Annotated in this window: 48 protein-coding genes; 20 read left to right on the top strand and 28 right to left on the bottom strand. The window is 64.6% G+C overall.

Annotated features, from left to right (window positions below):
* The 9 genes from FAZ21_RS16030 to FAZ21_RS16070 form a co-directional block, all read right to left on the bottom strand.
* Positions 1-374 (bottom strand): biotin/lipoyl-containing protein (locus FAZ21_RS16030; RefSeq protein WP_308418439.1); only part of this gene is annotated, 374 nt, incomplete at its 3' end.
* A gap of 66 nt (positions 375-440) precedes the next feature.
* Entirely contained in the window at positions 441-3,260 is a 2,820-nt protein-coding gene (locus FAZ21_RS16035; protein WP_136774456.1) for a 2-oxoglutarate dehydrogenase E1 component, read from the bottom strand.
* Between the two features lie 144 nt (positions 3,261-3,404).
* A complete protein-coding gene (gene gltA, locus FAZ21_RS16040) occupies positions 3,405-4,685 on the bottom strand; it encodes a citrate synthase (RefSeq protein WP_136774457.1) in 1,281 nt (426 codons plus the stop codon).
* A 47-nt stretch (positions 4,686-4,732) separates the two neighbouring features.
* A complete protein-coding gene (locus FAZ21_RS16045; RefSeq protein WP_136774458.1) occupies positions 4,733-4,987 on the bottom strand; it encodes an FAD assembly factor SdhE in 255 nt (84 codons plus the stop codon).
* 77 nt (positions 4,988-5,064) lie between these two features.
* Positions 5,065-5,775, bottom strand: a complete 711-nt coding sequence (locus tag FAZ21_RS16050; protein ID WP_136774459.1) for a succinate dehydrogenase iron-sulfur subunit — start codon at positions 5,773-5,775, stop codon at positions 5,065-5,067.
* Between the two features lie 13 nt (positions 5,776-5,788).
* Positions 5,789-7,561, bottom strand: a complete 1,773-nt coding sequence (sdhA, locus tag FAZ21_RS16055) for a succinate dehydrogenase flavoprotein subunit (protein WP_136774460.1) — start codon at positions 7,559-7,561, stop codon at positions 5,789-5,791.
* Positions 7,561-7,908 (bottom strand): succinate dehydrogenase, hydrophobic membrane anchor protein, encoded by a 348-nt coding sequence (gene sdhD, locus FAZ21_RS16060; protein WP_136774461.1) that lies wholly within the window; start codon positions 7,906-7,908, stop codon positions 7,561-7,563. The genes sdhA and sdhD overlap by 1 nt, the downstream gene beginning before the upstream one ends.
* Entirely contained in the window at positions 7,902-8,276 is a 375-nt protein-coding gene (sdhC, locus tag FAZ21_RS16065; protein ID WP_136774462.1) for a succinate dehydrogenase, cytochrome b556 subunit, read from the bottom strand. Before sdhC ends, sdhD begins: the two co-directional genes overlap by 7 nt.
* Before the next feature lie 140 nt (positions 8,277-8,416).
* Positions 8,417-9,142, bottom strand: a complete 726-nt coding sequence (locus FAZ21_RS16070) for a GntR family transcriptional regulator (protein WP_136774463.1) — start codon at positions 9,140-9,142, stop codon at positions 8,417-8,419.
* 235 nt (positions 9,143-9,377) lie between these two features.
* On the opposite strand from FAZ21_RS16070, the gene FAZ21_RS16075 reads away from it, so the two are divergent.
* The 6 genes from FAZ21_RS16075 (at position 9,378) to FAZ21_RS16100 (ending at position 17,932) form a co-directional block, all read left to right on the top strand.
* Positions 9,378-10,355: a malate dehydrogenase gene (locus FAZ21_RS16075; protein WP_136774464.1), complete on the top strand. Its 978-nt coding sequence runs from the start codon at positions 9,378-9,380 to the stop codon at positions 10,353-10,355.
* Positions 10,356-10,823: 468 nt separating this feature from the next.
* Positions 10,824-13,091, top strand: a complete 2,268-nt coding sequence (gene pflB, locus FAZ21_RS16080; RefSeq protein WP_246038710.1) for a formate C-acetyltransferase — start codon at positions 10,824-10,826, stop codon at positions 13,089-13,091.
* Positions 13,092-13,212: 121 nt separating this feature from the next.
* On the top strand, positions 13,213-14,016 hold the full coding sequence (gene pflA, locus FAZ21_RS16085) for a pyruvate formate-lyase-activating protein (protein WP_136774465.1): 804 nt from the start codon (positions 13,213-13,215) through the stop codon (positions 14,014-14,016).
* A 105-nt stretch (positions 14,017-14,121) separates the two neighbouring features.
* Positions 14,122-15,357 carry a lipoprotein-releasing ABC transporter permease subunit gene (locus FAZ21_RS16090; protein ID WP_136774466.1) on the top strand — a complete coding sequence of 412 codons (1,236 nt, stop codon included), beginning with the start codon at positions 14,122-14,124 and terminating at the stop codon, positions 15,355-15,357.
* Entirely contained in the window at positions 15,350-16,045 is a 696-nt protein-coding gene (gene lolD / locus FAZ21_RS16095; RefSeq protein ID WP_136774467.1) for a lipoprotein-releasing ABC transporter ATP-binding protein LolD, read from the top strand. Before FAZ21_RS16090 ends, lolD begins: the two co-directional genes overlap by 8 nt.
* A 261-nt stretch (positions 16,046-16,306) precedes the next feature.
* Positions 16,307-17,932 carry a DEAD/DEAH box helicase gene (locus FAZ21_RS16100; protein ID WP_136774468.1) on the top strand — a complete coding sequence of 542 codons (1,626 nt, stop codon included), beginning with the start codon at positions 16,307-16,309 and terminating at the stop codon, positions 17,930-17,932.
* A gap of 106 nt (positions 17,933-18,038) precedes the next feature.
* Here FAZ21_RS16100 and FAZ21_RS16105 read toward each other — a convergent pair whose 3' ends face one another.
* Entirely contained in the window at positions 18,039-18,377 is a 339-nt protein-coding gene (locus FAZ21_RS16105; protein ID WP_136774469.1) for a YkgJ family cysteine cluster protein, read from the bottom strand.
* A gap of 115 nt (positions 18,378-18,492) precedes the next feature.
* On the opposite strand from FAZ21_RS16105, the gene FAZ21_RS16110 reads away from it, so the two are divergent.
* The 3 genes from FAZ21_RS16110 (at position 18,493) to FAZ21_RS16120 (ending at position 20,716) form a co-directional block, all read left to right on the top strand.
* Positions 18,493-18,987 (top strand): GNAT family N-acetyltransferase, encoded by a 495-nt coding sequence (locus FAZ21_RS16110; protein ID WP_136774470.1) that lies wholly within the window; start codon positions 18,493-18,495, stop codon positions 18,985-18,987.
* A 76-nt stretch (positions 18,988-19,063) separates the two neighbouring features.
* Positions 19,064-19,441 (top strand): nucleoside diphosphate kinase regulator, encoded by a 378-nt coding sequence (rnk, locus tag FAZ21_RS16115; RefSeq protein ID WP_136774471.1) that lies wholly within the window; start codon positions 19,064-19,066, stop codon positions 19,439-19,441.
* 96 nt (positions 19,442-19,537) lie between these two features.
* Positions 19,538-20,716, top strand: coding sequence for a DUF2863 family protein (locus tag FAZ21_RS16120; protein WP_136774472.1), 1,179 nt, complete (start codon positions 19,538-19,540; stop codon positions 20,714-20,716).
* Between the two features lie 134 nt (positions 20,717-20,850).
* Here FAZ21_RS16120 and FAZ21_RS16125 read toward each other — a convergent pair whose 3' ends face one another.
* The gene (locus tag FAZ21_RS16125; RefSeq protein ID WP_136774473.1) at positions 20,851-22,011 is read right to left on the bottom strand and encodes an aminotransferase-like domain-containing protein; all 1,161 of its coding nucleotides are present in this window, start codon (positions 22,009-22,011) and stop codon (positions 20,851-20,853) included.
* 467 nt (positions 22,012-22,478) lie between these two features.
* Between FAZ21_RS16125 and FAZ21_RS16130 the strand changes: the two genes are divergently transcribed.
* Complete coding sequence (locus FAZ21_RS16130; protein WP_136774474.1) at positions 22,479-22,955, top strand: MarR family winged helix-turn-helix transcriptional regulator; 477 nt, start codon at positions 22,479-22,481, stop codon at positions 22,953-22,955.
* 89 nt (positions 22,956-23,044) lie between these two features.
* Positions 23,045-23,992, top strand: a complete 948-nt coding sequence (locus FAZ21_RS16135) for a dihydroorotate oxidase (protein WP_136774475.1) — start codon at positions 23,045-23,047, stop codon at positions 23,990-23,992.
* A 65-nt stretch (positions 23,993-24,057) separates the two neighbouring features.
* Here FAZ21_RS16135 and FAZ21_RS16140 read toward each other — a convergent pair whose 3' ends face one another.
* On the bottom strand, positions 24,058-24,681 hold the full coding sequence (locus tag FAZ21_RS16140) for a DNA-3-methyladenine glycosylase family protein (protein WP_136774476.1): 624 nt from the start codon (positions 24,679-24,681) through the stop codon (positions 24,058-24,060).
* Positions 24,681-26,012 carry a metalloprotease PmbA gene (gene pmbA / locus FAZ21_RS16145; protein WP_136774477.1) on the bottom strand — a complete coding sequence of 444 codons (1,332 nt, stop codon included), beginning with the start codon at positions 26,010-26,012 and terminating at the stop codon, positions 24,681-24,683. The genes FAZ21_RS16140 and pmbA overlap by 1 nt, the downstream gene beginning before the upstream one ends.
* A gap of 78 nt (positions 26,013-26,090) precedes the next feature.
* Between pmbA and yjgA the strand changes: the two genes are divergently transcribed.
* Genes yjgA through FAZ21_RS16165 form a run of 4 tightly spaced genes read left to right on the top strand, consistent with a single transcriptional unit; the run spans position 26,091 to position 28,560 of the window.
* Positions 26,091-26,630 (top strand): ribosome biogenesis factor YjgA, encoded by a 540-nt coding sequence (gene yjgA / locus FAZ21_RS16150; RefSeq protein ID WP_136774478.1) that lies wholly within the window; start codon positions 26,091-26,093, stop codon positions 26,628-26,630.
* A 7-nt stretch (positions 26,631-26,637) separates the two neighbouring features.
* Complete coding sequence (locus FAZ21_RS16155; RefSeq protein WP_136774479.1) at positions 26,638-27,297, top strand: HAD family hydrolase; 660 nt, start codon at positions 26,638-26,640, stop codon at positions 27,295-27,297.
* Positions 27,294-27,881: a molybdopterin adenylyltransferase gene (gene mog / locus FAZ21_RS16160; RefSeq protein WP_136774480.1), complete on the top strand. Its 588-nt coding sequence runs from the start codon at positions 27,294-27,296 to the stop codon at positions 27,879-27,881. Before FAZ21_RS16155 ends, mog begins: the two co-directional genes overlap by 4 nt.
* A 1-nt stretch (position 27,882) precedes the next feature.
* Positions 27,883-28,560: an alpha/beta hydrolase gene (locus tag FAZ21_RS16165; protein WP_136774481.1), complete on the top strand. Its 678-nt coding sequence runs from the start codon at positions 27,883-27,885 to the stop codon at positions 28,558-28,560.
* 157 nt (positions 28,561-28,717) lie between these two features.
* On the opposite strand, the gene FAZ21_RS16170 is transcribed toward FAZ21_RS16165, so the two are convergent.
* The 14 genes from FAZ21_RS16170 to rpoE form a co-directional block, all read right to left on the bottom strand.
* Complete coding sequence (locus FAZ21_RS16170; protein WP_136774482.1) at positions 28,718-30,433, bottom strand: cyclic-di-GMP receptor FimW-related protein; 1,716 nt, start codon at positions 30,431-30,433, stop codon at positions 28,718-28,720.
* A gap of 13 nt (positions 30,434-30,446) precedes the next feature.
* Positions 30,447-30,824, bottom strand: a complete 378-nt coding sequence (locus tag FAZ21_RS16175; RefSeq protein WP_136774483.1) for a SpoIIAA family protein — start codon at positions 30,822-30,824, stop codon at positions 30,447-30,449.
* Positions 30,825-30,919: 95 nt separating this feature from the next.
* On the bottom strand, positions 30,920-31,675 hold the full coding sequence (gene recO / locus FAZ21_RS16180; RefSeq protein WP_136774484.1) for a DNA repair protein RecO: 756 nt from the start codon (positions 31,673-31,675) through the stop codon (positions 30,920-30,922).
* 10 nt (positions 31,676-31,685) lie between these two features.
* Positions 31,686-32,612 carry a GTPase Era gene (gene era / locus FAZ21_RS16185; RefSeq protein ID WP_136774485.1) on the bottom strand — a complete coding sequence of 309 codons (927 nt, stop codon included), beginning with the start codon at positions 32,610-32,612 and terminating at the stop codon, positions 31,686-31,688.
* Between the two features lie 26 nt (positions 32,613-32,638).
* Positions 32,639-33,346, bottom strand: a complete 708-nt coding sequence (rnc, locus tag FAZ21_RS16190; RefSeq protein WP_136774486.1) for a ribonuclease III — start codon at positions 33,344-33,346, stop codon at positions 32,639-32,641.
* The gene (locus FAZ21_RS16195) at positions 33,346-33,708 is read right to left on the bottom strand and encodes a DUF4845 domain-containing protein (protein WP_169307458.1); all 363 of its coding nucleotides are present in this window, start codon (positions 33,706-33,708) and stop codon (positions 33,346-33,348) included. Before FAZ21_RS16195 ends, rnc begins: the two co-directional genes overlap by 1 nt.
* Positions 33,709-33,731: 23 nt before the next feature.
* The gene (gene lepB / locus FAZ21_RS16200; protein ID WP_136774488.1) at positions 33,732-34,688 is read right to left on the bottom strand and encodes a signal peptidase I; all 957 of its coding nucleotides are present in this window, start codon (positions 34,686-34,688) and stop codon (positions 33,732-33,734) included.
* Positions 34,689-34,702: 14 nt separating this feature from the next.
* A complete protein-coding gene (lepA, locus tag FAZ21_RS16205) occupies positions 34,703-36,496 on the bottom strand; it encodes a translation elongation factor 4 (protein ID WP_136774489.1) in 1,794 nt (597 codons plus the stop codon).
* Positions 36,497-36,568: 72 nt separating this feature from the next.
* Entirely contained in the window at positions 36,569-36,814 is a 246-nt protein-coding gene (locus FAZ21_RS16210; RefSeq protein ID WP_373279543.1) for a glutaredoxin family protein, read from the bottom strand.
* On the bottom strand, positions 36,811-38,232 hold the full coding sequence (locus tag FAZ21_RS16215) for a DegQ family serine endoprotease (RefSeq protein WP_246038712.1): 1,422 nt from the start codon (positions 38,230-38,232) through the stop codon (positions 36,811-36,813). Before FAZ21_RS16215 ends, FAZ21_RS16210 begins: the two co-directional genes overlap by 4 nt.
* On the bottom strand, positions 38,229-38,738 hold the full coding sequence (locus FAZ21_RS16220) for a SoxR reducing system RseC family protein (protein WP_136774490.1): 510 nt from the start codon (positions 38,736-38,738) through the stop codon (positions 38,229-38,231). Before FAZ21_RS16220 ends, FAZ21_RS16215 begins: the two co-directional genes overlap by 4 nt.
* Positions 38,739-38,741: 3 nt before the next feature.
* Entirely contained in the window at positions 38,742-39,740 is a 999-nt protein-coding gene (locus FAZ21_RS16225; protein ID WP_136774491.1) for a MucB/RseB C-terminal domain-containing protein, read from the bottom strand.
* Positions 39,740-40,228 carry a sigma-E factor negative regulatory protein gene (locus FAZ21_RS16230; protein ID WP_136774492.1) on the bottom strand — a complete coding sequence of 163 codons (489 nt, stop codon included), beginning with the start codon at positions 40,226-40,228 and terminating at the stop codon, positions 39,740-39,742. Before FAZ21_RS16230 ends, FAZ21_RS16225 begins: the two co-directional genes overlap by 1 nt.
* Before the next feature lie 29 nt (positions 40,229-40,257).
* Positions 40,258-40,875 carry an RNA polymerase sigma factor RpoE gene (rpoE, locus tag FAZ21_RS16235; RefSeq protein ID WP_136774501.1) on the bottom strand — a complete coding sequence of 206 codons (618 nt, stop codon included), beginning with the start codon at positions 40,873-40,875 and terminating at the stop codon, positions 40,258-40,260.
* Between the two features lie 180 nt (positions 40,876-41,055).
* Here rpoE and nadB point away from each other — a divergent pair, with 180 nt between their 5' ends.
* From nadB to FAZ21_RS16250, 3 genes are all read left to right on the top strand, one after another.
* Entirely contained in the window at positions 41,056-42,636 is a 1,581-nt protein-coding gene (gene nadB, locus FAZ21_RS16240) for an L-aspartate oxidase (RefSeq protein ID WP_136774493.1), read from the top strand.
* A gap of 46 nt (positions 42,637-42,682) precedes the next feature.
* Positions 42,683-43,852, top strand: a complete 1,170-nt coding sequence (locus tag FAZ21_RS16245) for an AAA family ATPase (RefSeq protein WP_136774494.1) — start codon at positions 42,683-42,685, stop codon at positions 43,850-43,852.
* 227 nt (positions 43,853-44,079) lie between these two features.
* A complete protein-coding gene (locus FAZ21_RS16250) occupies positions 44,080-44,469 on the top strand; it encodes a hypothetical protein (protein WP_136774495.1) in 390 nt (129 codons plus the stop codon).
* Positions 44,470-44,506: 37 nt separating this feature from the next.
* Here the strand turns inward: FAZ21_RS16250 and FAZ21_RS20400 are convergent, their stop codons facing one another.
* The gene (locus FAZ21_RS20400; RefSeq protein ID WP_169307459.1) at positions 44,507-44,680 is read right to left on the bottom strand and encodes a hypothetical protein; all 174 of its coding nucleotides are present in this window, start codon (positions 44,678-44,680) and stop codon (positions 44,507-44,509) included.
* A 513-nt stretch (positions 44,681-45,193) separates the two neighbouring features.
* On the opposite strand from FAZ21_RS20400, the gene FAZ21_RS16255 reads away from it, so the two are divergent.
* Positions 45,194-45,658, top strand: a complete 465-nt coding sequence (locus tag FAZ21_RS16255) for an organic hydroperoxide resistance protein (RefSeq protein ID WP_136774496.1) — start codon at positions 45,194-45,196, stop codon at positions 45,656-45,658.
* Between the two features lie 123 nt (positions 45,659-45,781).
* A partial coding sequence (locus FAZ21_RS16260) for a heavy metal translocating P-type ATPase (protein ID WP_136774497.1) occupies positions 45,782-47,321 on the top strand: 1,540 nt, incomplete at its 3' end.

Below are 47,321 nucleotides of genomic sequence, written 5' to 3' on the forward strand. Positions count from 1 at the left end.
ACGGCGGTGCCGTAGCCGACGGCGGACGCTTCGACGCCAGCGGCCTTGGCCGCGGCTTCCACACGCTGCACTTCCTGCGACGGCGTGGCGGCGGCGGGCGCCGGCGCCGCGGCAGGCGCACCGGCACCGACCTTGGCATCGGTATCGATGGTGGCGATCACTTCGTCGCTGACGACGGAATCGCCTTCCTGCTTGACGATGGACACCACCACGCCGGCTTGCGGCGCGGGAATCTCCAGCACGACCTTGTCGGTCTCGATATCGATCAGGTTTTCGTCGCGGGCAATGGCTTCGCCCACTTTTTTCTTCCAGCCCAGCAGCGTGGCTTCGGATACCGATTCGGGCAGTTGCGGGACTTTGATTTCAATGATCATCGGGAAAATCTCCAAGCGGTTCTTGCTTGCGACAAGACGCGGCAGACACCTGTCTGCCGCGTTGGATTAAAGCGTCATCGCCTCGTCGAGGAAGGCCTTGAGCTGCGCGGTATGCTTGCTCATGTAGCCCACCGCCGGCGACGCGGACGATTGCCGGCCTGCGTACTTCAGGGTCTGCTTCGGACTCGTCACCCCTTCCAGGCGGTGGCGGATCTGGTGCCACGCACCCTGGTTGCGCGGTTCCTCCTGCACCCACATCACTTCGCGGGCGTTGGGATACTTGGCGATCTCCGCCTGCAATTCCTCCGTCGGGAACGGATAGAGCTGCTCGATGCGGACGATGGCGATGTCCTTGATGTCGCGTTCGCGGCGGGCGTTGTCGAGGTCGTAATAGACCTGGCCGGCGCAGACCAGCACGCGCTTCACCTTCTTGGCGTCCAGGCCGGCCGCGTCGCCGATCACGTTGCAGAATTCGCCGCTGACGAACTGCTCGATCGGGCTGGCGGATACCTTGGCCTTCAACAGGCGCTTGCTCATGATGATGATCAGCGGCTTGCGCACCGGGCGGACCATCTGCCGACGCAGCACATGGAAAATCTGGCTGGCTTCGGTCGGCTGCACCACCTGGACGTTGTGCTCGGCACACAGTTGCAGGTAACGCTCGACGCGGGCGGACGAGTGCTCCGGGCCCATGCCGTCATAGCCGTGCGGCAGCATCATGGTCAGGCCGCACAGACGGCCCCACTTGGTTTCGCCGGAGGTGATGAACTGGTCGATCACCACCTGCGCGCCGTTGGCGAAGTCGCCGAACTGCGCCTCCCAGATCACCAGTTCGTCGGGCGCCGACGAGGCGTAGCCGTATTCGAACGCCAGCACTGCTTCTTCGTTGAGGATGGAGTCGATCACCAGGAAGTGCGACTGGTTCTCGGAGATATGCTGCAACGGGATGTAGACACCCTGGTCCCAGCGCTCGCGGTTCTGGTCGTGCAGCACCGCATGGCGATGGTTGAAGGTGCCGCGACCGGAATCCTCGCCGGAGATGCGCACCGCGTAGCCTTCGGTGAGCAAGGTGGCGTAGGCCAGGTGCTCTGCCATGCCCCAGTCGACCCCGACATTGCCGGCGACCATTTCGCGGCGTTCGTTGATCACCTTCTCCACCGTGGTGCGCAGCTTGAAGCCTTCCGGCACGCTGGTGAACGTCTCGGCCAGGCGGCTCAGATCGGCATGCGCGACGCTGGTGGTCACCGGGTGGCGCCAGTGATTGCCCATGTAGCGGGAGAAATCGATGGCGAAGTTACGCTTGTAGTCGGTGAGCGAGGTCTGCTCGACATGTTCGCCGCGATCCAGCGCGGCGCGATAGGCCTGGATCATGCCGTCGGCCTCTTCGGCCGACACCACGCCTTCGGCGATCAGTCGATCGGCGTACTTCTTGCGCACGCCCGGATGCGCCGCGATCTTGCGGTACATCATCGGCTGGGTCACATACGGATCGTCTGCCTCGTTGTGGCCGTGCTTGCGGAAACAGACGATATCGACCACCACGTCCTTGCGGAAGCGCTTGCGGAATGCCAGTGCGGCTTCGATGGCGAAGCACACGGCCTCGGGATCGTCGCCGTTCACGTGGAAGATCGGCGCCTCGACCATCTTGGCGATGTCGGTACAGTACAGCGTCGAACGGTTGTCGCGCGGGTCGGAGGTGGTGAAGCCGACCTGGTTGTTGATGACGATGTGCGTGGTACCGCCGGTGCCGTAACCGCGCGTTTGCGACAGGTTGAACGTGCCCTGGTTGGTGCCCAGGCCAATGAAGGCGGAGTCGCCGTGCACCAGCACCGGCAGCACCTGCTCGCCCGCCTTGTCGCCACGGCGCTGCTGACGCGCGCGCACCGAGCCTTCGACCACCGGGTTCACGATCTCCAGGTGGGACGGGTTGAATGCCAGCGACAGGTGGATCGGGCCGCCCGGGGTGGGAATGTCGGCCGAAAAACCGTTGTGGTACTTCACGTCGCCCGACGGCAGATCGGTGGTCGGACGGCCTTCGAATTCGCTGAAGAGATCACGCGGCAGCTTGCCCAGCGTGTTGACCAGCACGTTCAGGCGGCCACGGTGCGCCATGCCGATGACCATTTCCTGCACGCCGTCGCGCCCGGCGCCCTGCACCAGGGTATCCATGGCGGCAATGAAGCTCTCGCCGCCTTCCAGCGAGAAGCGCTTCTGGCCGACGTACTTGCGGTGCAGGTACTGCTCCATCGTTTCGGCGGCGGTCACCTGCTTGAGCATGCGCTTCTTCTGCTCAGCGCTGAACGACGGCGTGGATTGCACCGACTCGAAGTAGTCCTGAATCCACAGGCGCTGCTCCGTGTTGGTGATATGCATGAACTCGATGCCGAAGTTGCCGCAATAGATGCGACGCAGCCGGCCGACGATGTCGGACAGCGGTGCGTTTTCCGGGCCGACGAGGTTGCCGCAATTGAACTGCACGGCCATGTCGGCATCGGACAGATCGTACTGGGCGAGGTCCAGCTCGGGCACCGGCGCCATGTCCATGCGCTTGAGCGGATCGAGATCGGCGGCGCGGCTACCCATTAGCCGGTAGGCATTGACCAGGCGCAGCACGCCAACCTGCTTGCGGCTGCTTTCGCGCTCGGCCGCCACATCGCGCACGGCGGCCAGGCGCGGCTGGCGCGCCAGCCGGATGAACGATTCCTCGATCGGCGCGCGCGGCACGTCGCGTGCCGGGCCCCCGCTGGCCTGTTGCAGCTTGTCGAAGTAATCGCGCCATTGCGCGGTCACCGACGCGGGGTCGGCCAGGTACTGTTCGTACAGTTCCTCGACGAACGGGGCATTCCCACCAAAGAGGTAGGAGTTCATTTCCAGTTCTTTCATCATGATGCGGGGCTTATCCTTCAGCCGGCCCGCCGGTCCGGCTGCAACCTGTCTTTGAGCAATCCCTGGGTAATGCCGGGGCGGCATCCGCCGCCCCCTTGTCGCGCCACCGTGCTTGGCGATGGCGTCGTCGTGGTCGATGCCGGATCAGCGGTCGCCGGACGGGACGTAGTCGCGACGCGGCGAGCCAGTGTAAAGCTGGCGCGGACGGCCGATCTTCATGCCCGGATCGGAGATCATCTCGTTCCAGTGGCTGATCCAGCCCACGGTGCGGGCCAGCGCGAAGATCACGGTGAACATCGACACCGGGATGCCCAGCGCGGTCAGCACGATGCCGGAGTAGAAGTCCACGTTCGGGTAAAGCTTGCGCTCGATGAAGTACGAATCCTCCAGCGCGATCTTTTCCAGCGCCATGGCGAGCTTGAGCTTGGGGTCGTTCTCCAGGCCCAGTTCCTTCAGCACCTCGTAGCAGGTCTCGCGCATGATGGCGGCGCGGGGGTCCATGTTCTTGTAGACGCGGTGACCGAAGCCCATCAGCTTGTGGGTCTTGGCCTTCACGCCTTCCATGAACGCCGGCACGTTATCCACCGAGCCGATTTCGTCCAGCATCTTCAGCACGGCTTCGTTGGCGCCGCCATGCGACGGCCCCCACAGGCAGGCGATGCCGGCGGCGATGCAGGCGAACGGGTTGGCGCCCGACGAGCCGGCCAGGCGCACCGTCGAGGTGGAAGCGTTCTGCTCGTGGTCGGCGTGCAGGGTGAAGATGCGATCCAGCGCGCGCACCAGCACCGGGTTCGGCTCGTACGGCTCGCACGGGGTGGCGAACATCATGTGCAGGAAGTTGGCGGTATAGCCCAGGTCGTTCTTCGGGTAGTTGAACGGCAGACCCTGGGTGTAGCGGTAGCACATCGCGGCAATGGTCGGGATCTTGGAGATCAGGCGATAGATCGCCACCTTGCGGTGCTCGGCGTTGTTGATGTCCAGGCTGTCCTGGTAGAACGCCGACAGCGCGCCGGTGACGCCGACCATCATGGCCATCGGATGGGCATCGCGACGGAAACCGTTGAAGAAGCGGGTGAGCTGGTCGTGCACCATGGTGTGCTTCATCACGGTGTGCTCGAACTCCTCGCGCTGCGCGCGCGTGGGCAGTTCGCCGTAGATCAGCAGGTAGCAGGTTTCCAGGTAGTCGGATTCCTTGGCGAGCTGCTCGATCGGATAGCCACGGTAATAGAGCTGGCCCTCATCGCCGTCGATGAAGGTGATCTTCGATTCGCAGGCCGAAGTGGCCAGGAAACCCGGGTCGAAGGTGAACATGCCGGTCTTGGAGAAAGCGCGGATATCGACCACGCTGGGACCGAGCGTACCCGGCAAAACCGGCAGCTCGATGCTCTGGCCGCCGTTGTAAGTCAGGGTGACTTTGTTTTCCATCCTTTTGGGCTCCTGGGTAAAAACTCCGGCCTCGGCCGAATATCGATTCATCGTTGTGCCGCCCGTATCCGCTCGATGATCGGCAGCAATCGAGGGGTCGGGCATGGCGACCGGCCGTTGAGATAATCGAGCAGGTCGTTGTCGGGCAATTGCAGCAGCTCGCGATACAGCAGCAGATCCGCTTCGTTCAGTTGAGGCAGCGCTTCGCTGACGAAACGCTCCAGTTGCAGATCGAGTTCCAGCAATCCACGGCGCGAGCGCCAGATGATGCGTTTGAGTTCGACCTCGTCCAATTCACTCACCTCGCGCCTGGGCGCTGTGTTCCCGCGCCGCCCCATGGCGGCGGCGGGTTTGCAAGGGCGGCAGCGCCGCCCTGCGATCAGGCCATCCGCTTGACCATCAGGTCCTTGATCTTGCCAATGGCCTTGGTCGGGTTCAGCTCCTTGGGGCACACGTCCACGCAGTTCATGATGGTGTGGCAGCGGAACAGGCGGTACGGGTCTTCCAGGTTGTCCAGGCGCTCGTTGGTGGCCGTATCGCGCGTATCGGCAATGAAGCGGTACGCCGCCAGCAGGCCGGCCGGGCCGACGAACTTGTCGGGGTTCCACCAGAAAGAAGGACAGGACGTCGAGCAGCACGCACAGAGGATGCACTCGTACAGGCCGTCCAGCTCCTTGCGGTCTTCCTGGCTTTGCAGGCGCTCGCGATCGGGCGCCGGGGTGTCGTTCACCACGTAGGGCTTGATCGAGTGGTACTGCTTGAAGAACTGGGTCATGTCCACGATCAGGTCGCGGATCACCGGCAGGCCGGGCAATGGGCGAATCTGGATCGGCTGCTTCAGATCATCGATGTTGGTCACGCAGGCCAGGCCATTGCGACCATTGATGTTCATCGCGTCCGAGCCGCAGACGCCCTCGCGGCAGGAGCGGCGGAACGAGACGGAATCGTCCACCACCTTCAGCTTGACCAGCGCGTCCAGCAGCTTGTGGTCGGAGGGGCCGAGGTCGACGGTGTAATCCTTCATGTACGGCTTCGCGTCCTTTTCCGGATCGAAGCGGTAGATGCTGAACTTGACGGTACGGGTAGTCATTGATGCATTCCCCTCAGTAGGAGCGGGTCTTCAGCGCGATGGTCTCGACCGACAGGGGCTTGAGATTCACCGGCTTGTAATCGAGGCGGTTGGCGTCGCGGTACCACAGGGTGTGCTTGAGCCAGTTTTCGTCGTCGCGGCCATTCGGGTGCTCGGGCGTATCCGCCGCGTCGTCCCGCACGTGCGCGCCGCGCGATTCGGTGCGCGCCTCGGCGGAGATCATCGTCGCCTTGGCCACTTCGATCAGGTTTTCCAGTTCCAGCGCTTCCAGGCGCGCGGTATTGAAGGTCCTGGATTTGTCGGCGATCTCGATGGTCCTGACCATCGCTTCGACTTCCAGGATTTTCTCCACGCCTTCCTTGAGCATGTCCTTGAAACGGAACACGCCGCAGTGGTTCTGCATGGTGCGTTGCATCGCGGCGCGGGCGGATTCCACCGGCGTGCCGTTCTGCTGGCCGTCCAGGCGGGCGACGCGCGCCAGCGAGCGATCGACGTCGGCGGTGGCCAGCGGCGGCAGGTCCTTGGGCGCGGTCTTGATGTATTCGATCATCGAATTGCCCGAACTCTTGCCGAACACCAGCAGGTCGAGCAACGAATTGGTACCCAGGCGGTTGGCGCCGTGCACCGAGGCACAGGCCACTTCGCCGGCGGCATAGAAGCCCGGCACCACCTGGTCGTGGACCACGACCTCGCCGCGATAATTGGTCGGGATGCCACCCATCTGGTAGTGGCAGGTCGGCACGACGGGGATCGGCGCCTTGATCGGATCGACCCCGGCGAACTTGATCGAGATTTCGCGAATGCCCGGCAGCTTGGACTTGATGACTTCCGGGTCCAGGTGGGTGATGTCGAGCAGCACGTGATCCTTGTGGGGACCGCAGCCGCGACCTTCGTTGATCTCGGTGACCATGGCGCGCGACACCACGTCGCGACTGGCCAGATCCTTGGCGTTGGGCGCATAGCGCTCCATGAAGCGTTCGCCCGCGCTGTTGCGCAGGATACCGCCTTCACCGCGCACGCCTTCGGTGATCAGCACGCCGGCACCGGCCACGCCGGTGGGGTGGAACTGCCAGAACTCCATGTCTTCCAGCGGAATACCCGCGCGCGCCGCCATGCCCAGGCCGTCGCCGGTGTTGATGAAGGCGTTGGTGGACGAAGCGAAGATGCGCCCGGCGCCGCCGGTGGCGAACAGGGTGGCCTTGGCCTGGAACACGTAGACCTCGGAGGTCTCCATTTCCATCGCCACCACGCCCTGGACATTGCCTTGTTCGTCGCGCACCAGATCCAGCGCCATCCATTCGACGAAGAACTGGGTGTTGGCGCGTACGTTGCGCTGGTACAGCGCGTGCAGCATGGCGTGGCCGGTCCGGTCGGCGGCGGCGCACGCGCGGCGCACCGGCTTTTCGCCGAAGTTGGACATGTGCCCGCCGAAGGGGCGCTGGTAGATGGTGCCGTCGGCATTGCGGTCGAACGGCATGCCGAAGTGTTCCAGCTCGACCACGACATTCGGCGCCTCGCGGCACATGAACTCGATGGCGTCCTGGTCGCCCAGCCAGTCCGACCCCTTCACGGTGTCGTACATATGCCAGTGCCAGTGATCCGGCTCGGAGTTGCCCAGCGAGGCGGAGACGCCGCCCTGCGCCGCCACGGTATGCGAGCGGGTCGGAAACACCTTGGACAGCACGGCCGTCTTCAGGCCGGCTTCGGACAATTGCAGGGCTGCACGCAGGCCAGCACCGCCCGCACCGACGATCACCGCATCGAATTTACGAACAGGAACCGCCATCACGCACCCCACACAACATGAATCGAATAGATAAAGCTGGCGACCAGCCACAGGATGGTCAGCACGTGCAGCGTCAGGCGCAGCCCGACCGGCTGGACGTAATCCATCCAGATATCGCGCAACCCCACCCAGGCGTGCCACAGCAACGCGGCGACGGTGACCGTGGTCAGAACCTTCACCCAGGTACAGGAAAACAGTTGCTGCCAGGCTGCATAGCCGGCATCGGAAGCCAGCAGCAGGAAGGCGACGATGCCGACCGCGTAGACCAGCATGATGACGGCGGTGACGCGCTGCACCAACCAGTCGCGCAGACCATAGTGCGCGCCGACGACTTGACGATTTACCATGCCACCACCCCGATCACAGCAGTCAGAACCAGGCTCACGGCCAGGACGATCCTGGCGGTCAGACGCGCCGTCGGCAGGTCCACGCCCTTATGGATATCCATGAGCAGGAAGCGGATGCCGGCACAGGCGTGATGCAGGAAGGCCCACAACACCACCAGCAAGGCCAGCTTGATCACCGGATGGGCGATACAGGCACGGAAGGCCTCGAAACGCTCCGCCGACGACAGCGTACCGGCCAGGGCATACAGCACGAAGGGAATGGCCAGGGACAAAAGGGCGCCACTGATCCGGTGCAGCCCGGAGACGATGGCAGGCAACGGGAAACTGATGTTCCACAGTGCCAGATGCTTGGGGCGTGTTTTGCTCATACGCGCTTCCTTTTCACTAAGTCTTCGCCAAACCGAACCGGCTGGCCCTTCTTCGCCCAACCCGTCACACGAGCCGGATAAATTTCGAATCTTAACAAACCTTGGTGCACCGCCGCATACTGCGCCGATCCCCATTGACGTCATCCCGTACCACCCGGCGGCGGCTCGAAAGCCACCTGCTCGGTACGAATCCACGCCACGCTCCACATCTGCGGGCGACCATCGAAATCGCGTGCCAGCCGCACCAGTTGCAGCAGCGGCTCGTTCAGCTCCACCTGCAACAACTTCGCTTCCACCGCGCTGGCGCCCACCGCGCGCAAACGCAGATCGCCATCCTTGAGCCGAACCCCGAAATCGAGCCAGCACAGCGCGCGCAGGTTGCATTTCAGTTCGCGGATACGGCGAACCTCCAGCACCGGAAACTGCGCCTCGGGCAGCAGCATCTCCTCCAGCCCGATCAGCCTGCCCTGCAAACGGATCAACCGGCGCACCTGCCACAGCGTGGCGCCGCGCCGCAGACCCAGCATTTCCGCCAGCGCCTCGCCGGCATGGATCTTCACACAGCCCAGCAACTCGAAACTGGGGGCCATCGCGCCATCGCCGGTCAGCGAGGAAAACCCCGCTTCCGCGAGATAATCGCGCACGCCCGTGACAAACGTGCCCACCCCCTGCCGGCGCTGCAACACCCCTTCGACCACCAGCTCGTCCAGCGCCTTGCGTACGGTGCCCTGGCTCACACCGAAACGTGCGCCAAGATCGATCTCGCTGGGCAATGCTTCTTCTTCCCGCCAGGCCCCTGCCTGAATCTCGGCAAGAACCTCGCGCATCACCTGACGATAGAGCGGCAACTGAGAGAGTTTGGCCATGTGGGCGCCATTAAATCATGTTGCCGGAGGGGAGTCCACTACAGTCTTATATAAGACAAAAGACCATGGCCGGAACATCGCCGCAAAGCGGCTCGCCCTCTTACATCCAGCGCCTTGCGTGATAGACTTCGCCCGCACTGCACCACATCGAATCTCGCGCAGGGCCACTCAGGTGCGTCCTGCCGTAGTCGTCCCGGGCGTGACAACCGCCACACGTACAACTCGGAGTTACACAATGAAGAAACCTGTTCGCGTCGCCGTCACGGGTGCCGCCGGCCAGATTGGCTACAGCCTGCTGTTCCGCATCGCCTCCGGCGCCATGCTCGGCCCGGATCAGCCGGTGATCCTCCAGCTCCTGGACATCACCCCCAGCCTGCCCGCGCTCAATGGCGTGGTGATGGAACTGGACGATTGCGCGTTCCCGCTGCTGGCCGGCATCGTCCAGAGCGACGATCCGAAAGTGGCCTTCAAGGATGCGGATATCGCCCTGCTGGTCGGCGCCCGCCCCCGCGGCCCGGGCATGGAGCGCAAGGATCTGCTGGAAGCCAACGGCGCCATCTTCACCATCCAGGGCAAGGCACTGAACGAAGTGGCCAGCCGTGACGTGAAGGTGCTGGTGGTCGGCAACCCGGCCAACACCAATGCCTATATCGCCATGAAGAATGCGCCGGACCTGAATCCCGCCAACTTCACCGCGATGATGCGCCTCGACCACAACCGTGCCCTGACGCAAGTGGCGCAGAAGACCGGCGTTGCCGTGACCGAAGTGAAAAAGCTCACCATCTGGGGCAATCACTCCTCCACCCAGTACCCGGACATCTTCCACGCCGAGGTCAAGGGCCAGAACGCGGCCCAGCTGATCAACAACCAGCAATGGCTGGAATCGGAATTCATCCCGACCGTGCAACAGCGCGGCGCCGCCATCATCAAGGCACGCGGCCTGTCCTCCGCCGCCTCCGCCGCCAATGCCGCCATCGACCATATCCGCAACTGGGTGCTGGGCACCCCGGAAGGCGACTGGGTCACCATGGGCGTTCCCGCCAATGGCGAATACGGCTACAGCGACCTGATCTACGGTTACCCGGTCACCTGCAAGGATGGCAAGTACAGCATCATTCAGGGCCTGGAAATCAGCGAGTTCAGCCGCGCCCGCATGGATGCCAGCGCCAAGGAACTGTCGGAAGAGCGCGACGCCATCAAGCATCTGCTCTAAGACGCTTCGTCACCTGTTTCACGACAGCGTTCGGTGCAGTTCGGGATGCCGTGCCAGGAGTTGGACGCGCGGCGGTATGGATACCGCAAGCGGCCGGGGACGCCGCGCGGCGCCCGAAATGCACCGAACCCGCCGGGCTTGCGCCCGCCGCGCGGACAACAAAAAAGCCACGACAGCGATCGTGGCTTTTTTGTTGCAATCCATTGCCTGAACCGACCAGATGGCCCTACCGATACCACCCGGAGCCCTTTGCCAGCGGGCAAAGAGTATACCTGCGCCACCGGGCGGATAAATTGATACGGGTCAATGCCTCGTGCAATTGCTAGGCCTATGATTTGCGTAGAAATTTGGGCGGATAGAGAAGGAATCGAGTGCTAAGCTCTTCTCCATCCCAAGCAGTTCAGCAGGCTGCCCCGACCAGGGCGGCCTTGCGATCATCCCACGCATAATCCCACGAGGAGCATCACCATGAACGCACCGGAAACCCGTATGGGCGAACAACAGTTGGAAGCCTGGCGTGGCTTCAAGACTGGAGAATGGCAGGATAAGGTAGCCGTCCGCGATTTCATCCAGCTCAACTACACCCCTTATACCGGTGACGACCAGTTTCTCGCTCAAGCCACCGAGCGCACCAAGACCTTGTGGGACAAGCTGTCCAATCTGCTTAAACAGGAACGTCAATCGCCCGGTCAGGTGCTCGACGTTGCCGCCGACCGTGGCACGCGCATCAACGCCTTCGGCCCTGGCTATATCGACCAGAGCCTGGAAAAGATCGTCGGCGTCCAGACCGATGCGCCGCTCAAGCGCGCCATCTTCCCGAATACCGGCCTGCGCATGGTCGAATCCTCGCTCGAGGAAATCGGCCGCACGCTCGATCCCAAGATCGAGGAAACCTACCGGCTCTATCGCAAGGATCACAACTCCGGGGTGTTCGACATCTACAACCCGCTGATCCGCGCCTGCCGTTCTTCCGGCGTCATCACCGGCCTGCCCGATGCCTATGGCCGTGGCCGCATCATCGGCGACTATCGCCGCGTTGCCCTGTACGGCATCGATGCGCTGGTCAAATTCAAGAATGCCGAAAAGGCTGAGACCGACGACTTCGACTTCACCGAAGACGTGATCCGCCTGCGCGAAGAGTTGTCCGAACAGATCCGCGCGCTGGGCGAGCTGAAGGAAATGGCCGCCAGCTACGGCTTCGACATCGGTCGCCCCGCCGCCACCGCGCAGGAAGCCATCCAGTGGACCTACTTCGGCTACCTCGCCGCCGTGAAGGAACAGAACGGCGCCGCCATGTCGATCGGCCGGATTTCCACCTTCCTGGATGTCTACGTCGAGCGTGACCTGCAAGAAGGCCGGATCACCGAATCCGAAGCCCAGGAAATGGTCGACGACCTCGTCATCAAGCTGCGGATCGTCCGCTTCCTGCGCACCGAGGAATACAACAGCCTGTATTCGGGCGACCCCACCTGGGTGACCGAATCCATCGCCGGCATGGGCAAGGATGGCCGCACGCTGGTCACCAAGAACAGCTTCCGTTTCCTGAACACCCTGTTCAACCTGGGCCCGGCGCCCGAACCCAACCTCACCGTGCTGTGGTCCACCGGCCTGCCCAAGGGCTTCAAGGACTTCGCCGCCAAGGTGTCGATCGAAACCAGTTCCATCCAGTACGAATCCGACGACGCGATGCGCCCGCACTGGGGCGACGACTACGGCATCGCCTGCTGCGTGTCGGCAATGGAAATCGGCAAGCAGATGCAGTTCTTCGGCGCCCGCTGCAACCTGGCCAAGGCCATGCTGTACGCCATCAATGGCGGCGTCGACGAAAAGAGCGGCAAGCTGGTGGTGCCGGGCTTCGAGCCGATCAAGTCCGAGTACCTGGACTACGCGGAAGTCGATGCCAAGTTCGACAAGATGATGGATTGGCTGGCCAAGACCTACATCAAGGCACTGAACGCCATCCACTACATGCACGACAAGTACTCGTACGAACGCATCGAAATGGCGCTGCATGACCGCGACATCCTGCGCACCATGGCCTGCGGCATCGCCGGCCTGTCGGTGGCGGCGGATTCGCTGTCGGCCATCAAGTACGCCAAGGTGAAGACCATCCGCAACGAACAAGGCGTGGCGGTGGACTTCGAGATCGAAGGCGAATACCCGGCATTCGGCAACAACGATGACCGCGTGGATTCGATCGCCGTCGATCTGACCGAACGCTTCATGAACAAGGTGCGCAGCCACAAGACCTACCGCAACGCGCTGCCGACCCAGTCGATCCTGACCATCACCTCCAACGTGGTGTACGGCAAGAAGACCGGCAACACACCGGATGGCCGCCGTGCCGGCGAACCGTTCGCACCGGGTGCCAACCCCATGAACGGCCGCGACAGCTCCGGCTTTGTGGCGGCAGGCGCCTCGGTGGCCAAGCTGCCGTACGAAGCCGCGCTGGACGGCATCAGCTGGACAGCCTCGGCCACGCCGGATGCCCTGGGCCACACCCTGGTGGACCGGGTCAACAACCTGGCCAACTGCCTGGACGGCTTCTGCGGTGCCACGGGCTTCCATATCAACGTCAACGTGCTCAACCGCGAAACGCTGCTGGATGCCATGGATCACCCGGATCGCTATCCGCAACTGACCATCCGCGTGTCGGGCTACGCGGTCAACTTCATCAAGCTGACCCGCGAACAGCAACTGGATGTGATCAACCGGACCTTCCACGTCCACGCCTGATGCAACAGGCTGGTCCCGGCTGGCGTCGGGACCAGCGGTTCATAAGGCAAGCAGCAAGCAACCAGCTAAGCTGAAAAACAAAGGGCGGCATCGACCGCCCTTTTTTCCATCTGGAGCCAACATGAACGACATCGCCAAACCACTGGGCGATATTCCTCCCGCCGTGGTGGACGAAAACGGCCGGCTGTGCGGATTTGTCCATTCCGTGGAAACCGGCGCCGCCGTCGATGGCCCCGGCGTCCGCTTCGTGCTGTTCGTATCCGGCTGCCAGTTCCGCTGCCTGTACTGCCACAACCCGGACACCTGGAAGCTGCATAACGGCGCCCCGCGCCCGGTGGACGATGTCGTTGCCGAAATCGGCAAGTACGCACGCTTCCTCAAGTTTGCCGGCGGGCTGACCATCAGCGGTGGCGAGCCATTGATGCAGGCGCACTTCGTGCGCGAAGTGTTCTATCGGGTCAAGAAGGAATACGGCCTGCACACCGCCCTCGATACCCAGGGCTTCCTGGCCGCCCACCTGCCGGACGACTGGTTCGACCCGGTGGACCTGGTGCTGCTGGACATCAAGCACATCGACCCCGCCAAACACGAAGCGCTGACCTCCAAGCCACTGCAACCCACGCTGGATTTCGCCGAGCGCCTGGTCGCCATGCGCAAGCACATGTGGATTCGTTATGTGCTGGTCCCTGGCTGGACCGACGACTGGAACGATGTCGAGCGCCACGCCGACTACGTGAAATCATTGTCGGAACGCGCGCCGGGCTGTATCGAGCGCGTCGAGGTGCTGCCCTTCCACAAGATGGGCGAGCCCAAGTGGAAGGAACTGGGGCTGAAATATGAACTCAGCGATACGCCCGCCCCCAGCACCGAGCTGGCGGAACGGGTCCGGGAACAATTTCGCGCCCGCGGACTCTTCACCTGTTGAGTGCCACGCCGGCGTGACAATGGAATCTTTCACTCCGGCCACCCTCCCCTGACGCCGCAGGTCGCGTGCTACACTCGCGGCGCCTTTGCCTACCCTCGGTAATCCATGTACGAACTGTTGATCGGCCTGCGATATACGCGCGCCAAACGTCGCAACGGCTTCATCTCGTTCATTTCGCTGGTCTCCATCCTCGGCATCGCCCTGGGCGTGGCCGCCCTGATCATCGTGCTGTCCGTGATGAACGGCTTCCAGGAGGAAGTGCGCAGTCGCATCCTGGGCATGGCGTCGCACGTCCAGGTCACCGGCCCCGGTGGCACGCTGGCGCACTGGCGCAACGTGGCCGATCCGGCCTTGAAGCTCGAACATGTCAAGGCGGCGGCCCCCTTCGTATCCGGCCAGGGCCTGCTCAACTACAGCGGCCAGGTGCGTGGCACCCTGATCCGCGGCATCGATCCCAAGCTGGAACCCGGGGTTTCCGAGGTCACCCGCAACATCATCGGCGGCAGCCTGGATCACCTGCAACCCGGGCGGTTCAACATCATCCTCGGCTGGCAACTGGCCGCCGAACTGGGCGTGCAGCCGGGCGACAAGGTCACGCTGATCACCCCGCAAGGCCAGGTGACGCCGGCCGGCCTGGTCCCCCGCTTTCGCCAGTTCACCGTGGCCGGCCTGTTCCGCGCCGACTACTACCCCTACGACGCCGGCCTGGGCCTGATCGACCTCAGCGACGCCCAGAAGCTGTTCCGTACCGGCGACTCGGTCTCCGGCATCCGCCTCAAGCTGGACGATCTGTTCAACGCGCGCGCCGTTGCGCGCACGCTGGTGGACGCCATGCCCGGCATCCTGGCCAGCGACTGGACCCAGGAAAACCCCACGTACTTCCGCGCGGTGGAAATCGAAAAACGCATGATGTTCATCATCCTGACGTTGATCGTCGCCGTGGCCGCCTTCAACCTCGTATCCACGCTGGTCATGGTCGTCACCGACAAGCAGGCGGATATCGCCATCCTGCGCACGCTGGGCGCCTCGCCGTTCTCCATCATGAAAATCTTCGTGGTGCAGGGCGCGATTTCCGGCTGCGTCGGCACGCTGGCCGGCGTGGCGGGCGGCGTGCTGGTCGCGCTCAACCTGGATGTGATCGTTCCGCTGATCGAAAAGGTGCTCGGGTTCCACATCCTCTCGCCCGATGTCTACCTCATCACCGAACTGCCATCGCGGGTGGAATGGTCCGACGTCGGCACCATTGCGGGCATTTCGTTGCTGCTGGCGCTGCTCGCCACCCTCTACCCCAGTTGGCGGGCGTCACGCGTGAACCCGGTGGAAGCACTGCGCTATGAGTGAACTCATCCTGAACGCCCAGGGCCTGGGCAAGACCTACCGCAGCGGCAAGCTGGATACACCCGTGCTGTCCGGGATCGACTTCACGCTCGCAGCGGGTGAAACCGTGGCCATCGTCGGCGCCTCCGGCTCGGGCAAATCCACCTTGCTGCATTGCCTCGGCGCACTCGACCAGCCCAGCGCCGGCTCGATCAGCCTGCTGGGCAGCGATCCGTTCCGCCTGGGAGAACAGCAACGCGGCGCGCTGCGCAACCGGCACCTCGGCTTTGTCTATCAGTTTCATCACCTGCTGCCGGAATTCAGCGCGGTGGAAAACGTGGCCATGCCGCTGTTGATCCGACGCATGGACCGGCCGCAGGCCTTTGCCGCCGCGCGGGACATGCTGTCCCAGGTGGGCCTGGGCCATCGCCTGGAGCACAAGCCGGGCGAGCTGTCCGGCGGAGAACGCCAGCGCGCCGCCATCGCCCGCGCCCTGGTCACCCGGCCGGACTGCGTGCTGGCCGACGAACCGACCGGCAACCTGGATCGCGGTACCGCGGACGCGGTGTTCGCGCTGATGATGCAACTCAATGCGCAATTGAACACCGCCTTCGTGCTGGTCACGCACGATCCCGATCTCGCCGGCCGCTGCCAGCGCGTCCTGCATCTCACCGATGGCCGCCTCGGCACGGAGATGGCGGTTCAGCAATAACCGGCGAACATCCGGTTCGCCCTCCGCCACACCACGGCTGCCGCACTTTTTACGAAAAATCATAAACTTGTTGCAACGCAATGCGGATGTATGGATAATCCGCACCTTCGTCGAGCCAACCCATGGCTGGCGATAAATTTGATTCATCGCCTCTAGCCTTTTCCGCGGTTTCGAGCCTGGTTCCATGCAGGCGTGTGTTGCGGTTGTCCCGGTTAGCGTCGATGCCCCGCGCCATTACGCGCCTAACCGAGGAATTACTGCATGACTCACCCGATCCAGGGCGAGTGCGGCTTTGCTGCGCTCGGCCTTTCCACCGAACTCGTCCGCGAACTGAACAAGCAAGGCATCACCGAGCCCACGCCGGTCCAGGCCCAGGCTATCCCCGTGCTGCAGGAAGGCCATGATCTGATGGCCTCCGCCCAGACCGGCACCGGCAAGACCGCCGCGTTCCTGCTCCCCGCGCTCAACCGCCTGTCCCGCCCCGCCACCCATCATGGCAAGGGCCCCCGCGTGCTGGTGCTCACCCCCACTCGCGAGCTGGCCGAACAGGTGTCCAAGGTGGCCATCACCTATGCACGCAGCACCCAGCGCTGCAAGGTCGTCACCATCACCGGCGGCGTTCCGTACCCGGTTCAACATCGCGAACTCGCGCTGCCGCTCGAAGTGCTGGTCGCCACCCCGGGCCGCCTGACCGACCTGATGCGCAGCGGCCGGATCGATTTCCGCCGCCTTGAACTGCTGGTGCTGGACGAAGCCGACCGCATGCTGGACATGGGCTTCATCGACGAAGTGGAAGCCATCGTCGCCCAACTGCCGCAAAATCGTCAGACCGCGTTGTTCTCCGCCACGCTGTCCGAAGCGGTACAACGCTTCGCCGCGCCGATGCTGAAGGACCCGCGCAAGGTCGAACTGGCACCGCAAGGCCTGCCGACCGCCAACGTGCAACAAGCCGTGCACTGGGCCGACGGTTACGAACACAAGCTCAAGCTGACCGCCGCGCTGCTGCAATCGGCCACCGAGACCCAATCCATCGTTTTCGTCGCCACCAAGGCCGACGCCGACAGCATCGCCGACTGGCTGCGCCTGGAAGGCATCAAGGCCGACGCCATGCACGGCGACCTGCAACAGCGCGTGCGCCGCAAGGTGCTCGATCGCCTGCGTCGCAGCGAAATCGATGTCCTGGTCGCCACCGACGTGGCCGCCCGTGGCATCGACGTGGCCGGCATCGGCCAGGTGCTGAATTTCGACCTGCCCAAGTTCGCCGAAGACTATATCCACCGCATCGGCCGCACCGGCCGCGCGGGCCGCAAGGGCTCGGCCATCTCGCTGGTCACCAAGAACGACTTCGGCGCCTACACCCGGATCAGCCGTCGTTATGAAGTGAAGTTCGAACAACTGGAACTGGAAGGTCTGGAAGCGCGCTTCAAGCCCGGCCAGGGCCGCCCGCAAGGCGACCGTGGTGCCCGCAAGCCGGGCGGCTACGCCGGCAACAAGCCGCGTACCGGCCAGGGTGGCGGCGGCTGGAAGGGGCGCGATCACGATCAGCGCGCGCCGCGCACCGACCGCCCGTATGCGCAGAACGAAGGTGGCGAACGCCAGTTCGAACGCGCACCGCGCGAAGGCTTCCAGGCTCGCTCGCAACAGCCGCGCAGCTACGAGGATCGCCAGCAGAAGCCCTACGGACACCAGTCCCACGAAGGCCAGCCGCGCGAATTCAACCGCGCGCCGCGTGAAGACCGTTTCGCAGGCAAGTCCGGCGATTCGCGTAGCGACAAGCCCTATGGCAAGTCGTCGTACAGCCGCGATGGTCACCGTGACGGCCAGCGCCGCGATTCGCACCACCACGACGGTCAGCCGCGTGGCAATGGCAGCCGCTATCAAGGCTGATCGCGCAATCCGGCAGTGACGAAAACGGCGCGTTTACGCGCCGTTTTTCATTGGGGCGTAGCCGGCACGGCATCGCGAGGGCGGCCCCGCAGGCGACCGGTGACGATCAGTCCCCGGCCCCCAGCGGAGGCAGGCCATGACGCGCCCGCGCCCGATTGCACGCCGTGCCAAACACGCCGACCTCTGCCAGTGGCGCAAACTCCCGGCAGGGGCCGGGGCGCTCCGCATAGATACCGCAACGGACAGCGACCCCGATCTCGCCCACCAGCGCGAGGCAGCGTGGCCGGGCATAGTCCGTGCCTTTGAGCCGCGCCAGCGTTGTGGTTTCGCGATCAGCCAGGCCATCGGGCACGCAACCGCCCTCGCCCTCCAGTTCGGATACATCGAAGGTGACGCGAAACGCCGCGCAGCAAGCGCCGCATGAAAGACAGTGGCTATCACTCATGATGGGATACGGATGGGGAAACGCCGGAATGGTATCCGCTACACCACCATTGCCGCGAGCGGCGAATCCGGGCTACCCTTGTTTGCTGAATAGATAGAAAGGTTTTTGAATACCCATGCAGCTTCGCCTGCTCCAGGAATCCGATCTCGATACCGTCTTGGCCATCCAGGCACAGTGCTACCCGCATGCATGGCTGGAAAGCCGCGCGGTGTTCGCCCGCAAGCTGGCCTTGTCGCCGCGTTCGAACTGGGTGGCGGAGGATGCGGACGGCGTGCTGGGTTACCTGTTCACGCATCCCTGGCATGGGGCGCATCTGCCACAACTGGATACCCGGCTGCCGGCATTGCCCAGCAATGCCGATCAGCATTTTCTGCATGACCTCGCGGTACACCCGCGCGCCAGAGGGCGCGGGGTCGCCGCGCGGCTCGTATTGCACGCGCTGGCCTGGGGCATGGCCGAAGGCCTGCGCGAAGCGCGCCTGATCGCCGTATTGGGCGCGGAACGTTTCTGGAGCGGTTTCGGTTTTGCACCGCTTGAACAGCCTCAGGGCCAGCTTGCCGCCTATGGCGAGCAGGCGCGTGCCATGGGGCGGGTGCTCGCCCCGCCCTGACCGGACCCGACCGTCATCATCACGGAGGGCCGGCCTACACAGCCGGCCTTCTTCTTTTTTCAAGGAACCCGCATCTATGAAACCGACCATCGTTCTCGCCGAATCCGACCTGGAACGCCTGGAAACCCTGATCGCGCGCCAGACCACGCGCACCCCCGCCATCGATGCGCTGGAAGCGGAAATTGCCCGTGCCGAGATCGTCGATGCCACCGCCCTGCCGCCCAACGTGGTCAGCATGGGCAGCACCGCGCGGTTTCGCGATCAGGCCACCGGCCAGGAACATGCCTATACCCTCGTCTACCCGCACGAGGCCGACATCGTCGCCGGCCGTATCTCGGTGCTGGCCCCCGCCGGCAGCGCGCTGCTGGGGCTTGCGGTCGGCCAGACCATCGACTGGGCGGCCCCGGACGGCCGGGTGCTGCATCTGGAAGTGCTGGCGGTCAGCCACGGCTGAGCGCATCGCCTCGCGTCGGGGCAAGCCGGAACAAGGTTGACGGTGACGCGGCTACGGTACAATCGCGCATCTTTCGAAAACAGAGCAGGAGCAGCCATGATCAAGCGCAATCGTCCTTCGCGCCGTGGACGCAGCACGGCCGATGAGGCGGATCTGGTACGACTGGCCGAAGGCATGGCCGATTCGTCCAGCCGGCTGGAAGACGGTTTCTGGGCCGCGCGGCTTTCCGCCGCCGTGGCGCGCCTGATCGCGGAGCGCGACGAAGACACGCTCAATGCCGCGCTCGATCAACTGAGCCAGCATGACCCGGACGCTTACAACGCCCTGGCCGACGCCGTGGAAGGCGCCTGTGAATCCGCGCGCATCGAACGCAATGGCGCGGCATGGGATGTCCTGCTGTTCACCGCCCCGGTGCTGGCGTGGTCCCGCTGGCAGATTCCCTCCGAAACGCTGAACGCGGACGCCCTGCAAAACCTGCGCGTCCACCTTGGCGCGCACGTACTGGCCCGCGACGTGAAAGTGGCGCTGGCCGACTATCTGTTCAGCCCGGATCAACTGCCGCGTGGCTTTGTCCCCACCGCCGAACTGACGCAGGCGCTGGCCGAAGCGGCGTTCAGCGGCGGCAGCCTGAAGGTGCCCGTTCGCGAACTGCCGGAAACCAAGCAGTTCCTGTCCGATACCCGATACCTGATCGGCGCCGCGCTGGTGCCGGCCGGTGGCGCGATCTTCCGCTGGCAGGAAGAAGACGGCGATCGCGAAGAAGCCTTCAAGCAATGGGCGCAGCAAGGCGGCGCCGCCTTGCAACCGCTGCTGCCGGGCTGCGCGGTGGAACCCTGCATGCCGGGCGCCTACCACGCGGCATGGCGCGAGGCCGACCGCGAATCGCGCGCCTATTCACTGCATGCCACCGTCACCTTCCTGATGCTGTCGCTCAATATCGACGCGCGCCAGTTGCAGGCCACCATCGCCCCCTTCGTCGGGCGCCGCCTGGAAGAATACCGGGTGGGCTTCGTCAAGCTGGGCTCCGACCAGGTGCTGCATGGCGTGGTCTGGCCCTTGCTGGATGGCGAGGACGAAAACACCGACATCGTGGGCGAGATCGAAGCTGTGCTCAAGGAAATCGGCGTCAGCGAAATCCGGGTGCACGAACACGATTTTCCGCTGGATTACTGCGACGACTGCGGCTCGCCGCTGTATCCCAATCCGGACGGCGACGTGCTGCACGCGGAGCTGCCCGAAGAAGAAACGCCGGAACAACCACGGCATCTGCACTAGGGCGTGTCGTCACCTGTTTCACGGCATCCCGAACTGCACCGAACGCTGTCGTGAAACAGGTGACGACACGCCCTAAGAACGGGATGGAAAAAGGCCGGCTGATCGCCGGCCTTTTCAATGGGCCACGCCGAGGTTCAGGCAGCCTCGGGCAGTTGCTCCCGCAGCAGCTCCGCCAGCCGCGCGATCCCCGCCTCGATGCGTTCCGGCGCGGCATGGCTGAAATTGAGCCGCAGATAGGAGGCGCCGGCCGCCTGCTGGAAAAACGCCTCGCCCGGCATCAATGCCAGATCGCGTTGCAGCGCCTCGCGCATCAGCGCCATCGTGTCCAGCGCGCCGGCCAACCGCACCCAGAAGAACAAGCCGCCCCACGGGCAGGCCCAACTGGCATGCCCGCCCAGATGGCGCCGTAGCGCCGCATCCATGGCATCGCGCCGTGCCCGGTACAGCGGCAGTACGCTGGCGACGTGGCGATCCAGCGCACCATTCGCCAGCACCTGCATCACCAGGTGTTGCGACAGCCGGTTGCTATGCAGATCGGCCGCCTGCTTCAGCCGGATCAGCGGCGGCATCAGATCGGGATGCGCCACCAGATAGCCCAGCCGCAGGCCGGGCGACAGCGTCTTGGAGAACGAACCCTGGTAAACCCAGCGCGCACGGTGCAGCCGCCCCGCGATGGGCGCCGGGGCCGGGCCTTCGTAGGACAGATCGCGATAAGGGTCATCCTCGAACAACACCGCGTCGTGTCGATCCAGCGTCGCGGCAACCCGATCGCGCTCGGCATCCGAATAGCAATAGCCGCTGGGGTTCTGGAAGGTGGGCGTGAGATACGCCAGCCGCGCCCGCGCGGCCTGCGCCTCGAATTGCGCCAGGTCCGCCCCGGCCAGCGGATCGACCGCCACCGGCAGGCATTCCGCGCCAAACAGGCGGAATGCCTGCAATGCGGCCAGATAGGCGGGCGCCTCGACCAGCACCGGCGTTTCGCGCTCGATCATCAGCTTGGCGACCAGATCGATCCCCTGCTGCGAGCCATTGAGGATCAGCACCTGCTCCGGCGTACAGGCCAGCCCCAGCGCCCGCACCCGTTGCGCGACCAGCTCGCGCAATCCCCACTCCCCTTCGCTCTGGCCGTACTGCCAGACATCGGGCAGCGCCTGCAAGGCAGTGGCATCGGGCCGAAACAGGGCTTCGTCGGCCGGCAGGCCGCCGGCAAAGGAAATGACTTCGGGACGTTGGGCGGCGGCGAGGATATCGCGCACCAGGGATGAAGTAAGACGGTCGATACGCTGGGCAAACATCACGGCACTCCGGCAGGGGCGAAATGGAGGAATTCGCAGGGGCCGGCGCGGGTGGGCACCGTGGTTCACCATTAGGGCGAATCGACCTTCAAACATGGGATGCGTTGGTTCGTGGGCCGGGTGGCTGCGCGAAGCGCGGCGCCGCAGAGAGCCTTCCTCTCTGCAAGCCGTGCGACAAAGCAGACATCGGCCCACGGACCAACCCGAAGGGAAGGAGGAAGGCCGGCGCAGCGCTGCGTTGTGCCTCGCTCGTGGGGATCACCCCACTTCGCTCGACACGCCTTGCCCTGCATCCGGCCTTCGTCCTTCGCACCCACGTTTGAAGGTCGATTCGCCCTAGGGCCGGAAACGGATACGTCGGGCCCTGCCGCCGTCGGGCCTGCGGATAGGCATGGCCACGGCGGGTGAATGATGCGATAAAGTCAAGTTACTTGCCCTATCATGCCACGCGAGATATATAAGTCAATATGGTTGATATAAATAGCCAGGACGAACGGCTCAATGCCGCCATGGAGCTGTTCTACTACGCCTACCGCGCCTTCACCGCCCAGCCCGATACGCTGCTCGCCGCGCGCGGCTGGGGCCGGGTCCACCATCGCGTGCTGTATTTCGTGGGCAGGGAACCCGGCCTGTCGGTCAACACGTTGATTGCACGCCTGGGGGTCAGCAAGCAGGCACTGCATGGGCCGCTGCGCGACCTGCAAGAGGCCGATCTCATCGTCGCCACCCCCGCCGAACAGGACAAACGAGTGCGCTGCCTGTCGCTGTCGCCGGCCGGCGCCACACTGGAAAACGAAATATCCAGCAGCCAGCGCGTGCTGCTGGCCACCGTGTTCCAGGACAACGGCAGCGATGCCGCGCAGGGCTGGCAGCGCATCATGACGGCGCTGGCGGCCCACGACCAGAGCGTAAGCATCTGCCCGAACAGGCGGCCACCCGCCTAGGCTAATTATCCGATTCTTGATCACGCGCACGGCGATGAAAGGGGTTGCGACCTAAGCTTCAGAAAATTCGGCAAGCCCAGGAGCCCACCATGCCCCACTATGCCAGTCCCGAGCTCGCAACCACCTTCCTCGAGCAACCGCTCGACAATCCGTTGATGAATGCCGCAGGCGTGTGGTGCACGCTCGCCGCCCAACTCGACGCGCTGGTGGAAAGCAGCGCCGGAGCAGCCGTGACCAAAAGTTGCACGCTGTCCCGCCGTGACGGTAATCCAGAACCACGCTATCGCGCCCTGCCGCTGGGCAGCATCAATTCCATGGGCCTGCCCAACGAGGGGCACGTCTATTACCTGGATTACGCGGCCTGCCACGATTACGAGCGCAAACCGCTGTTCGTCTCCGTCTCGGGCCTGTCGCTGGACGACAACCTGACCATCGTGGCCGCGCTGCGCGAGGCCGTGCTGCCGGCGTTCCTGGAACTGAACCTGTCGTGCCCCAACGTCGAAGGCAAGCCGCAACCCGGCTACGACTTCGAGGCGATGGACCAGTTCCTGGCCGAAGTGGCCACCGCGTATCGCCGGCCCTTCGGCGTGAAACTGCCGCCGTACTTCGACTTTGTGCATTTCGACAACGCGGCGGAAATCCTCAACCGCTACGACAACCTCGCCTTCATCACCTGCATCAACTCCATCGGCAATGGCCTGGTGATCGATACCGAAAGCGAAAGCACCGTGATCCGGCCCAAGGACGGCTTCGGCGGCCTGGGTGGCGACTACGTGCTGCCGACCGCGCTGGCCAACGTCAACGCGTTCCACCGCCGTTGTCCCGGCAAGACCATCATCGGTTGTGGCGGTGTCAGCACTGGCGAACACGTCTTCCAGCATCTGCTTGCCGGCGCCACCCTGGTGCAGGTCGGTACCGCGTTGCACGAGGAAGGGCCGTCGATCTTCGACCGGCTGCAAAAGGAGCTGCGCGAGCTGATGGCAAAAAAGGGGTACACCCGGATCGAGGATTTCCGGGGTCGCCTGAAAACGCTATAGCGCGAGGCGACACCCGCGATCGACGGCAGCTCCGCGCTGCCGTTTTCCTTGCCCGGCGCCGGCGCTCAGTAGGATACGGGCAAGGGGTCCAGGCTACGCCAGAGATACCACGTCGCCACCGAGCAGAACGGCGCCCAGCGCGCGGCCAGTGCCTGGACCTCCTGGCGCGGCAGCCGCTCGCCACCGTGGTAATGCAGGGCAATGCCCTTGAGCAGGCCGATATCGTCGAGCGGCAGCACATTGGGCCGCATCAGGTGGAAGATCAGGAACATCTCGGCTGTCCAGCGGCCAATCCCGCGGATATCGGTCAATGCCGCAATCACCGCCTCATCGTCCAGCGCGGCCAGCCGGCCCGAATCCAGGCTGCCGGCCACGTGATGGCGCGCCAGGTCCAGCAGGTATTCCGCCTTGCGCTGCGACAGACCGCAGCTCCTGAGCGCGGGAATCTCGAGCCGCAGCAACTGCTCGCCTTCCAGCGGGCCGGTCAAGGCCAGCAATCGCTGCCAGATCGTATCGGCCGCCTTGACCGAAATCTGCTGTCCGACGATGGATCGCGCCAGGGTCAGCAGCACATCGCCCCGCCCTTCCAGCGCCATACCCGGATAGCGGGCGATCAGTTCCGCCATCACCGGGTCGCGCGCAGCGAGTTCGCCGCAGGCGGCATCCCAGTAGGCCGGCCTGCCCGACATCACTCGCCCGCGACCGTCATCTTGCCGATCAGGATCGAACCGACGCGCCGGCTGCTGGACATCAGCACATCGTCGCCGATGCCGACAATATCGTGGAACATGTCGCGCAGATTGCCGGCCACGGTGATCTCCTCCACCGGGTACTGGATCACACCGTTCTCCACCCAGAAACCGGCCGCGCCACGCGAATAGTCGCCGGTCACCAGATTGATGCCGTGCCCCAGCAACTCGGTCACCAGCAGGCCGGTGCCGAGCTGGGCCAGCAACGATTCGAAGGTGGCCGTGGGCGTGACCAGCAGGTTGTGCGGCCCGCCCGCGTTGCCGGTGCTGCTCATGCCCAGCTTGCGCGCCGAATAGCTGGAGAGGAAATATCCCGACAGCACCCCGGCGCTAACCAGCTCGCGCCGGTGCGTCGCAACCCCCTCGGCATCGAAGCTGCCGCTGGCCAGGCCCTTCTTCAGGAACGGGTCTTCCACGATCTCGACGCAGGGCGCAAACACCTGCGTGCCCAGGCTGTCGAGCAGGAACGACGACTTGCGGTAGAGGCTGGAACCGCTCACCGCCGACACCCAGTGCGACAACAACGAGCTGGCCACCGGCGCCTCGAACAGCACCGGGTATTCCCCGGTCTTGCAACGCCGGGCGCCCAGGCGGCGCACGGCGCGCTCGCCCGCCTTGCGCCCGATGCTGGCGGCGGAATCCAGATCGGCATGCGCGCGGGTGGCGCTATACCAGTAATCCCGCTGCATCGCGCCGTTTTCCTCGGCGATCACGGCGGCGGACAACGAATAGCGCGTACCAGTGCCCGCGCCGGAAAACCCCAGCGAATCGGCATAGGCCCAGCGCGAGGCATGCGTGGACAGGCTGCCGCCATCGGAATTGCGGATGCGCGGATCGACATCGCGCGCCGCCTGTTCGCAGGCCTGGGCCAGCTCGATCGCGCCTTCCACCGGCAGCGCCCACGGATGGTAGAGATCGAGGTCGGGAAAGGACGTGGCCAGGGAGGCAACATCCGGTAGGCCGGCGAACGGGTCCTCGGCGGTATAGCGGGCAATGGCCAGGGCCGCCTGGACCGTATCGCTCAGTGCCTGCGGGGAAAAGTCGGACGTGCTGGCGTGGCCCTTGCGCTGGCCCATGTAGACCGTGACGCCGACCCCCTTGTCGCGGTTGTATTCGATGGTTTCCACTTCGCCCAGCCGCACACTGACGTTCTGCCCGACCGACTCCGAGACCTCCACGTCGGCGGCGGTGGCGCCCTGCGCACTGGCCTGGTCGAGCACCTGTGCGGCGAGTTGTTGCAATTGCTGTTCGCTGAAGGAGAAGGCGGACACGAGTTATTCCTTGGCTGGTGGGCAATGGAGGGTGGACCGTTTGGTATCATAACGGTTTTGCAAAAGCCGCCCCAAACGATGAGCCAGGATGATCTCGACCGAGACGACGATGTCGAACTCGTGAGCAAGACGCGCATGAAGCGCGAAGCCGAAACCTTGCAGGCCCTGGGCGAGGCGCTGATCCCGCTCGACCGCAAGCATCTGGAAACGCTGGACCTGCCCGACAAGCTGTTCGATGCGATCCTGGAGGCCAAGCGGCTGAAGGCGCACGGCGCCATCGCCCGCCAGAAACAATTCATCGGCAAACTGATGCGTCACGTCGATCCCGCGCCGATCCAGGCGCTGCTCGACACGCTGGCTGGCGTTTCCGATCGCCATACCGCGTGGCTGCATCAGCTGGAACGCCTGCGCGAAGCGCTGATCACCGATCCCAAGCGGCTGGAAGGCTTCGTCGCCGACCATCCGGACGTGGATATCCAGCGCCTGCGCCAGTTGATCCGTGGCGCGCAGAAAGAGCGCGCCGACACCGCGGCCGGCAAGCAGGTGCCGCCCAAGGCGTTCCGCGAGCTGTTCCAGATGCTGAAGGACCACATCACCGAACCACCACTTGCCGAGTAGGATTGCCATGTCGCTTGCATTACCCGCCACTTTCGATGCGGTGCTGTTCGACATGGATGGCACGCTGATCGATTCCACGCCTTGCGTCGAACGTATCTGGCGCCGCTGGGCCGCCGATGTCGGCATCGATGCCGAGGAACTGATCGCCCACATGCACGGCGTGCGCGGCCAGGACACCATCAAGCGCTTCGCGCCGCATGTCGATCTGGATCGCGAATTCAACCGCCTGCTGGAATGGGAACTGGCCGACCTCGAAGGCACCACCGCCATCGTCGGCATCGAGCAGCGGGTTGCCGAACTGCGCGGCGCCCGCTATGGCATCGTCACCTCGGCCATGCGCCAGTTGGCGCAGGTGAAACTGAATTACTGCGGCCTGGTTCCCCCAGCCGCGATGGTATGCAGCGAGGATGTGGAACACGGCAAGCCGTTCCCCGATCCCTTCCTGCTGGGCGCGCGCCAGTTGCTGGCCGACCCGGAGCGCTGCCTGGCGTTCGAAGACGCGCCGAGCGGCATCCGCGCCGCCAAGACCGCCGGAATGACGGTGGTCGCCCTGACCACCTCGCATCACCCCGACGAACTGGCCGAGGCCGACCTGCTGATCAGCGACTGGCGCGCGCTGCGTTTCGCGCTGGCCGATGGTGGCGCGGTGGTGGTGGCCCACGCATGACCGTGCTGAAAATCGGCCTGGTCGCCACCTCCGATCGCGCCAGCCAGGGCGTCTACCGCGATCAGGGCATTCCCGCGCTGGAGGCCTGGCTGGCCCAGGCCCTGTCCACGCCATTCGAAACGGTCTCGCGCCTGATTGCCGACGACCAGGCCGAGATCGAAGCCACGCTGATCGAACTGGTGGATGCGCAAGGCTGTCATCTGGTGCTGACCACGGGCGGCACCGGCCCCGCGCCGCGCGACGTAACGCCGGACGCCACACTGGCGGTTGCCAGCCGGGTGATGCCCGGGTTCGGCGAGCAGATGCGGCAGGTAAGCCTGCATTTCGTGCCCACCGCCCTGCTCTCACGCCAGGTCGGCGCGATCCGGGGTAGCTGCCTGATCCTCAACCTGCCGGGCCAGCCCCGCTCGATCAAGGAAACGCTGGAAGGCGTGAAGGATGCCGCCGGCGCCACCGTGATCCCCGGCGTGTTCGCGGCCGTGCCCTATTGCCTTCAGTTGCTGGGGGCGCCCCATGTCGATACCCATGCGCAAGTGGTCGCGTCTTTCCGCCCCAAATCAGCCAGCGCACCCAAGGACCAATGAAATGAGCCAGAACGAATTGTTGCCCTGCGTGGAAATCGAAACCGGGGCCACTCCCGTCGCCAGCGTGATCTGGCTGCACGGCCTGGGGGCCGACGGCAACGACTTCGCCCCGGTGGTGCCCGAACTGGGCCTGCCGGACAGCCTGCCGATCCGCTTCGTCTTCCCGCACGCACCCTACATGCCGATCACCTGCAACAACGGCTACGTGATGCGCGCCTGGTATGACATCCTCTATTTCGACAGCATCGACCGGCATGCCGACGAGGCCGGGGTGGCCCAGTCGGTGGACTTGGTGCGCGATCTGATCGCGCGGGAAAACGAACGGGGCATCCCGACCGAACGCATCGTCCTGGCCGGCTTTTCGCAGGGCGGCGCCATCGCCTACACGGCCGGCCTGCTGCACCCGGAGCGCTTGGCCGGCATCGTCGCGCTATCGACCTATCTGCCGGTCCCCCGGCTGATCGAAACCGAGCGCAGCGCCGCCAATGGGCAGACGCCCGTTTTCGCCGGCCACGGCACCGCCGACCCGGTGGTACCGCTGGCGCTGGGCCAGGCCGCGCAGCAACGCCTCACCGAGCTGGGGCACCCGCTGGAATGGCATACCTACCCGATGCAGCATTCGGTCTGCCTGCCCGAAATCGCCCAGATCGGCGCCTTCCTGCAACGCGTGCTGGCCTAGGGCATGTCGTTACCTGTTTCACGACAGCGTTCGGTGCAGTTCGGGATGCCGTTCCGCACTGCACGAACGCTGTCGCGAAACAATGGATGACCCGCGCTAGCCGCGCCGAAAACGACAACGCCCTCGAACGAGGGCGTTGTCCGAAGGCCGCCACCGGCTACTGCTTGATGACCTGCAAGGCCACCCAGATCCAGTCCACGCCTTTTTCCAGGATCGACCCCAGGCTGACGGTAAAGCTGCGATCGCGGGCCTGCACCCGGTAGAGCCGGTCGCTCGCGTAGTCCGCGCCATACAGGATCAAGGTGTTCATGTTGCTGCCATCCTGCCCGCGATAAGGCAGGTAGAGCGCCAGCTTCTGGCTGGGCAGTTCGATCCCCCCCAGCTCGGTCAGCTCCGACACGATCATCGGTTCGTTGCTGCTCTTGCCGTTGATCTGCTGGATGCTCACCGCCACCGGCGTGGCCGACAGCACCTGGATGCCGGTATAGATTTCGTCGTTGCCGCGACGCGCCAGCCGGCGCACCACGCCCACCTGCCAGTTCTGCGCATCTCCCAGCCGCACGCCCAGCAGACGCCCCGGTCGCACCCAGTCGTTTTCCGAATAGCGCAACACCGCGCCGAAGCCACCCTTGGATTCGTTTTCGATCAGCCAGGACTGGGTTTCGATGCGTGGCGCGCCAATCGTGCCCCCCGGCATCTGTTGCAGCTTGGAGCGCGTACGTGCGGAAACGAAGCCATACAGCCGCATGTCCATCAATTCGTCGTAATCGACCTGGGTCCGCGTTTCGGTCGGCTGGCGGGTGTGCTTTTCGTTGTCGGCGCGAACCTGCTGGCAGATCACATCCAGGCCATGCACCACCTCGGCGGCCTTGCGCACATCGAAACGCTCGCTGCGCTGGATCTGCGCATTGCGGATCGACATGGTCCAGAACATCTCGATGTGCTTGAGCAGCTCCAGGCAGGATGGCGTCCGGCAATCGCTGCCCAGGCCCAGTTCCGCCGGCGAAGCCCCACCTTCCAGGCGCTTGATCGTCTCCTGCACCTCATGCAGCAGGTCGAACAGCCCCCAGTAGCGAAATGGCTCGCCGGTGGATTCGGGCTGAATCTTCTGCGGCCCCTGCGGCTCTTGCAGGTTCACGCAGAAATGATCGCGGTCGTCCTGGTTGCGGCGATTGAGCTGGACCAGCTTGGACCAGTTGTCCAGCCACTGATCCACCCAGTCGATCTGGCGCACCGACAGATTGTTCGCCGACAGCGTCGCCAGCATCAGCAACTGGATGTATTCGTCGGCGCAGGAGCTGACCCCCTTGTCGCGCGCCGGATAAAGCGCGAAGGGATTGCTGTCGAAGCCTTCGATTTCGGACAGCCGATAGAAGCGGTGCGCCAGCGTCCACAACTTCCCCGGCACCTTCTCGAAGCGAAAGTAATGCCATTTGGCCTCGAGCGCGATGTAATGCAGGCTGCGCGCCAGTACCAGCGGCATATGCTCCGTGAACCCGGCGGTACGGTAGATTTCATCGCCTTCGTGTTCGATGAAGCGCTGGTAGCTGTCGATCATCCGTTGCGAAAAACCAACGATGTCCTGCCACAGCCGCTGCTCCATGTCCTTGGCCATGCGCGGGTTGGACACGTACTGGTAACGAATCGCCTCGAAAGCGGCCTGGGCGACGTTATCCACCATCACCAGTGCCTGGAGCGACTCGAAGTCGGGCTTGCCCGGGTGCTCCAGGTACTTGGCAACCGCCTCGCTCACCTTGCCGAGCTGCGTCTGGGGGTCCAGTACGTCGATGCGCCGACACCAAGCCATTGCGATCTTGGGGTTGGAAAGCGGTGATTTTTCGCGTGAGAGCAGGCTGGTAATGAATTCGCGCATCGTTGGATGTCTTTTATGTTGAAACTGGCGCTCGATCCGTTTCGCTGTCCGCGGTCAGCCAGAGCTTGGCGCTCTCCATATCCGGGAACAGCTCGATTCTCGCGTCGGTGAGTATCTGGGCCAGCCAGGCCGACCACGTCACCCACTGATCGTTCGTCAGGAGGGCCACTTTGCCGAAATCCTGTCGATGTGCCCGACTGAATCGTACTTCCTCGACCGCCATGTCGATCGTGTAGCTTAGCATCTCCGTCAGATCAAACAGCAAATTAGCGCGTCCACGGAAGCGTATTTCATACAGTACGTTTTCCTCGAACTCGCGAAAATCGCTCAATGTGAACTCGCCCAACACGGCGACGTGCACAAAGTCCTGCTCGTGAGTGATGGTGATCATGATCCAGCCCTCCCGGCATAGCCGACAATTTCCAGTTGTCAGCATAGCCTTTTCAGCCACGGAGCGGTGATGCGGCAACCGCCCTTCGTCGGTGGTCAGAAGCGCTGCAAATCGATCAGGAGCTGCCGCGTATGCAAGGGCTCGCCGCCGATCAGCGAAGCGATCATCTGGCGCATCAGTGGCTTGACCTGAACCAGCCAGCGGGGTTCCGGGTTTCCCGCGGCCAGCGCCAGCAATGCCTCGCCGGAACAGGAGCCCGCCGTGGCGGCGGTGCGTGCCAGGCCAGTACCGGCCGCGAACCCGTAGCGCAGCCCGGCTTCGATGGCCTGGCCCTCGGCGGTGATGCCCCAGTCCGGCGCATACCCCAGCGTGGAGAGCAGCGTGAGTTCAAAGCGCCGCAAGATGGGCTCCACCTCGCCGCCGGCATCGCGCGGCAATGCGGCCAAGGCCTGGATGGCTTCGAAATAGGCGGCAAACAGGATGGGACTGGGCGTGTCGCGCGGCAGTAGACGCTGGAGCAGCTCGTTCAGATAAAAGCCACACAGCAAGGGCTGGCCGGAAAGCTGCGCGATGCCGCCCTGCCATTCAGCGGCGTGCAGGGTCTTGAGTTCGCCGGCCCCGAACCAGGACAACAGCAGCGGCTGAAACCCGAGCAGCACCGCCCTCGCCTGCGAACCGGGGCGTTGCGCGCCCCGCGCCACGATGGCCAGGCGGCCGTGATCGCGGGAAAACACGTCCAGCAGCCGGCTGGTCTCGCGATATGGCTGCTGATGCAGCACGAGCGCAGGCTGGGCATCGACGCGCGGCGTGTCAGCAGCGCTCTTGCGTCGCGGTTTTCGAGCTGCCGCCACGATGGTTTTCTTACTCGAAGCCTTGCTGGCGCAGCACGCGGGTGTCGTCGGCCCAGCCGCTCTTCACCTTGACCCACACTTCGAGATACACCTTGGCGTCGAACAGCTTTTCCATGTCCTGCCGCGCCTCGGTGCCGATACGCTTGAGCTTTTCGCCGTTCCGCCCGATCAGGATCGCCTTCTGGCTGTCCCGGTCGACCAATACGGCGGCGTAGATCCGGCGCAGCTCGCGGCCATCCTTGGTCTGCTCTTCGTCGAACTTCTCGATCTCCACCGTCATCGCATAAGGCAACTCATCGCCCATCAGGCGGAAGATTTTCTCGCGCACGATTTCGGCGGCCAGGAAACGCTCGTTGCGGTCGGTGACCTGGTCTTCCTCGTACAGCGGCACCGATTCGGGCAGCAACGGCTTGACCGCCTTCAGCAACCCATCGAGTTGCTGGCCCTTCTGGGCCGACACCGGCACGATGGCGGCGAAATCGCGCTGGGCGGCGATACGCTCGATAAAGGGCAGCAACTGGGCACGATCCGCCATCAGGTCGATCTTGTTGATCACCAGCAGCGCGGGACGATCGGGCGGAATCAGCTTGAGCACGGCTTCATCGTCCGGCCCCCAGCGCCCGGCCTCGACCACCAGCAGGATCACATCCACATCGGCCAGCGTGGTGGTCACGTTGCGGTTCATCGCCTGGTTCAGCGCGTTGCGATGCCGGGTCTGGAAGCCCGGCGTATCGACGAACACGACCTGCGCATCTGCCTCGGTCAGCACGCCGGTGATGCGATGGCGGGTGGTCTGCGCCTTGCGCGAGGTGATGCTCAGCTTCAGGCCGATCAGGTGATTGAGCAGCGTGGACTTGCCGACGTTGGGACGGCCCACGATAGCGACAAAGCCACAGCGGTAGCCATCGGCCCCGCTTTCTTCGAGATGGTCGGACATGGATTTCCTTGTAGGCCGGCCGCGCCTCAGAAGCGCTTGGCCTTGCCCGGGTAACGGTCTTTCAGCGTGCCCAGCGCATCGGCTGCGGCGGCCTGTTCGGCCACGCGGCGGCTGGCACCTTCCGCGCGGGTTTCGACACCGAGTGATTCGATGCGGCAACCCACTTCGAAAATCTGGTTGGGCGAATCGCCCTCCTGGCGCAACAGCAGGTATTGCGGCAATGCCACGCGGCGCGCCTGCAACCATTCCTGCAACGCGGTCTTGGCATCCTTGAGCGCGCGCGACGGATCGATGCCGGCGATACGCGGTGCGAACAGCCGCTCGACCACCGCCTGCGCCGCCTCGAAACCGGCGTCGAACCAGATGGCGCCAAACAGGGCCTCCAGCGCATCGGCCAGGATGGAGGGCCGGCGATGGCCGCCGCTCTTCAATTCGCCTTCGCCCAGATTAAGATAGTCGCCGAGATGCAGCGCGCCAGCCACCTCGGCCAGCGCGTCCTGACAGACGAGGCTGGCGCGCAGCCGGGACAGTTCGCCTTCGGTCAACTGGGGAAAGGCCACGAACAGCGCCCGGGCGACCACCGCGTTGAGCACGCTGTCGCCGACGAACTCCAGCCGTTCGTTATGCGTCGAGGAAAAGCTGCGGTGGGTCAGTGCCTGCCGCAGCAAGCGGGGATCGGAAAAGGAATGGCCGAGCACCTTGGCCAGGTGCTCGGCGGGCAGCACGACGCTCACTACTCGGTCGATCCCGACGCTGCCTCGGCATCGAAGTCGAACAGCAGGCTGACATTGGCCACCAGCGGTACCACTTTCTCATAGCTGGTACTGATGGTGGTCCGGCCGCCGGTCTGCACGATCACCAGATCCTGCGCCTTCACCGCTTCGATGTTGCTGATGTTGGCATGGCGATTGTAGGACTCGCGGATCGCCGACGGCGGCTCCGAGGCGTGATCCCTCACCAGGATTTTCAACGTGCTTTTCACGCTGAAATACTCCACATACGCCGGAACCACCTTGAAGAAGGTGATGGCAGCGAGCGCCACCAGTATCGCGACGATGATGAAGCCAACGAACGACATGCCCGATTGCTTGCGCATTGACTGCTCCCCTGTTCCGGCCATCAGCGGATGACGGTGCCGATACGGCCGAGTTGCTTGTAATTGAACCAGACGAAGAAGGCGCGACCCACCACGTACTCGTCCGTCACGAAACCCCAGTAGCGGCTGTCCGCGCTGTGGTCCCGGTTGTCGCCCATCATGAAGTAGTGGCCTTCCGGCACCTTGCAGACAAAGCCGCTGTCATCATAACGGCAGTTTTCGCGATACGGGAAGCTGTCCACCTGGTCTTCCTTGATCCAGGGCTGATCCGGCACGACAAAGGTATCGTACTGCTTGTTTTCGAACTTCTCGTGCACGCGCAGCACCGGGTTCATGTAGATGCCTTCCGCGTACTCATCCGGCCCGGCCACGTCCGCCGTGACCATCTGGCCATTCACCGTCAGCTTCTTGTCGCGGTATTCGACCGTATCGCCCGGCAGCCCGATCACGCGCTTGATGTAGTTGATCGCCGGATTCTTCGGATAGTTGAACACCATCACATCGCCGTGCTGCGGCGTGCCGACCGGGATCACCACCGTGTTGAGCACCGGCAGGCGAATGCCGTAGGCGTACTTGTTCACCAGGATGAAGTCGCCCACCACCAGCCCCGGGCGCATCGACGACGACGGAATCTGGTACGGCTCGACCAGGAAGGAGCGCAGCAGGAACACCACCAGGATCACCGGGAAGAAACCGCGGCCGTATTCCACCCAGTCGGCCGGGCGCGCACCCTGGCGCTTCTTGGCCAGCACGCACTTGTCGGCCACCCAGATCACGCCGGTGATCACGACGAAGATCAGCATCGCGGCGGCGATCGAGAAGAAGTTCACCAGCAGGATGAACACCCCGACGATCACGGCCAGATAGCCGTACTGCACCAGTTGCGGCGGCTCGTCGCCCTTGCGTTCGTGCTTGGCGCCAATGATCGAGAGAATGATCCCGACCACCGTCACCACGACACCGATGAGTTGCCAGTTCATGCGGATTCCTTATTTTATTTATCGGAGACTTGCAGGATGGCGAGGAATGCCTCCTGCGGGATTTCCACGTTGCCAACCTGCTTCATGCGCTTCTTGCCGGCCTTCTGCTTTTCCAGCAGCTTCTTCTTGCGGGTGATGTCGCCGCCATAGCACTTGGCCAGCACGTCCTTGCGCATCGCCTTCACCGTTTCACGCGCGATGATCTGCCCGCCGATGGCCGCCTGCACCGCCACGTCGTACATCTGGCGCGGAATCAGCTCGCGCATCTTGCTGACCAGCTCGCGGCCGCGATACACACTGTTGGCCCGGTGGACGATCAGGCTGAGCGCATCGACGCGCTCGCCGTTGACCAGCACGTCCAGCTTGACCAGATCGGCCGGCTGGAATTCCTTGAAGTCGTAATCCAGCGACGCATAGCCACGCGACACCGATTTCAGCTTGTCGAAGAAATCCATCACCACTTCGGCCATCGGCAGCTCGTAGGTCAGCATCACCTGCCGCCCCATGTACTGCATGTTGCGCTGCACGCCGCGCTTGACGTTGCACAGCGTCATCACCGGGCCGACATAATCCTGCGGCACCAGAATGGTGGCGGTGATGATGGGCTCGCGGATTTCCTCGTACTTGGACGGATCGGGCAGCTTGGACGGGTTTTCGATCTGCACCACGTCGCCGCCCTTCATCACCAGTTCGTACACCACGGTGGGCGCGGTGGTGATGAGGTCCATGTCGAATTCGCGTTCCAGCCGCTCCTGCACGATCTCCAGATGCAGCAGGCCCAGGAAACCGCAGCGGAAACCGAAGCCCAGCGCCTGCGATACCTCCGGCTCGAAGTGCAGCGAAGCATCGTTCAGCTTCAGCTTGGTCAGTGAATCGCGCAGCGACTCGTAATCGTGGGATTCCACCGGGTACAGCCCGGCGAACACCTGGGACTTCACATCCTTGAAGCCCGGCAACGGCGCCTCGGCGGCCGGACGCACGTGCGTGATGGTGTCGCCCACCTTGGCGGATGCCAGCTCCTTGATGCCGGCGATCACGAACCCCACCTCGCCCGCCTTCAGCGTCTCGCGCGGGATCGATTTCGGCGTGAATACCCCCACCTGCTCGCACAGATGCTGCGCCTTGGTGGACATGAACAGCAGCTTGTCCTTGGGCGCGATCTGGCCATCGACCACGCGGACCAGCATCACCACGCCCACGTAGTTGTCGAACCACGAATCGATGATCAGCGCCTTGAGCGGGCCATCGGCGTTGCCGGTGGGCGGCGGAATGCGGCTGACCACTTCCTCCAGGATGTCCTGGATGCCGATGCCGGACTTGGCCGAGGCGCGCACTGCGTCGGCGGCCTCGATACCGATGATGTCCTCGATTTCCTGGGCCACGCGCTCGGGCTCGGCCGCCGGCAGGTCGATCTTGTTGAGCACCGGGCGCACTTCGACGCCCAGCTCGATCGCCGTATAGCAGTTGGCAACGGTCTGCGCCTCGACGCCCTGCGACGCATCCACCACCAGCAAGGCGCCTTCGCAGGCGGACAACGACCGGCTGACTTCATAGCTGAAGTCCACGTGCCCCGGGGTATCGATCAGGTTCAGGTTGTAGATCTGGCCGTCGAGCGCCTTGTACTGCAAGGCGGCGGTCTGGGCCTTGATGGTGATGCCGCGTTCCTTCTCGATATCCATCGAGTCGAGCACCTGTTCGCTCATTTCGCGCAACTCCAGCCCACCGCAGAACTGGATGAAGCGGTCGGCCAGGGTGGATTTGCCGTGGTCGATGTGGGCGATGATCGAGAAATTGCGGATATGCTTCATGTACGGCTTGGACTTCCATTAAAAAGGGCACGCAACGCGTGCCCTTGCTGCTTTTTCGAATAGCCGTGGATTCTAGCGGAATTTCGCCAGGCGATCATCCAGCGCCGCCAGGTCCAGGTGATAGTGGCAGATTTCGACGTCGTCGCCATCGGCCAGCACCGGCACCCATTCACCGTGGCGTGTCTCCAGCGCCTCATCGTCGTCGATGTCCACCCAGCGCACGCCAAACCCGCGCCCGGGCGCGAGCTGCGCCAGTTGCTCGCGCATCGTGGTGCACAGCCCGCAGTATTCGCGCCCGTACAGCGTCAGTTCGATCACTTGTCCGGCGCCTTCAGCGAAATGAACAGCGACGCTCCGCCGCGCAATACGCGCAACGGCAACGCCTGCCCCGGCTTGAGATCGTCCAGCGCCTTCTTCAGTTGCGCGGTGCTGGTCAGCTCCTGGCCGCCGATGCCGGCAATCACGTCGCCCTGCATCAGCCCGGCCTTGCTCGCCGCGCCGGCGGCCCCCTGCACGACCAGCCCATACTTCAGGCCCAACTCCTTCAACTGGCGCGGATTGGTGATTTCGCGCACCGAGAGGCCGAAGCGGTTGCTGTCTTCCTTCTTGCCGCCCTTGTACTCGCGCCCCGCGCTCGCACGGTCCGGCTGATCCATTTCGCCGATCACCACGTTCACGTCACGGGCGGCCTTGTCGCGCCATATCTGCAACCTGGCGTTGGTCCCCGGCTTGGTATCGGTCACCATGCGCGGCAGATCGGACGTCGTCACCACCGGCTGGCCATTGAAGGCCATGACGATATCGCCCGGCTTGAGGCCGGCCTTGTCGCCCGGGCCATCCTTTTCCACCGACGACACCAGTGCGCCGGACGCCTTGGGCAGGCCAAAGCTCTTGGCCAGCTCTTCATTCACTTCCTGCACGGTCACGCCGATCCGGCCGCGCGACACCTTGCCGCTGACCTTCAGTTGTTCGGCCACCTTCATCGCGACATCGATGGGAATCGCGAACGACAGCCCCATGTAGCCACCGGAACGGCTGTAGATCTGCGAATTGATGCCGACGACCTCGCCCTTCATATTGAACAACGGGCCACCGGAGTTGCCCGGATTGATCGCCACGTCGGTCTGGATGAAAGGCACATAGGTTTCGTCGGGCAGGTTGCGGCCCTTGCCGGAGACGATCCCCGCGGTCACGGTGTTTTCCAGCCCGAACGGCGAACCAATGGCCACCACCCATTCGCCCACCTTCAGTTGCTCGGCATTGCCGAGGTCCACCTTGGGCAGATTGGGGGCTTCGATCTTCAGCAACGCCACATCGGTCCGCGCATCGGAGCCGATCACCGTCGCCTTGAACTCACGCTTATCGACCAGCTTGACCTTGATTTCATCCGCATCGGCGATCACATGCGCATTGGTCAGCACATAGCCCGCGCCATCGATGATGAACCCGGAGCCGAGCGACTGCGTCTGCCGCTCGCGCGGGGGCTGCGGCGCCATCGGCGGCAACGGGAATCCAAAGCGGCGGAACAGATTGAGCGTATCGTCGTCCAGGCCGCCGATACCGGCTTCGTTCTCGCGCACGGTCCCCGTGGTCGAGACATTCACGACGGCACGGCCTTCCTTTTCGACCAGTTGCGTAAAGTCGGGCAACGATGCCGCGTTGGCGGCGAACACACTGGCAGCCCCAAGGGCCACGACACCGGCAAACATCCAGGCTTGAGTCGAGATCGTTTTCATGGCTTTTGATGGAGAGTGGAACGGGAACAGTTCGAAACCCGCGCGTCCGGGCGGGCTCCAGGGGAATCCGAATCAGGGTATACGGCAAGGATGCGTGGCTCCGCATTGTGCGGCGCGCGTCGTTTCAACCAGCCGAAGGCGCCGAGCAAACCCAGCCCGCCCCCCGCCACGGCGCCGAACTCGCGCCACGCGGCGGGCACCAGCATGCCACCCAGCGTGGCGCCGGCCAGCAAGGCCACCAACGGCACGCCGTAGCCGGTCAAGGCCGCCGACAACAGCGCGCGGTCACCGATGCCGACCCGCACCTGGTCGCCCGGTTGCGCCACCAGATCGTTCTTCACGCGAAAGCCGCGCTGCGTCTGGCCGAACAGCCGGCTCAGCGCCACCGCCTTGCAACCGGTCGCCGGATCACAGTGGCCACAGGGCGTGTGCGGCCTGATGCGAACCCAGGCGTGATGGCCGCTGACGCGCTCCACTTCCGCATCGGTTTCGATCCAGCCTGGCATCGATCACTCCGCCGGCGTGGGTTCGCGCAGCACGTAGGCGTTGCTCAACTGCTGCACCGCCTCGGTCGGTACTTCGCCCACCACCGTCAGCACATAGTTGCCGAAGGGACGGCTGAAGAAGCTCAGGCCACCCTGCTGCGAAATGCTGGGCACCGTCGCGCGTTGCATCGGCTCGATAAAGACCGAAACCGTCACCAGCCCGTCGCTGTAGAGATGATGCGTGACAGGGCGGGCCTTGCCCCACAGGCTGCGCTTGGCCTTGACCAGCCGGAAGCCCGGCGGCAGGCCGCGTACCTCCCACTCGGGGTCCTGCATCTTCAACGCATCGCCCTCGCTGTTCTCCAGCGGCAACACGCGCAGCGGATGGCTCGGCTTGAGCAGCTTGCGGTCGATGGTCCCGCCGATCTGTATCTGCGAAAAGGTGAACAGCTCGATGGGCTCGTTCCGCAGGCCGACCATCATCGACTTCAGCATCAAGCCGCTTTCGGGGTGAATCCAGTAGCGGTGCGGATAGCGGAAGCGGTCGCGCGGCTCGAACTCATAGATATCGGCCGCCACGCCGGCCACGCGCGCATGGCCCGCCTTGCGGATCACGTAGCCGGATAGCACCTGCTGCGCCTGATCGGGCCATTGCCGGGGGAAAAGCTTGGACATCATGCGGCGGTCGATCGACGACGGATAGGCATCCTCCGGCAGGAACAGCCCGACGCGATCGCCCTCGCGCATCAGCTCCAGCGGCGGACCATCGAGCGTTTCGCGACGTTCGATATCCTTGTCGCCATCGGCGATGTGCACCACGCGCACCGTCTCGAAACGGTCGCCGTACTGGTGGACATACACGCCATGGTAGGAAACCAGTCGGGGGGCGTTGGCCACCCGCTGCACCAACTGATTGGCTTCGGCCGCCGACAGGGGAGTCGGCGTCGCCGGCCCTGCTGCCAACAGGGAAGTACTGGCCAGCAATACACCACCAGCCAACAACCACGCGCTTGGAATTCTCATTACTTTGCTTGCGAGGGATCGAAAGAAGCCTGCATGAACTCCCGCCCCGTAAAGGGGTTGCCGGAGTCGTGGCGATGGGCGGCAAGGTAGCTCTGCATGCGCAGGCCTTCGTCGTCCACGCCCTGGGTCTGCTGGGCCAGCGCCACGGCGGGGGCCGCATTGTTGCGCACGGCGCTGTAATAGGCCTGCCAGCCGACGACGCTGACAAAAGCCACCGACGCGGCGGCGGAAAGCGGCACCAGCGCCCGTCGCAACAGGGAACGACGCCTGGCGGGCACCATGACGATGGGCTCGGCGGCCAGCCGGTCGGAGAAGCGCTTCATGAAATCGGGGGACAGCAGGGGATGCTCCTGCATCACGTCGCCGACCAGATGCCAATCCTGCCAGTCCTGGCGCAGGTCACCATCGACGCTGAGCTGGCCGAGCAACCGATCGTGTTCCTTGGCTTCAAGCTCGCTGTCGATCAATGCGGACAACTGCTCTTTCATGGTGGGAAACCCTCTTTATTTATGCCGGCCTACCAGCGCCGGTCTTTGCCGACCGTTTCCAGCAACGGCTTCAATTTTGCCGAAATAGCCTCGCGAGCGCGAAAGATTCGTGAGCGCACTGTACCAATCGGGCAATTCATCATGCTGGCGATGTCTTCATAGGAGAGCCCCTCCATCTCGCGCAGCGTGATCGCGGTACGAAGCTCGTCGGGCAACGTCTCGACGACTTCATTGACAGTTCGGACAATCTCGCGATTGGCAAGTTCAGACTCAGGCGTGTGGTAGTCAGGTATTTGTGCCGCCGCGTCGAGTGTCTCGCCGTCTTCGTCTTCGTAATCGGCGGAAAGTTGCGGCCGTCGCCCCAGCGAGGCGAGGTAATTCTTCGCGGTGTTGATCGCGATGCGGTAAAGCCAGGTGTAGAAGGCGGATTCGCCACGGAAGGACGGCAGGGCGCGATAGGCCTTGATAAAGGCTTCCTGGGTGACATCCTCGATTTCGCCGGGATCGCGGATCAGGCGCGACAGCAGGCGCGCGATACGCCGTTGGTATTTGGCCACCAGCAGCTCGAAGGCGCGCTTGTCCCCTGCCTGGGCGCGGGAAACCAGCTCCTGGTCGATCTCCCGTTCAGTGCGTTTCTCCAAAAGCATGCTCCGTTCATCGGCCCGCCTGGCGGGCTCTTTCTCGTAATGCTGTATCAAATGGTGCCGGACGAACGGTTTTACAAGAGTCTTGATCCAGCCCATCTTTTACAGAGCGGGCGCCGCAAGCGCGAGCCCGCTCTGTTATATTCGCTGGCCTCACAATTCACCAGTGAAAATGAACACGCCATGCAGCAATTCGACGTTCTGATCGTGGGTAGCGGGCTGGGCGGGATGACCATCGCGCTGAATCTGGCCGATACGCTCAAGGTAGGCCTCGTCACCAAGCGCACCCTGCGCGACGGCGGCAGCGGCTGGGCCCAGGGCGGCATCGCCGCCGTGCTGGATGGCCAGGACAGCATCGAACTGCATATCAAGGATACGCACGTGGCCGGGGCCGGCCTGTGCGATACGGACGCCACCCGCTTCATCATCGAACACTCGCGCGACGCCATCGACTGGCTGATCGCCATGGGCGTGCCCTTCACGCGCGACCAGGGCGGCGAAACCAGCTACCAGGGCTTCCACCTGACCCGCGAAGGCGGCCACAGCCACCGCCGCATCATCCACGCGGCGGACGCCACCGGCGCGGCGGTGATCGACACCCTGGCCAAGAAGGTGGCGGCGCACCCGAACATCACGGTGCTGGAAAACCACATCGCGCTCGACCTCATCACCTCCGCCAAGCTGGGGCAGCCCGAGCCGCGCGCCTGGGGCGCCTATGTCTACGACATCGAGCGCGACCAGGTGAAGACGGTGCTGGCCGGCCAGACCGTGCTGGCCACGGGCGGCGCCGGCAAGGTCTACCTGTACACCAGCAACCCCGACGTCGCGACCGGCGACGGCATCGCCATCGGCTGGCGCGCCGGTTGCCGCGTGTCCAACATGGAATTCATCCAGTTCCATCCCACCTGCCTCTATCACCCCGACGCCAAGTCGTTCCTGATCACCGAGGCGGTGCGCGGCGAAGGCGGCATCCTGCGCCTGCCGGACGGCACGCGCTTCATGCCCGCGCACGACGAGCGCGCCGAGCTGGCCCCGCGCGACGTGGTGGCCCGCGCCATCGACTTCGAAATGAAGCGCGGCGGCTACGACTGCGTGTACCTGGACATCAGCTACAAGCCGGCCGCCTTCGTGAAGGAGCACTTCCCCACCATCTACCAGCGCTGCCTGGAACTGGGCATCGACATCACCAAGCAGCCGATCCCGGTGGTGCCCGCCGCGCACTACACCTGCGGCGGACTGGTGGTGGATCTGGTCGGGCGTACCGACCTGCCCGGCCTCTACGGCGTGGGCGAAGTCGCCTGCACCGGCCTGCATGGCGCCAACCGGCTGGCCTCCAACTCCCTGCTCGAATGCATGGTGGTCGGCAAGGCCGCCGCCGCCGACATCCTCGCCGCCGGCAAGGTCGAACTGCCGCCGGTCCCCGAATGGGACGAAAGCCGCGTCACCGACCCGGACGAGGAAGTGGTGATCTCGCACAACTGGGACGAACTGCGCCGCTTCATGTGGGACTACGTGGGCATCGTGCGCACCAACAAGCGGCTGGCGCGCGCGCTGCATCGCATCCAGTTGCTCCAGGGCGAAATCCAGGAGTACTACAGCAACTTCCGCGTCTCCAATGACCTGATCGAGCTGCGCAACCTGGTGATCACCGCCGAACTGATCGTGCGCTGCGCCATGGCGCGCCAGGAAAGCCGGGGCCTGCACTACAGCCGCGACTACCCCGGCCTGCTGCCCGAGGCCAAGCCCACCATTCTCACCCCCTGACCGGACAGCGCTTGCCGGCGCGACGGTCCCACCGGCCGAGGTTCGCTTGCTCACCACGCTGGCCATCGCCAACTACCGCTCGCTGCGCGCCCTGACCTTGCCGCTGGGCCGGCTCAACGTCGTCACCGGCGCCAACGGCAGCGGCAGCGGCAAATCCAGTGTCTACCGCGCATTGCGCCTGCTGGCCGAAACGGCGCAAGGCGGCGTGATCACCAGCCTGGCGCGCGAAGGCGGCCTGCAATCGACATTGTGGGCGGGGCCGGAAACGCTGTCCCGCGCGATGAAGCGCGGCGACGTACCGGTACAAGGCACGGTACGCAGCGAGCCGGTCAATCTCAGGCTCGGCTTCGCCGCCGACGACTTCGGCTACGCCATCGACCTGGGCCTGCCGCCGCCGATCCCGCGCACCATGTTCCAGCACGATCCGCAGATCAAGCGCGAATGCATCTGGGCCGGGCCGCTGTTCCGCGAAGCCAGCGTGCTGGCCGATCGCCGCAATGGCGCGTTCAAGCTGCGCGATGGCCGCGCCTGGCAGGTACTGCATCAGAACGTCCCCAGCTTCGACAGCATCTTCACGCATTGCGCCGACCCGCGCGCCGCGCCCGAAGTGCTCACCTTGCGCGAACGGATACGCGGCTGGCGCTTCTACGACCATTTCCGCAGCGACGCCGACGCACCCGCGCGCCAGCCGCAGATCGGCACCCATGCCCCGGTGCTGGCCAACGACGGCGCCAATCTGGCCGCCGCCTTGCAGACCATCCGCGAGATCGGCGACGGCGAAGCGCTCGACGCGGCCATCGACGACGCCTTCCCGGGCGCGCGCATCGAGATCGAGCAGGCCGAGGGGCGCTTCAGCATCGGCATGTGGCAACCCGGCCTGTTGCGGCCACTGCGCGCCGGCGAACTGTCGGACGGCACGCTGCGCTACCTGCTGCTGGTCGCCGCGCTGTGCTCGCCCCGCCCGCCCGGCCTGCTGGTCCTGAACGAGCCCGAAACCAGCCTGCATCCCGACCTGCTGCCGGCGCTGGGCCGGCTGATCGCCCTGGCTGCCGAGGACACCCAGGTGCTGGTGGTGTCGCATGCCGCCCGCCTGATCGCCACGCTGGAACGCGCGGACGACTGCCAGTCGCTGATGCTGGAAAAGGAACTCGGCGAAACACGCATCGTCGGGCAGACCCCGCTGGACCAGCCACCCTGGCACTGGCCCGCGCGATGATTCCAGCCATCGTCATCCATACCCGCTGGCTATTGTCCCGCTGGATGGGGGGCCGCTCCCTAGGGTGAATCGACCTTCAAACGTGGGTGCGAAGGAGGAAGGCCGGATGCAGGGCAAGGCGTGCCGAGCGAAGTGGGGTGATCCCCACGAGCGAGGCACAACGCAGCCATCCGGCCCACGGACCAACGCATCCTATGTTTGAAGGTCGATTCACCCTAGGACCATTCGTGCTGATCCGGCCCGAACACCAGGGCGATGCCGCGCTGCTGGCGCATGAACTGGAACACACCCGCCAATGGTGGTGGCTGGCGGCGCCGACAGCGCTGCTGGCCGGCGTGCTGGCGCTGGTGCCCGCCCTCGCCGACTGGCGCCCCTGGCTGGGCGCGCTGGCCGCCTTCGGCCTGGTGTTGCAGGGTGTGCACTACCTGTTGCTGCCACCCTACCGGCGCTGGTCCGAAATCCGGGCCTATCGCATCACCCTCGCCCACGCCGCGCCCGTCCATTTCGAGCGGACATTACGCTTCGCCGCCCATGCGCTGGCGCACCACTACTGGCTGCGCCTGAGCGAAGACGAAGCACGCCGGCTGTTGCTGGCCCAGTCCCGCACGCATCGGTAAAAACGCCAACGCCGCTGGCATTTCTACATCCGCATGGTCATACCCCCAGGTCGTCGCTGGCATCGCGCCGCTGCCGGCGGCGCTGCTCGCTCACGGTGGGGTCGGACGCCACATAGTTGCCCTCCCCGCGCTCGCGCGTCGCCGGATCGTCGCTGCGACCGCGCTCCACCGCCGTTTCATCGCCTAAGCTGGCGCTGTCGACATGTTCCACCCGCCGGGGGCGTACCTAGGGCGAATCGACATTCAAACACGGGATGCGTTGGCCCGTGGGCCGGATGGCTACGCGAAGCGCGGCGCAGCAGATAGCTCTCCTATCTGCAAGCCGTGCGACAAAGCAGACGCCGGCCCACGGGCCAACCCGAAGGGAAGGAGGAAGGCCGGGCGCATGGCTGCGTTGTGCCTCGCTCGTGGGGATTACCCCACTTCACTCGGCACGCCTTGCCCTGCATCCCGGTCTTCGTCCTTCGCACCCGCGTTTGAATGTCGATTCGCCCTTGTGCTCCCGGTCGGCCGCGTCGCTGGCCACGGTCTGGCCGGAAGTCCGCATCGATGTTGGATCCGTTTTCATATTGCCGCCTCCAGAGATGATTGCGCGTCCTGACCCGCGTGGAACGAAGCTTGCATAGATCGACACCGCACCCGCGCCGGCCCCTTGCCGGCATCCGGATCATGCAAACCCCATGCCACCACCCCATACCCCCAGGCAACCACACAGGAGTACCCGATGAGCGACATCCTCTACACGGCCCGCGCCACCGCCCATGGTGGCCGCGAAGGCACCGTGAAATCGTCCGATGGCGTGCTGGACATCAAGCTCGCCGTACCGAAGGAGCTGGGCGGGCCAGGCGGCGCGGCCACCAACCCCGAGCAACTGTTCGCCGCCGGCTACGCGGCCTGCTTCGAATCGGCGATCCGCTTCGTCGCGCGCCAGCGCCATATCCAGCTCGATGACGTCCAGGTCACCGCCGAGGTCGGCATCGGCAAGCGCGACGCGGGCGGCTTCCAGCTCGCAGTCCACCTGATCGCCGCCTTCCCCAACCTGGATTACGCCCAGGCCAACGACGTGGCCCAGGCGGCGCATCACGATATCTGCCCGTACTCCCACGCCACGCGCGGCAACGTGGACGTCACCGTCTCGGTCACCGGCACCGACGGCCAGCCCTTGCCCGCCACCAACGCCACCGGCTGACGGCCTGCCCGGCGCTGGCCTGCGCATCCGGCCAGCGCCCTCCCCCTTTTTCACTGGCCGGTCTTGCCAAATACCCCCGGGGGGTTCAATATACCCCCATACCGTATGTGAGCAGGTCGCCCCATGAACCGCGAAATCACCCTTCCCATCTCCGGCATGAGTTGCGCCGCGTGTGCCACGCGCATCGAAAAGGTACTCAACCGGCAGCCCGGCCTGCGCGCCACCGTCAACTTCGCCACCGAAACCGCCCAGATCGCCCTGGAAGGCGACGCCACCGTGGCCCAGGCGCAGGACGCCATCCGCAAGGCCGGCTACGATGTGCCCCGGCAGACGCTGGAACTCGACATCGACGGCATGACCTGCGCCGCCTGCGCCACGCGGATCGAAAAAGTGCTCAACCGGCAGCCCGGCGTGCAGGCCACCGTCAATTTCGCCACCGAAACCGCGCATCTGGAATTCGCCGCCGGCTCGTTCAGCGACGACGATGCGGTACGGGCGGTGGAAAAGGCCGGCTACCAGGCACGGCTGCGCGTGCCGGATACCCCCCGCCCCCATGACGACCGCGCGTTGCGCCGGGCGTGGTGGTCGTTCGGCATCGCCGCCGTGCTGACCGCGCCACTGATGCTGGAAATGGCCGCCATGCTGGGGGGCCGTCACGAAGTCGTTCCCCGCATGCTGCAATTGCTGCTGGCGACGCTGGTGCAGTTCAGCGTCGGCCTGCGCTTCTATCGCGGGGCGTGGCACGCGCTGCGCGGCGGCGCCGCCAACATGGACGTGCTGGTGGCCCTGGGCACCACCATGGCGTGGGGCTACAGCGCGGCGGTCACGCTCGGCGGCGCCCAGCACCAGCATGTCTATTTCGAAGCCAGCGCAGCGGTGATCACGCTGGTCATCCTGGGCAAGCTGCTGGAAACCCGCGCCAAGGGTCGCACCGCCGGCGCCATCGCCGAATTGCTGGCGCTGCAACCCCGGACAGCCCGCGTGGAGCGCGACGGCAAACTGCTCGACCTGCCGATCGGCGAACTGCGTCCCGGCGACGTGGTGGTGATCCGCCATGGCGAGCAGGTCCCGGTGGATGGCGAAGTGCTGGAAGGCCAGGCCGCCATCGACGAAGCCATGCTGACCGGCGAATCGGTGCCCGTCGCCAAGGCCGCGCGCGACACCGTCTATGCCGGCACACGCAATGTGGACGGCATGCTCAAGGTGCGCGCCACCAGCGTGGGCGGCGCCACCCAGCTTGCCGAGATCGTCCGGCTGGTGGCGCAGGCGCAAGGCTCCAAGGCACCGATCCAGCAACTGGCCGACCGCATTTCTGCCGTGTTCGTGCCGGTGGTGGTGGCGATCGCGTTGGTCACCTTCGCCGTTACCTGGTGGTGGAGCGGCGATTTCCCGACCGCGCTGATGCACGCGGTGGCGGTGCTGGTGATCGCCTGCCCCTGCGCGCTGGGGCTCGCCACGCCGACGGCGGTGATGGTCGGCGTCGGGCTGGGCGCGCGCCACGGCATCCTGTTCCGCAACGCGGAAGCGCTGGAGGCCGCCGGCAAGCTGGACGTGCTGGTGGTCGACAAGACCGGCACGCTGACCGAGGGCCGCCCCGCCGTCACCGCCATCGCGCCCGCCGAAGGACAGGACCCCGCCGCGCTGTTGCGGCTGGCCGCCAGCG

Origin of the sequence: Chitiniphilus eburneus, from assembly GCF_005048205.1 — a bacterium.
GTDB classification, from domain to species: domain Bacteria; phylum Pseudomonadota; class Gammaproteobacteria; order Burkholderiales; family Chitinibacteraceae; genus Chitiniphilus; species Chitiniphilus eburneus.

Excerpts from the sequence above, each read along its gene's own strand:
- FAZ21_RS16035 (WP_136774456.1), bottom strand. The coding sequence starts at position 3,260 with ATGATGAAAGAACTGGAAATGAACTCCTACCTCTTTGGTGGGAATGCC.
- gltA (WP_136774457.1), bottom strand. The coding sequence starts at position 4,685 with ATGGAAAACAAAGTCACCCTGACTTACAACGGCGGCCAGAGCATCGAG.
- FAZ21_RS16050 (WP_136774459.1), bottom strand. The coding sequence starts at position 5,775 with ATGACTACCCGTACCGTCAAGTTCAGCATCTACCGCTTCGATCCGGAA.
- sdhA (WP_136774460.1), bottom strand. The coding sequence starts at position 7,561 with ATGGCGGTTCCTGTTCGTAAATTCGATGCGGTGATCGTCGGTGCGGGC.
- sdhD (WP_136774461.1), bottom strand. The coding sequence starts at position 7,908 with ATGGTAAATCGTCAAGTCGTCGGCGCGCACTATGGTCTGCGCGACTGG.
- sdhC (WP_136774462.1), bottom strand. The coding sequence starts at position 8,276 with ATGAGCAAAACACGCCCCAAGCATCTGGCACTGTGGAACATCAGTTTC.
- FAZ21_RS16070 (WP_136774463.1), bottom strand. The coding sequence starts at position 9,142 with ATGGCCAAACTCTCTCAGTTGCCGCTCTATCGTCAGGTGATGCGCGAG.
- FAZ21_RS16075 (WP_136774464.1), top strand. The coding sequence starts at position 9,378 with ATGAAGAAACCTGTTCGCGTCGCCGTCACGGGTGCCGCCGGCCAGATT.
- pflB (WP_246038710.1), top strand. The coding sequence starts at position 10,824 with ATGAACGCACCGGAAACCCGTATGGGCGAACAACAGTTGGAAGCCTGG.
- pflA (WP_136774465.1), top strand. The coding sequence starts at position 13,213 with ATGAACGACATCGCCAAACCACTGGGCGATATTCCTCCCGCCGTGGTG.
- FAZ21_RS16090 (WP_136774466.1), top strand. The coding sequence starts at position 14,122 with ATGTACGAACTGTTGATCGGCCTGCGATATACGCGCGCCAAACGTCGC.
- lolD (WP_136774467.1), top strand. The coding sequence starts at position 15,350 with ATGAGTGAACTCATCCTGAACGCCCAGGGCCTGGGCAAGACCTACCGC.
- FAZ21_RS16100 (WP_136774468.1), top strand. The coding sequence starts at position 16,307 with ATGACTCACCCGATCCAGGGCGAGTGCGGCTTTGCTGCGCTCGGCCTT.
- FAZ21_RS16105 (WP_136774469.1), bottom strand. The coding sequence starts at position 18,377 with ATGAGTGATAGCCACTGTCTTTCATGCGGCGCTTGCTGCGCGGCGTTT.
- FAZ21_RS16110 (WP_136774470.1), top strand. The coding sequence starts at position 18,493 with ATGCAGCTTCGCCTGCTCCAGGAATCCGATCTCGATACCGTCTTGGCC.
- rnk (WP_136774471.1), top strand. The coding sequence starts at position 19,064 with ATGAAACCGACCATCGTTCTCGCCGAATCCGACCTGGAACGCCTGGAA.
- FAZ21_RS16120 (WP_136774472.1), top strand. The coding sequence starts at position 19,538 with ATGATCAAGCGCAATCGTCCTTCGCGCCGTGGACGCAGCACGGCCGAT.
- FAZ21_RS16125 (WP_136774473.1), bottom strand. The coding sequence starts at position 22,011 with ATGTTTGCCCAGCGTATCGACCGTCTTACTTCATCCCTGGTGCGCGAT.
- FAZ21_RS16130 (WP_136774474.1), top strand. The coding sequence starts at position 22,479 with ATGGTTGATATAAATAGCCAGGACGAACGGCTCAATGCCGCCATGGAG.
- FAZ21_RS16135 (WP_136774475.1), top strand. The coding sequence starts at position 23,045 with ATGCCCCACTATGCCAGTCCCGAGCTCGCAACCACCTTCCTCGAGCAA.
- FAZ21_RS16140 (WP_136774476.1), bottom strand. The coding sequence starts at position 24,681 with ATGTCGGGCAGGCCGGCCTACTGGGATGCCGCCTGCGGCGAACTCGCT.
- yjgA (WP_136774478.1), top strand. The coding sequence starts at position 26,091 with ATGAGCCAGGATGATCTCGACCGAGACGACGATGTCGAACTCGTGAGC.
- FAZ21_RS16155 (WP_136774479.1), top strand. The coding sequence starts at position 26,638 with ATGTCGCTTGCATTACCCGCCACTTTCGATGCGGTGCTGTTCGACATG.
- mog (WP_136774480.1), top strand. The coding sequence starts at position 27,294 with ATGACCGTGCTGAAAATCGGCCTGGTCGCCACCTCCGATCGCGCCAGC.
- FAZ21_RS16165 (WP_136774481.1), top strand. The coding sequence starts at position 27,883 with ATGAGCCAGAACGAATTGTTGCCCTGCGTGGAAATCGAAACCGGGGCC.
- FAZ21_RS16170 (WP_136774482.1), bottom strand. The coding sequence starts at position 30,433 with ATGCGCGAATTCATTACCAGCCTGCTCTCACGCGAAAAATCACCGCTT.
- FAZ21_RS16175 (WP_136774483.1), bottom strand. The coding sequence starts at position 30,824 with ATGATCACCATCACTCACGAGCAGGACTTTGTGCACGTCGCCGTGTTG.
- era (WP_136774485.1), bottom strand. The coding sequence starts at position 32,612 with ATGTCCGACCATCTCGAAGAAAGCGGGGCCGATGGCTACCGCTGTGGC.
- FAZ21_RS16195 (WP_169307458.1), bottom strand. The coding sequence starts at position 33,708 with ATGCGCAAGCAATCGGGCATGTCGTTCGTTGGCTTCATCATCGTCGCG.
- lepB (WP_136774488.1), bottom strand. The coding sequence starts at position 34,688 with ATGAACTGGCAACTCATCGGTGTCGTGGTGACGGTGGTCGGGATCATT.
- lepA (WP_136774489.1), bottom strand. The coding sequence starts at position 36,496 with ATGAAGCATATCCGCAATTTCTCGATCATCGCCCACATCGACCACGGC.
- FAZ21_RS16215 (WP_246038712.1), bottom strand. The coding sequence starts at position 38,232 with ATGAAAACGATCTCGACTCAAGCCTGGATGTTTGCCGGTGTCGTGGCC.
- FAZ21_RS16220 (WP_136774490.1), bottom strand. The coding sequence starts at position 38,738 with ATGCCAGGCTGGATCGAAACCGATGCGGAAGTGGAGCGCGTCAGCGGC.
- FAZ21_RS16225 (WP_136774491.1), bottom strand. The coding sequence starts at position 39,740 with ATGAGAATTCCAAGCGCGTGGTTGTTGGCTGGTGGTGTATTGCTGGCC.
- FAZ21_RS16230 (WP_136774492.1), bottom strand. The coding sequence starts at position 40,228 with ATGAAAGAGCAGTTGTCCGCATTGATCGACAGCGAGCTTGAAGCCAAG.
- rpoE (WP_136774501.1), bottom strand. The coding sequence starts at position 40,875 with ATGCTTTTGGAGAAACGCACTGAACGGGAGATCGACCAGGAGCTGGTT.
- nadB (WP_136774493.1), top strand. The coding sequence starts at position 41,056 with ATGCAGCAATTCGACGTTCTGATCGTGGGTAGCGGGCTGGGCGGGATG.
- FAZ21_RS16255 (WP_136774496.1), top strand. The coding sequence starts at position 45,194 with ATGAGCGACATCCTCTACACGGCCCGCGCCACCGCCCATGGTGGCCGC.